Annotated in this window: 43 protein-coding genes; 7 read left to right on the forward strand and 36 right to left on the reverse strand. The window is 39.8% G+C overall.

The annotated features are described in order from the left end of the window. From ACNI3T_RS01810 to ACNI3T_RS01935, 26 genes are all read right to left on the reverse strand, one after another. Positions 1 to 497: GNAT family N-acetyltransferase (locus ACNI3T_RS01810; protein WP_418226380.1), on the reverse strand; the 497-nt coding region annotated here is incomplete at its 3' end. 335 nt (positions 498 to 832) lie between these two features. After that, a complete protein-coding gene (ilvA, locus tag ACNI3T_RS01815; RefSeq protein WP_418226381.1) occupies positions 833 to 2,107 on the reverse strand; it encodes a threonine ammonia-lyase IlvA in 1,275 nt (424 codons plus the stop codon). Beyond that, the gene (gene ilvC / locus ACNI3T_RS01820; RefSeq protein ID WP_418226382.1) at positions 2,107 to 3,582 is read right to left on the reverse strand and encodes a ketol-acid reductoisomerase; all 1,476 of its coding nucleotides are present in this window, start codon (positions 3,580 to 3,582) and stop codon (positions 2,107 to 2,109) included. The genes ilvA and ilvC overlap by 1 nt, the downstream gene beginning before the upstream one ends. After that, the gene (gene ilvN / locus ACNI3T_RS01825) at positions 3,579 to 4,118 is read right to left on the reverse strand and encodes an acetolactate synthase small subunit (protein ID WP_418226384.1); all 540 of its coding nucleotides are present in this window, start codon (positions 4,116 to 4,118) and stop codon (positions 3,579 to 3,581) included. Before ilvN ends, ilvC begins: the two co-directional genes overlap by 4 nt. Next, on the reverse strand, positions 4,118 to 5,851 hold the full coding sequence (gene ilvB / locus ACNI3T_RS01830) for a biosynthetic-type acetolactate synthase large subunit (RefSeq protein ID WP_418226385.1): 1,734 nt from the start codon (positions 5,849 to 5,851) through the stop codon (positions 4,118 to 4,120). The genes ilvN and ilvB overlap by 1 nt, the downstream gene beginning before the upstream one ends. A gap of 12 nt (positions 5,852 to 5,863) precedes the next feature. Then, positions 5,864 to 7,537 carry a dihydroxy-acid dehydratase gene (ilvD, locus tag ACNI3T_RS01835; RefSeq protein WP_418226386.1) on the reverse strand — a complete coding sequence of 558 codons (1,674 nt, stop codon included), beginning with the start codon at positions 7,535 to 7,537 and terminating at the stop codon, positions 5,864 to 5,866. A gap of 357 nt (positions 7,538 to 7,894) precedes the next feature. Then, positions 7,895 to 9,418 carry a carbon-nitrogen hydrolase family protein gene (locus ACNI3T_RS01840; protein ID WP_322302361.1) on the reverse strand — a complete coding sequence of 508 codons (1,524 nt, stop codon included), beginning with the start codon at positions 9,416 to 9,418 and terminating at the stop codon, positions 7,895 to 7,897. A gap of 90 nt (positions 9,419 to 9,508) precedes the next feature. After that, entirely contained in the window at positions 9,509 to 10,141 is a 633-nt protein-coding gene (locus ACNI3T_RS01845) for a response regulator (protein WP_418226387.1), read from the reverse strand. Further along, positions 10,134 to 10,922 carry a sensor histidine kinase gene (locus ACNI3T_RS01850; protein WP_418226388.1) on the reverse strand — a complete coding sequence of 263 codons (789 nt, stop codon included), beginning with the start codon at positions 10,920 to 10,922 and terminating at the stop codon, positions 10,134 to 10,136. Before ACNI3T_RS01850 ends, ACNI3T_RS01845 begins: the two co-directional genes overlap by 8 nt. Positions 10,923 to 10,981: 59 nt before the next feature. Beyond that, a complete protein-coding gene (locus tag ACNI3T_RS01855) occupies positions 10,982 to 11,719 on the reverse strand; it encodes a hypothetical protein (protein ID WP_418226389.1) in 738 nt (245 codons plus the stop codon). Between the two features lie 8 nt (positions 11,720 to 11,727). Next, positions 11,728 to 12,120, reverse strand: a complete 393-nt coding sequence (locus ACNI3T_RS01860) for a hypothetical protein (RefSeq protein ID WP_418226390.1) — start codon at positions 12,118 to 12,120, stop codon at positions 11,728 to 11,730. A gap of 250 nt (positions 12,121 to 12,370) precedes the next feature. After that, positions 12,371 to 13,225 carry a 5-oxoprolinase subunit C family protein gene (locus ACNI3T_RS01865; RefSeq protein ID WP_418226391.1) on the reverse strand — a complete coding sequence of 285 codons (855 nt, stop codon included), beginning with the start codon at positions 13,223 to 13,225 and terminating at the stop codon, positions 12,371 to 12,373. Then, the gene (pxpB, locus tag ACNI3T_RS01870; protein ID WP_418226392.1) at positions 13,218 to 13,949 is read right to left on the reverse strand and encodes a 5-oxoprolinase subunit PxpB; all 732 of its coding nucleotides are present in this window, start codon (positions 13,947 to 13,949) and stop codon (positions 13,218 to 13,220) included. The genes ACNI3T_RS01865 and pxpB overlap by 8 nt, the downstream gene beginning before the upstream one ends. Before the next feature lie 2 nt (positions 13,950 to 13,951). Continuing rightward, positions 13,952 to 14,692, reverse strand: coding sequence for a 5-oxoprolinase subunit PxpA (gene pxpA / locus ACNI3T_RS01875; RefSeq protein ID WP_418226393.1), 741 nt, complete (start codon positions 14,690 to 14,692; stop codon positions 13,952 to 13,954). Next, positions 14,689 to 15,909 carry an Nramp family divalent metal transporter gene (locus tag ACNI3T_RS01880; RefSeq protein WP_418226394.1) on the reverse strand — a complete coding sequence of 407 codons (1,221 nt, stop codon included), beginning with the start codon at positions 15,907 to 15,909 and terminating at the stop codon, positions 14,689 to 14,691. Before ACNI3T_RS01880 ends, pxpA begins: the two co-directional genes overlap by 4 nt. After that, positions 15,906 to 17,066, reverse strand: a complete 1,161-nt coding sequence (locus tag ACNI3T_RS01885; protein ID WP_418226395.1) for a DUF2891 domain-containing protein — start codon at positions 17,064 to 17,066, stop codon at positions 15,906 to 15,908. Before ACNI3T_RS01885 ends, ACNI3T_RS01880 begins: the two co-directional genes overlap by 4 nt. A 113-nt stretch (positions 17,067 to 17,179) precedes the next feature. Continuing rightward, the gene (locus ACNI3T_RS01890; protein WP_418226396.1) at positions 17,180 to 18,718 is read right to left on the reverse strand and encodes a YifB family Mg chelatase-like AAA ATPase; all 1,539 of its coding nucleotides are present in this window, start codon (positions 18,716 to 18,718) and stop codon (positions 17,180 to 17,182) included. A 154-nt stretch (positions 18,719 to 18,872) separates the two neighbouring features. Continuing rightward, a complete protein-coding gene (locus tag ACNI3T_RS01895; RefSeq protein WP_418226397.1) occupies positions 18,873 to 19,730 on the reverse strand; it encodes a BadF/BadG/BcrA/BcrD ATPase family protein in 858 nt (285 codons plus the stop codon). A gap of 78 nt (positions 19,731 to 19,808) precedes the next feature. Then, positions 19,809 to 20,807 carry a type I glyceraldehyde-3-phosphate dehydrogenase gene (gene gap / locus ACNI3T_RS01900; protein WP_141877294.1) on the reverse strand — a complete coding sequence of 333 codons (999 nt, stop codon included), beginning with the start codon at positions 20,805 to 20,807 and terminating at the stop codon, positions 19,809 to 19,811. A 16-nt stretch (positions 20,808 to 20,823) separates the two neighbouring features. After that, the gene (gene pfkA / locus ACNI3T_RS01905; RefSeq protein ID WP_322302349.1) at positions 20,824 to 21,810 is read right to left on the reverse strand and encodes a 6-phosphofructokinase; all 987 of its coding nucleotides are present in this window, start codon (positions 21,808 to 21,810) and stop codon (positions 20,824 to 20,826) included. A 125-nt stretch (positions 21,811 to 21,935) separates the two neighbouring features. Then, positions 21,936 to 23,381, reverse strand: coding sequence for an alpha-amylase family glycosyl hydrolase (locus tag ACNI3T_RS01910; RefSeq protein WP_418226398.1), 1,446 nt, complete (start codon positions 23,379 to 23,381; stop codon positions 21,936 to 21,938). Positions 23,382 to 23,386: 5 nt separating this feature from the next. After that, on the reverse strand, positions 23,387 to 25,255 hold the full coding sequence (locus ACNI3T_RS01915) for a glycoside hydrolase family 13 protein (RefSeq protein ID WP_418226399.1): 1,869 nt from the start codon (positions 25,253 to 25,255) through the stop codon (positions 23,387 to 23,389). Positions 25,256 to 25,304: 49 nt separating this feature from the next. Further along, entirely contained in the window at positions 25,305 to 27,611 is a 2,307-nt protein-coding gene (locus tag ACNI3T_RS01920) for a glycoside hydrolase family 65 protein (RefSeq protein WP_418226400.1), read from the reverse strand. Further along, a complete protein-coding gene (gene pgmB / locus ACNI3T_RS01925) occupies positions 27,608 to 28,291 on the reverse strand; it encodes a beta-phosphoglucomutase (protein WP_418226401.1) in 684 nt (227 codons plus the stop codon). The genes ACNI3T_RS01920 and pgmB overlap by 4 nt, the downstream gene beginning before the upstream one ends. Next, entirely contained in the window at positions 28,278 to 29,711 is a 1,434-nt protein-coding gene (locus ACNI3T_RS01930) for an MFS transporter (protein WP_418226402.1), read from the reverse strand. Before ACNI3T_RS01930 ends, pgmB begins: the two co-directional genes overlap by 14 nt. 128 nt (positions 29,712 to 29,839) lie before the next feature. After that, positions 29,840 to 30,868, reverse strand: a complete 1,029-nt coding sequence (locus ACNI3T_RS01935; protein WP_322302343.1) for a LacI family DNA-binding transcriptional regulator — start codon at positions 30,866 to 30,868, stop codon at positions 29,840 to 29,842. A gap of 222 nt (positions 30,869 to 31,090) precedes the next feature. On the opposite strand from ACNI3T_RS01935, the gene ACNI3T_RS01940 reads away from it, so the two are divergent. The 5 genes from ACNI3T_RS01940 (at position 31,091) to ACNI3T_RS01960 (ending at position 41,271) form a co-directional block, all read left to right on the forward strand. After that, positions 31,091 to 34,018, forward strand: coding sequence for a SusC/RagA family TonB-linked outer membrane protein (locus ACNI3T_RS01940; protein ID WP_418226403.1), 2,928 nt, complete (start codon positions 31,091 to 31,093; stop codon positions 34,016 to 34,018). A 26-nt stretch (positions 34,019 to 34,044) separates the two neighbouring features. Beyond that, positions 34,045 to 35,655, forward strand: coding sequence for a RagB/SusD family nutrient uptake outer membrane protein (locus ACNI3T_RS01945; RefSeq protein WP_418226404.1), 1,611 nt, complete (start codon positions 34,045 to 34,047; stop codon positions 35,653 to 35,655). Between the two features lie 18 nt (positions 35,656 to 35,673). After that, positions 35,674 to 36,831, forward strand: coding sequence for a SusE domain-containing protein (locus ACNI3T_RS01950; protein WP_418226405.1), 1,158 nt, complete (start codon positions 35,674 to 35,676; stop codon positions 36,829 to 36,831). Positions 36,832 to 36,895: 64 nt separating this feature from the next. Continuing rightward, positions 36,896 to 38,350: an alpha-amylase gene (locus ACNI3T_RS01955; RefSeq protein ID WP_418226406.1), complete on the forward strand. Its 1,455-nt coding sequence runs from the start codon at positions 36,896 to 36,898 to the stop codon at positions 38,348 to 38,350. Positions 38,351 to 38,715: 365 nt separating this feature from the next. Beyond that, entirely contained in the window at positions 38,716 to 41,271 is a 2,556-nt protein-coding gene (locus tag ACNI3T_RS01960; protein ID WP_322302338.1) for an adenosylcobalamin-dependent ribonucleoside-diphosphate reductase, read from the forward strand. A 73-nt stretch (positions 41,272 to 41,344) separates the two neighbouring features. Here ACNI3T_RS01960 and ACNI3T_RS01965 read toward each other — a convergent pair whose 3' ends face one another. The 3 genes from ACNI3T_RS01965 to ACNI3T_RS01975 all read right to left on the reverse strand — a co-directional run bounded on the left by ACNI3T_RS01965 (position 41,345) and on the right by ACNI3T_RS01975 (position 45,615). Next, positions 41,345 to 43,912, reverse strand: a complete 2,568-nt coding sequence (locus ACNI3T_RS01965) for a glycoside hydrolase 5 family protein (protein WP_418226407.1) — start codon at positions 43,910 to 43,912, stop codon at positions 41,345 to 41,347. A 12-nt stretch (positions 43,913 to 43,924) separates the two neighbouring features. Next, positions 43,925 to 44,812 carry a hydroxypyruvate isomerase family protein gene (locus tag ACNI3T_RS01970; protein WP_418226408.1) on the reverse strand — a complete coding sequence of 296 codons (888 nt, stop codon included), beginning with the start codon at positions 44,810 to 44,812 and terminating at the stop codon, positions 43,925 to 43,927. Between the two features lie 74 nt (positions 44,813 to 44,886). Next, positions 44,887 to 45,615 (reverse strand): NUDIX hydrolase, encoded by a 729-nt coding sequence (locus ACNI3T_RS01975; protein ID WP_418226409.1) that lies wholly within the window; start codon positions 45,613 to 45,615, stop codon positions 44,887 to 44,889. Positions 45,616 to 45,686: 71 nt separating this feature from the next. On the opposite strand from ACNI3T_RS01975, the gene galK reads away from it, so the two are divergent. After that, entirely contained in the window at positions 45,687 to 46,862 is a 1,176-nt protein-coding gene (gene galK, locus ACNI3T_RS01980) for a galactokinase (RefSeq protein ID WP_418226410.1), read from the forward strand. Then, on the forward strand, positions 46,855 to 47,895 hold the full coding sequence (locus ACNI3T_RS01985; protein WP_418226411.1) for a UDP-glucose--hexose-1-phosphate uridylyltransferase: 1,041 nt from the start codon (positions 46,855 to 46,857) through the stop codon (positions 47,893 to 47,895). The genes galK and ACNI3T_RS01985 overlap by 8 nt, the downstream gene beginning before the upstream one ends. An 80-nt stretch (positions 47,896 to 47,975) precedes the next feature. On the opposite strand, the gene ACNI3T_RS01990 is transcribed toward ACNI3T_RS01985, so the two are convergent. From ACNI3T_RS01990 to ACNI3T_RS02020, 7 genes are all read right to left on the reverse strand, one after another. Continuing rightward, the gene (locus tag ACNI3T_RS01990) at positions 47,976 to 49,625 is read right to left on the reverse strand and encodes a solute:sodium symporter family transporter (protein WP_418226412.1); all 1,650 of its coding nucleotides are present in this window, start codon (positions 49,623 to 49,625) and stop codon (positions 47,976 to 47,978) included. Positions 49,626 to 49,662: 37 nt separating this feature from the next. Continuing rightward, positions 49,663 to 50,664, reverse strand: a complete 1,002-nt coding sequence (locus ACNI3T_RS01995) for an aldose epimerase family protein (RefSeq protein WP_418226413.1) — start codon at positions 50,662 to 50,664, stop codon at positions 49,663 to 49,665. A gap of 2 nt (positions 50,665 to 50,666) precedes the next feature. Beyond that, complete coding sequence (locus tag ACNI3T_RS02000; RefSeq protein WP_418226414.1) at positions 50,667 to 52,481, reverse strand: DUF885 domain-containing protein; 1,815 nt, start codon at positions 52,479 to 52,481, stop codon at positions 50,667 to 50,669. Between the two features lie 8 nt (positions 52,482 to 52,489). Continuing rightward, entirely contained in the window at positions 52,490 to 54,343 is a 1,854-nt protein-coding gene (locus ACNI3T_RS02005; protein WP_418226415.1) for a CocE/NonD family hydrolase, read from the reverse strand. A 102-nt stretch (positions 54,344 to 54,445) separates the two neighbouring features. After that, positions 54,446 to 55,759, reverse strand: coding sequence for a tRNA lysidine(34) synthetase TilS (tilS, locus tag ACNI3T_RS02010; RefSeq protein WP_418226416.1), 1,314 nt, complete (start codon positions 55,757 to 55,759; stop codon positions 54,446 to 54,448). A gap of 43 nt (positions 55,760 to 55,802) precedes the next feature. After that, entirely contained in the window at positions 55,803 to 57,095 is a 1,293-nt protein-coding gene (pabB, locus tag ACNI3T_RS02015; RefSeq protein WP_418226417.1) for an aminodeoxychorismate synthase component I, read from the reverse strand. Then, positions 57,096 to 57,632: an NADPH-dependent FMN reductase gene (locus ACNI3T_RS02020; RefSeq protein WP_418226418.1), complete on the reverse strand. Its 537-nt coding sequence runs from the start codon at positions 57,630 to 57,632 to the stop codon at positions 57,096 to 57,098. Positions 57,633 to 57,671 lie beyond the last annotated feature (39 nt).

Genomic DNA, 57,671 nt, shown 5'->3' on the forward strand with positions numbered 1-57,671 from the left:
GTACACAAACACATCTTATGGTCGGTTCTGGTAAGTACATCATAATTCTTACAGGTCTGGCATCCTTTCCAGAATGTCTCATCATCGGTAAGTTCAGAAAAGGTGACCGGTTGATAGCCAAGATCATAATTGATCTTCATGACCGCTAAACCTGTGGTGATCCCGAATATCTTAGCATCCGGATATTTCTTTCGGGAATGATCAAAAATGACATTTTTGATATCTTTCGCCAGCCCCTGATTTCTAAAATCTGGATGGACAATGAGTCCGGAATTAGCCACATACTTGTCGTGGCTCCAGGTTTCTATATAACAGAAACCGGCAAAATTCTCCTTTTCGAGAGCGATCACAGCGTTTCCCTTCTCCATCTTATTGATGATATATTCAGGAGTTCTGCGCGCAATACCGGTACCCCGAACCTTTGCCGATTCTTCGATAGTATTACAAATGACCTCAGCATAGGAAGCGTGAGATTTATTAGCAATGAGAATTTTCATCTGCTAAAAGATTTATGTTGGAAATTATATTTTGATCTGGGTTTTCGAGAGCGGAACCGGACTCACCTAGGTTCCATAGATATATAGACGCACTTACGTGCGACGGGGAAAACGGCGGCGCATAGGGGAAATATCAGAGAATGATCTGATATTAAGTTTGTATTCTATGCCGTTTATGTAGTTCAAAATTGGGATGTAAGATAATAGTAATAAAAAGTCGTTTCGGGGTGCTGCCTAGAAGCGGCGGCGGGGCCTGAAATTGAAACGGACTAATATTATCTTATTGATCGAAATCATATTACAAATGTATATAAATTTTTAAGGTACAGGCATTTCTAGATCAAAAATTGAAATAAATTTGGATTATTATTCAAATATTCCCCATAAAAATTCTTCTTTTTCATTCTCTCTACCAGAGGTTCAAAGTCCGCTGGATCTTTCAGCTCAATACCTACGACCGCTGGCCCATTCGACCTGTTATGCTTTTTAGAATATTCAAAATGAGTGATATCATCATTTGGTCCCAGGACTTTTGCTACAAATTCTTTTAAGGCTCCTGCTCTTTGAGGGAAAACGATTACGAAATAATGTTTTAATCCGGAATACAACAATGCACGTTCCTTGATCTCAGCCATCCGTATGATATCGTTGTTACTGCCACTAACGATACAAACAACGTTCTTACCCTTGATCTTTTCAGCATATAGATCCAGAGCTGAAATCGCCATCGCTCCGGCCGGTTCCACTACCATGGCATCCTGGTTATAAAGATCAAGGATGGTCTGGCAGATCTTTCCTTCCGGCACTGTGATCATTTCATCCAGGTTTTCCTTACAAATGGCAAAGTTTCTCGTCCCAACTTTCTGGACAGAAGCGCCATCTACAAATCGTTCAATATGATCCAACTCTACCACCTTACCTTCTTTTAGAGAGGTCTTCATCGAAGGCGCACCCTGAGGTTCGATCCCAATGATCTTAGTATTGGGCGATAGTTCCTTGAACATGGAAGAAATTCCTGCCAGCAGTCCGCCTCCGCCAAGTGGAGCAAAAACATAATCTATAGCTTCATTTGCTTGCTCAAGGATCTCCAGGGCAATGGTTGCCTGACCTTCAATAACTTTTTCATCATCGAAAGGATGAATGAAAATAAGTCCTTTTTCAGCCCTATGCGCCATCGCACTCTTAAAGGAATCATCATAGGTATCACCCTTCAGCACTACTTCCACCCATTCACCACCGAACATTTCAGTTTGCTCCACTTTTTGTTGTGGCGTGGTACCAGGCATATAGATCACACCCTTAACTTTGAGCTTATTGCAGGCAAAGGCAACACCCTGAGCATGATTGCCGGCACTGGCACAGATCACACCTTTTTCAAGCTGTTCCTGTGGTAAACTGGAGATTTTATTATAGGCTCCACGAATTTTATAGGATCTAACCTGTTGCAAATCCTCACGCTTCAGCATTACCTTTGCATCAAAGCGCTTGCTATAGGTAAAAGATTCAGCTAAAGGAGTTTTCAGCACCACCTTTGAGATCCTTTCCGAAGCCTCTTTAACCGCTTCGAGACTAGGTTTGTAAATCGTATCTTTTTCCAGCAGAGTTTCCATTAAGCGTATATTTTCTTCATTGCAGTCATCGCAGATCGTAATGTTGCGCCTACCTTCTCTACGGGATGCTCTTTGATCTCCTGATTCACTTTTGACAATTCCTCATTATCCACTCCTATATCTTCTGAAGCAAATTTTCTTCCGGCAACTTCAGGTTCCAGAGAATTCACATAATCCTTGATCAGTGGTTTCGCTGCATGATCGAATAAATAACATCCATATTCCGCAGTATCTGAAATTACGCGGTTCATTTCGTATAGTTTTTTTCTGGCGATGGTATTCGCTATAAGGGGAGTTTCATGCAAGGATTCATAATAAGCAGACTCCTCGATAATTCCGGCGTCGACCATGGTTTCAAAGGCTAATTCTACCCCCGACTTTACAAAAGCAACCAGCAAGACTCCCTTATCAAAATACTCCTGTTCTGTGATCTCTTCTGAAGTTGCTTCAGTTTTCTCAAAAGCGGTATTTTCAGTTTCAGCTCTCCAGGTATGCAATTCAGTATCATCTTTCGCCCAGTCCCGCATCATCCTGCTGCTAAATTCTCCGGAGATAATATCATCCATATGCTTCTGAAATAACGGACGCATTTTTTCCTTTAGTTCTTCTGAAATTTCATAGGCTCTCATCTTTGCAGGATCAGAAAGTCTGTCCATCATCTGGGTGATTCCGCCGTGCTTCAAAGCTTCCGTAATCGTTTCCCAACCATACTGAATTAGTTTTGCTGCATAATTCTTATCCAGACCTTCAGAAACCATTTTATCGAAAGTTAGAATAGAACCGGTTTGTAAAACACCACAAAGGATGGTTTGCTCACCCATAAGATCAGATTTTACTTCAGCAACAAAAGAAGATTCCAGTACTCCGGCGCGATGACCACCTGTGGCATAAGCATAGGCTTTCGCCCACTCCAGCCCTATACCTTTAGGATCATTTTCAGGATGAACCGCGATCAAGGTAGGTACTCCAAAACCACGTTTATATTCTTCTCTAACTTCAGATCCGGGACATTTTGGAGCGACCATGATCACGGTTACATCCTCCCGAATCTTCATTCCTTCTTCCACGATATTAAAGCCGTGAGAATAAGATAAAACAGCTCCTTGCTTTAGGTGCGGCTGGATGGTTTTTACAACTGAAGTATGCTGCTTATCTGGTGTAAGGTTGATTACAAGGTCTGCATCCGGGATCAATTCTTCATAAATTCCAACCGTAAAATCATTTTCTGAAGCATTTTTCCAGGATTGACGTTTTTCCCTGATCGCGCTTTCTCTAAGTGCATATGAAATATCTAGACCGCTGTCACGCATATTTAGTCCCTGATTGAGACCCTGAGCACCGCAACCTACAATGACTATTTTCTTATCTGTTAAAGCATCTGCTTCATTACTGAATTCATCCAGTTCCATAAATCTACAGGTACCTAATTGATCGAGTTTTTCAGCTTTGGTAAGGCTGTTAAAATAGTTGGTCATGATAATGAGTTTGTGGTATTAAATTTTTCTAGTATTCCTGATATCGGCATTTCGTTCTTAGTAACAGCGATCGTTCCAGATCTTACAAATTGCATGAGTCCGTAGGGTTTTAGTTTCTCATAAAGCTGATCAACCTCATTACGTTTTCCGGTCTTTTCTATCACAAAAAACTGCCTGGTTACGGTCACAATTCGCGCATTGGTCTCCTTTATAAAATCCTGAATATTATGGTCATCCAGAAAATCTTCAGATTTGATCTTATACAAAGCTGTTTCCTGGTAAATCGTTTCAGCATCGGTATGATAAAAAGCTTTGATCACCTCGATCTGCTTTTCGATCTGTCCTACGATCTTCTTGATCTGTTCTTCGGAAACCTTTACAATGATGATAAAACGCATAACCTCTGTCACCTCACTGGGGGAAGCCGTAATACTTTCAATGTTGATATGCCTTTTCAAAAAGATAGCCGCGATTCTGGAAAGTAGGCCAAGATTATTTTCGGTATAAATCGAAACTGTATAGTTCTGTTTTTCCATTACTCTAATAATATTTCTGAAACTGATGCTCCGGTTGGGATCATTGGGAACACATTTTCTTCCTGTTCAACTTTTACTTCAAGGAAATAGGCTTCATCGCTTTCCATCATTTCTTTTACTGCCGACTCAAGCTGACTCCTTTCGGTCACCTGGTTTGCTTTAATGTGATAACCTTTGGCAATCGCAATAAAATCTGGGTTCACCATGGTTGTGGAGGCATAACGCCTGTCAAAGAACATTTGCTGCCACTGTCTTACCATTCCCAGGAATCCGTTATTCAAAAGCACGATCTTGACCGGAACTTTGGTCTGGAATACGGTTCCTAATTCCTGTATGGTCATTTGGTAACCGCCATCTCCTATCACCGCGACAACATCTCTTTCTGGTTTTGCCATTTTTGCACCAATGGCTGCTGGTAACGCAAATCCCATAGTTCCTAATCCCCCGGATGTCACATTACTTCTTGACTGATTGAATTTGGCATAGCGGCAGGCTGCCATTTGGTGCTGACCAACATCTGAGACAATGATCGCATCTCCTTTAGATTGAATATTTACTTCCTGGATAACCTCAGCCATTCCCAGATCTTTCTTGGTTACATCTAAATTTCCCTGAATGACTTTCTCATATTCAGTTTTGTACATATCCTTAAACTTCTGGTGCCATTCCTTATGAGAATATGGCTCCAGTAATTCAAGCAATGCCTTCAGACTTTCTTTTACATCCCCCAGAACCGGGTAGTCTGCGTGTACATTTTTATTAATTTCAGCCGGATCGATCTCAAAGTGAATGATCTTCGCCTGTTTCGCGTATTTTTCAAGATTTCCGGTAACCCGGTCATCAAACCTCATCCCAATTGCAATTAAAACATCGCATTCATTAGTTAGCATATTTGGTGCATAGTTTCCATGCATGCCCACCATTCCCACGTTCAATGGATGATCTGTTGGTAATGCCGAAAGTCCCAGAATGGTCCACGCTGCAGGAATGCCAGATTTTTCTACAACCTGTTTAAATAAATCTTCAGCTCCTCCCAGGATCACTCCCTGTCCCCAAACGATCATTGGTTTTTTAGCATTATTGATCACTTCTGCAGCGCGTTGTACTTCAAGAAGATTTAGTTCCGGGATCGCCTGGTAACTTCTTATTCCAGAACATTTTTTATAACTGAATTCCAATGAAGCAAACTGGGCATCCTTGGTAATATCGATTAATACCGGCCCTGGTCTTCCTGACCTGGCGATATAAAAAGCTTTTGCCATTACTTCCGGGATCTCTGCAGCGTTGGTGATCTGGTAATTCCATTTGGTTACAGGTGTGGATATACCTACAATATCGGTTTCCTGGAAAGCATCTGAACCCAGAAGATGGGATCCTACCTGGCCAGTGATACAAACCATTGGAGTGGAATCTATCTGCGCATCGGCAATCCCGGTTACAAGGTTGGTAGCTCCCGGACCTGAAGTTGCCACAGCAACACCTACTTTTCCTGAAACTCTGGCATAACCCTGGGCGGCATGCGTTGCTCCCTGTTCGTGCCTGGTGAGTACATGGTGAATTTCCTTCTGATATTTATACAGTTCATCATATACAGGCATGATCGCCCCTCCAGGATATCCGTAAATAGTATCTACACCTTCTTCGAGCAAACATTTGATCACCGCCTCTGCTCCTGATACGGTCAGGCTTTTTTTCGTGCTTTGCTTTTCGAAACTTGCTGTTTTAACCTCCATATTTCCACCTAATTAAAATTCATCTGTCACGCATCCTTCTGATGCTGATGCTACTGTTTTCGCGTATTTATAAAGCACGCCTCCTTTTGCTTTGAATGCGGGCGCTTTCCATACTGCTCTTCTCTTAGTTATTTCTTCATCACTCAAATGAGCTTCGATCTTATTTGTTTCGGCATTAATACTTATTTCATCGCCATCTTTCAGCAATCCAATTAGTCCGCCCTGTTGCGCTTCCGGAGTAATATGACCCACGACAAATCCATGAGTTCCTCCAGAAAATCTACCATCGGTGATCAAAGCCACATCCTTACCCAGCCCAGCTCCCATAATTGCTGAAGTAGGCTTTAACATTTCTGGCATACCAGGCCCCCCTTTTGGACCTTCATATCTAATGACGACTACATCACCTTTCTGCACCTTTCCAGATGAAATCCCTTCATTAGCATCATATTCACCATTGAAAACTTTCGCTTTACCATGGAATTTCAAACCTTCCTTTCCAGTTATTTTTGCTACGGAACCTTCAGAAGCGAGATTCCCGTATAGTATTCTAATATGTCCTGTCGCTTTAATAGGTTTCTCTACCGGGTGTATTATATCCTGATCAAAAGGCATAGATTCTACCTCCTCAAGATTTTCTGCTATGGTTTTTCCGGTAACCGTCATGCAATCCCCGTGGAGCAGTCCTTTCTCCAGCATATACTTCATGACGGCCGGAATTCCACCAATCCTGTGAATATCTTCCATAAGATATTTACCACTAGGCTTAAGATCTGCTAGAAATGGAGTTTCTTCACAAATTCTTTCAAAATCCTTTAATCCGAAGTTGATTTCCGCAGCTTTAGCGATCGCCAGAAAATGCAGCACAGCATTGGTAGAACCACCAAGTACGGTCAATAATCTAATGGCATTTTCAAGAGATTTGGCAGATACGATATCTTTAGGTTTGAGATCTTTTTCAAGTAACAGTTGCATAGCTTCCCCAGCTTTTACACTTTCCTTCACCTTTTCAGGACCGGTTGCAGGATTAGAGCTGTTAAAGGGCAGACTCATTCCCAGAGCCTCAATTGCTGAAGCCATAGTATTTGCAGTATACATACCACCACATGCTCCGGCACCAGGACAGGCTTTTTCAATCACCTGTTGATACTCCTCTTTCTGCATTTCTCCGGAAACCTTGGAACCCCAGGCTTCAAAAGCTGAAACCACATCCAGTTTTTTACCATTATGACAACCCGAAGATATCGTTCCTCCATACACTAATACCGAAGGCCGGTTTAATCTTAGCATTGCCATGAGTGCACCTGGCATATTCTTGTCACAGCCAACTACAGTTACGAGTCCGTCATAAGACATTCCGCTAACCACAGTTTCCATAGAATCTGCGATTAGATCCCGTGAAGGAAGTGAAAAACGCATTCCTGGAGTTCCCATGGAAATTCCATCACTTACGCCAATCGTATTAAAAATAAGTCCGTTTATACCGGCTTGCTGAGTCCCTTTTTTGACCTCTTTTGCAAGATCATTGAGATGCATGTTACAGGGATTACCTTCATACCCGGTACTTCCTATCCCTACGAAAGGTTTTTTGAGATCTTCCCTGCTCAATCCAATGGCGTGAAGCATGGCTTGGGAAGCTGGTTGAGAATCACTTTGCGTTATGGTGCTGCTATATTTGGTATTCATTAAATTTCAATTCTGTTCTGTAAGAATTAAAAATACTGGGATTCGAACACCTTAAGTCGTGATATTAAATGACTGAATGAACGCTAATTGAAGGACTGATTACGTATTTAGTTGAATGTCAGCAATTTAATTGGCTTTTATTTACGATCTCTGGAACTATATCTGAGTCGAAATTAAAATTACCGGCATAAAAAAAGCCACCAGAAATGGTGGCTTCATGAGCTTATGATAAAATGGAATGTAGAGACTTTTTAGAACAAAATTTCCAACACCGCCACAACGAATTTTTCAACCATACTAATCATGGTTTAAAACTAATAAAAAGTTCTAAAACCTCCTCATTTTCAGCTGAATATTCTATTTTTTTCTTCGTAAAGAATATAGATCTTTTCTCCTGTCTTTCATGTTTCGAACACTTCCGAAGTTATGTAACTCTTTTAGAAGATCCAGATCGACATCTACCAGTAAAGTACTTTCAGTATTAGGAGTAGCTTCCGCTTTGATTCCGTTTACTGGAAATGCAAAATCTGAAGGGGTTAATACAGCACTTTGAGCGTACTGAATATCCATGTTATCTACCTTAGGCAGATTTCCAACGGAGCCTGCGATGGCGACATAACATTCATTTTCCACTGCACGGGCCTGAGCGCAGATCTTCACCCGAGAATATCCATTTTGAGTATCTGTCATGAACGGTACAAATAATATGTTCATTCCTTCCTCGGCAAGTAATCGTGAAACTTCAGGAAATTCCACATCATAGCAAATGAGTACTCCAATTTTTCCGCAATCGGTATCAAAGGTTTCCAGTTTATTACCACCCTTCATCCCCCAGGCAGTTTCTTCTGCCGGAGTGATATGCAGTTTTTCGTAGCGTTCGTAGCTTCCATCCCTTCTGCAAAGATATCCTACGTTGTACATGTGCTCACCTTCCGGCATTGGCATACTTCCGGTAATGATATTAATGTTATAATTGATAGCGAACTCACGGAAGGTTTCCAGCAATTTCTCGGTATAGTCTGATAACGCGCGAATGGCTTCCGGCTCAGAAAGATGATTGAACTGAGCCATTAATGGTGCATTGAAAAGCTCCGGAAAAAGTATGAAATCACTCTGATAATTACTTACGGCATCCACAAAAAACTCGATCTGGGAAACCAGCGCTTCATAATCTTTGAACAAACGCATCTGCCATTGCACAAGCCCAAGTCGAACCACCGTTTTGGTAGTATTTACCAGCTTTTGAGGTTTAGAATAATAGATGTTATTCCATTCCATCAAAGTAGCAAACTCCTTGGATTCGTGATCTCCGGAGAGATATCCCTTGATCACTTTCTTTACGTGAAAGTCATTACTTAACTGAAATGATAGTACAGGATCATGAATTTCCTGCAATTTTACTTTCTCGATATATCGCTTCGGTGTTAACTCATCTGCATATTTTGCATAATTTGGAATTCTGCCTCCAAAAACGATCGCTTTCAGATTTAAGTGCTCACATAATTCTTTTCTAGCTTCATAGAGTCTTCGACCCAATCGCATTCCGCGAAATTCAGGGTGAATAAAGACATCGATTCCGTAGAGAACATTCCCATTTTTAGTATGCGTGGAAAAGTTTTCTCCCCCAATGATCTCCTCATAGGTATGATTATCATCAAACTTGTCGTAATCTACGGTAATAGAAAGCGCACATCCCGCAATTCGATTATCTATAATGATGCACAACTGGCCTTCAGGAAACTTACTTATCAAGGTTTTGATCTCAGCCTTGCTCCAGTATTCATCTGGCATAGCCTGGTAACTCTTGACCATGGAAATCTTCAATTCCTCGTAATCCTTAACCTGTAAATTCCGAAGTTCTATTTTTGCTGAATCTATCACGAATATCTAATTTGAAAGTACGAAGATACTGCAGTTCGCGAATTAAGTAATGACGCAAAGCTGCATTTGATATAAAGTATTCTTAAATTTTTAAATCTTGAAATACCCTTCTTTGATGGCCACCATAACCAGGCCTACTCTACTCTTAACCCGTAACTTGCTGAAAAGACTCTCCCTATAATTCTCAACAGTTTTAGGACTAAGATTCATTTCTGATGCGATCGCTTTATAAGTAAGCTCACTACAGGCATAACTTAAAAACTCCTGCTCTCTACCGGTAAGAACTTCATATTTCTCGGCTTTTCCTTCGTTTCTATAAGCTTCAGAAATCAACTGATTCGTATAATAACCTGTTTCAACGATCCTGTTTAAGGCTAGTTCAAATTCATCAGGATCTATATCCTTCAGAAGATATCCGCGAGCACCGAGTTTCAACATCCTGATGATCGTTTCATCTTCCTGATCTACAGTGAGGGCCAGAACTTTAAGATCTGGCTGATGTTCTTTTAACCAGGTCATTGTCTGTAAACCGTCCATTACTGGCATTCGCATATCCAATAATAAAACATCAGGAAGTTCCAGGCCACTTTGCACATGCTCTACAAGCTCCTGACCATTTTTAAAATAATTAAGCACCTTGAAACCTTCGAAGGAATTCACCAGCACGCGAAGTGAACTTGCGAACAGCTTATGATCATCGACTATGCTTATATTTTTATACATTGCTGGCTATTTGAATAGGATAGATTAATTTCAAAGAAGTTCCTTTTCCAACTCTACTCTGTATATCAATTTTAGCATTGATTAGCTTGGCCCTGCTATACATGTTAATTATTCCGGAACCTTTTTCTACTTCAGTATCATCGAAACCTTTCCCGTTATCTCTAGCTTGGATCTGTAGTGAATGTTCCAGATAATTTAATTGAACCTCAAGTGAAGAAGCCTCGGCATATTTGATGACATTATTAAAAAATTCCTGCATGATCCGGAATATAATAATCTCACTTTCAGGTTTAATTTCCCTGAACTCACCCTTGATTTCCAATTCTGCATGCAGGATATCCATACGATTATAACGATCCAGCTCGTCTCGAACAGATTTGTGTAACCCGGTTGTATGAATTACTTCATTATTTAGAGTTCTGGAGAGTGAACGAACTTCATTTAATGAATTTGCCACCAGTTCTTTGATCTCTGTAACTGCTGGAGCGGCATTCTCACTGGATCTTTTTAAAAGTATATTCAACTGGATACTGGCCACAGATAGTAACTGACCGATATTATCATGGAGTTCCCAGCTTACATTCTTCAATGTAGCTTCCTGTATCTCTATCTTCGTATTATTGAGTTCTATTAAAAATTGTTGTTCTGCCTCAAATTTCTCCTGTAAGATCTTATTCTTCCGCTTCTGATAAGTGATCACAAAAAAAACGGTGAATACGGTGAGTAGAACGATCACCAGTATAAAATAGAGAATTAGAATAATCTCTTCCTTCCGAAGCATTTCTATTGGATTTTAAATACTGGTAAACCTAATTTAGCTATTAGAATCAAACATTAATTCTAAGCTAAGGTATCAGTTTTTCTTCCATTCCTCAAAGTTACTAGAAAACCTATAATAAAAATTCCGTATAAATAAATATTCCCGTACCTGAGAATACGTGCATAGAACTGGACGAATTCCATATTACCTTCATTGAAATATCCTCCATAAATATTAATTGGTGCAATGCATAATTCGTAAATGATAAGCCCTACTGAGATATAAAAAATTACATCAGACTTAAATTGAAGAATTTCATCTGTACGAAGCATTTGAATGAGGTACGCCATAATGCATCCTACGAGAAAGAAAGTTCCAAATATGATGACTGTATAGTCATATTGATACAAATAGTTGCCAAAAGTTGCAAAGCATATAACACTGTAGACAACAAAGGCCCATTTTAGCTTATCAAGGATTTTCCTTAGACTCTGACTTTCAGGATGGGTTAACTGCAAAATAAATAACTGCCCCAGCACGATATACTTTATGACATAAAAGTTGTTATAATACCAGAAATTACGTGCAAAAGCAGTGTCTTTTAAAAAAGGTGCCAACTGGTAATTATCATAATATGCCCAGATTGGGTACATGCCAAGCAGGTCGTAGAAAAAATTGAACCAAAGGAATCCAACAAAAAGTTTTACGCCAGTTCTTAAATTCTGTGCTTTTATGAGGTGTATTGTTCCAGCACAAGCTGCAAGGAACTCCATAAGATATCCTATGTACAGCTTGTTTTCAATAATGAATTTTATCACAGAAAATCCTAGCCTTTATATGGTAAGGGAGGCCACATACCTCCTACAGTATTCATTGGTTCAATATCATCATTTTCGAGGTAATCTCTTCCAGAACCATCTTCCTCTTCTGCTTTCATTTTACGCGTTGCAGAGAAAAACACGGTATTTAGACTAGGTTTATCACCCTCAGCCTGATATGCACCTAGCCAGACATTGATTCCTGGCCTTTCCGCTTTATTTTGTTGAGATTTTTCACGAACGTAGTTGATATATTCCTGAAGTTCTTCCAGATCAAAATGGAACTCACAGGTATCTTCATGTTCTTTCCCATTTGTAGTAACTACAGACCTGGTTTCACGCCATTCTTTTTGAAGTTCTTTAGCTCTTTGAACAGTAATGCACTTTTTTGGTGGATTCACGATTATAAGGGTTTGATTATCTGCCTCTAAAATATAATTTCTAATAATAAAATCGAGCTTATCTGCAAGAAAGGGGAAAATTCCCCTACTCTACAGCTACTACTGTACCTATATTTGTAGAGTCATTTTAGTTTATCTAAGATGTTTTGGGGACAAAAAAAGTGTCAATCATAGTTTAGTTGTAGTTCTGAGTAGGGTCTTTTCTATAGCATTAATAAACTTAGTTGGCACTTTTTGCTATTTACAGGTATTAAGACTTCGCACAAAATTGCACAACTTCGCCGGGCATTTTTTGAGAAAGCACCTGGATTCCATACTCTGATAGCTGTAAAACCCTTGGATAACCTCCCGTAGTTTGACAGTCCCTCATAAGCACGATCAGATTTCCTGATGGGGTAAGTTGAACGCTTCCAGGCATGACCGGGGAAGTGTGAATGCCTTTGAGGTCATTATTTATCAATTCTTCAAATTGTACAGCCATCCGGTTGCTATCACCACTCACCTTAAATTTATTCTGAAAAATAAGTTTTTGTAAAGATTCTGGTAGTTTATCAAATTCTGGCCCTTCATAAGTTTCTATCATTTCTGAATTGAGGTAATCTGTATTTACATGAATAGCTGAATGAGGATTATTCTTGATAGCTTCTGAATTTTGATAATGTAAAAGCTGGTTCTTCTGAAGTCTATGATTTCCTGTAACAGCTTCGAACCAACTTCGACTTCCCAGAATTTGCGGAGATTGAAAACCATTTTTAATCGCGAGGTAGGACCGGAATCCAGATTTCCTTTTTCCGAAGGAAAGAATATCTCCAGCCTTTACTGGATAAGCAGTGTTTAATTCGATCTCTAAATTGTTAATCTTCGGAGTAAGATTTGCTCCTCCAACGCAAATATTCGTAGCAGTCCTAAATTCAAGAACAGGCCCTAAAAAAGTTATTTCCAATACTGCATCATTTTCAGAATTCCCGAGAATAAGGTTGCAGATCTTGAAGGCATATCTATCCATGATTCCACCCTCAGGAACACCATATTTTCTAGATCCATATCTTCCGAAATCCTGAATCGTGGAGAATAATCCTGGCTGTTTGACAACTATTTCACCCATTGGATTTGACGATTTCGAATTCATAAATTCCATTCTTCACCTTTTCTTTAATTTGGAGATATTCCGAATTACTTACAGGATAAAATTGCACAAAATCTCCAGCTATAAATGGACTGGGAATTTCATTTTTCACATTAAAAAAATCCAGTGGTGTTCTACCAATTATTTGCCATCCACCCGGACTCTCTTGCGGATAAATTCCTGTTTGATCTTCTGCGATCCCCACGCTTCCTTTTTTTACAATTTTGCGAGGAGTGTCTTTTCGTGGTATTGCAATTTTTTTATCCAACCCACCCAGGTATAAAAAGCCCGGTAAAAAACCGGTAAAATATACGAGGTATTCCGGAGTGGAATGAAGGGAGATCACTTCGTCTTTTTTCATTTTTTTTAGCGCAGCTACATCTTCCAGATCCGGAGCATATTCCGCCTCATAACAAACAGGAATCTTGAAAATTCGCTTGTTCAGGTTTTTTGATATATTCGTAGTTCTTAAAGCCTTGGAAACTATATTCAACTCACTATAGACATCTCTTATAGTAGAAGGGTAACTGATTAAAATCGAGTTATATGTATTAGTTATTTCAACCTTTTGTTCAAGGTCTAATTTTAATAGCGTAGATTTTGCGTCAAGTATAGTTTGAAGTGTTTTTTCTGAAATTTCATGAGGGAATTCTATCAGAATTCCGCGATCTCCCATTCTCGAAACACTCTTCCACTTGATCATTTTCAGGATTTAATATAGATATTTTCTGCAGCTAATTTACGTTGTAGATATTGTAAAATTTCCACCGCCGAAGGGGTATCAGAATGCACGCAAAATGTGTCTGCCTGAGCCTCTAAAAATTCGCCGTTCGGCAATAAGATTTTGTTCTCTTTATAGATACTTCTCACGTGCTGAAAAACCACTTCCCTATCTTCGATGATTGCATACGATTTTGATCGAGGAACCAAACCATAATCATCCTCATAGTTTCGATCTGCAAATGCTTCATAATAGAGTTCAAATCTGCCTAAAGCGAGTTCTCCGAGTTGGGAATTGAGAGGCACAAACAGCCTCAAGTCTTCTCCAAGACCTTCCAGGCTCCTCACTACCATCTCGGAAATATTCCTATCTTTTGCGGCATCATTATAGAGAGCGCCATGCAGTTTTACATGACTCAGTTTCCCACCTTCAGATTCCACAATTTGCTTCAGACTTAACACCTGTCCTTCGACTGAAAGTTTCAATTCTTCAGCAGTCATTTCCATATGATTTCTTCCGAAGTTTGCCCGGTCTGGATAGGATGGATGAGCTCCAATTTCTACGTTATTTTCAAGAGCCAACCTTACAGTTCTATGCATGGTTTCAAGGTTTCCGGCATGTCCTCCACAGGCAATATTGCAGGCAGAAATAAGTGGCATTAACTTCTCGTCAAACTCTCCTCCTTCACCAAGATCACAATTTATATGGATGGTTTGTTTCATCATAAATTCTGTATTACTGTATAAATTGATTTCGCGCCAAGGAATATAGCCAGGGCAATTACCAAGATACCAATTATGTTTTGAAAAGCTGAATTTCTAAATTTACCCAGAATTGATTCCTGATTGACGATCCATAAGAGGAATATTGCAATAACTGGAAGCACAATTCCATTAGCTACCTGTGCAAACTGAATGATCTCGACCGGTTTAATTCCCAGGGAGCTAAAAAACACACCAAGAATAATTATGCTCATCCACACAGCTTTAAATCTCCAATCGGCCATTCCAGCCTTCCATCCAAGACAACCTTTCACAACATAAGCTGCTGCCAAAGGGGCTGTTATGGACGAGGTGATCCCAGCTGCCAGTAATCCGATCGCTAGAAATGTGGTTGCCATACTTCCAAACAATGGCTCCAGTCCTACTGCCAGACCAGCTACATCATCAATAGAGCTCAATCCGGAAGAAGCTGCGCATATTAAGATAGCCATAGAAACGAGTCCACCAAGAATGATCGAAAACACCAGTTCTCTCTGTACAGTTTTAAGATGTTTGACACCTGTCCATTTCTCACCAACCAAAGATGCATGTAAAAACAAATTATAAGGTACCACGGTAGTTCCCACCAATGCGATGATCGTGAGAATTTCATCACTTATGGATGTCGGCACAAAGCCTTGAAGAATTCCAGCCCAGGAGGGCTGGGTGAGGAAAGCTGTGATAATAAAAGCAAGACTCATTAAAACTACTAATCCTATAAATACTTTTTCCAGCTTCTTATAACTTCCCAGGTAAAGCAGTAGAAATGCGGAACCTCCAATTATAAAGCTCCAAAGATTGATAACATTTCCAAAAATTGATATTTCCTCAATAGGCAGGATACTTTGCACACCCATGACCGCTCCAGATATATTACCAGCTTCGTAAGCGGCATTCCCAATTACAATTGCAGAAAAAATTAGAATTAGCGCTACTATTCGGAATACTGGAGATGTTATGGATTGACGTATAGAATCACTTAGACCTTTGCCTGTTACTAGGCCAAGCCTGGCAGACATCTCCTGCAACACGATACAGGCAATTAAGGAAACAAGTAAAGCCCATAGCAGACTATAACCAAAAGCCACACCTGCAAGACTGCATACGGTAACGGTTCCAGGACCAATAAATGCAGCAGAAACAAGGATTCCAGGACCTAGATTTCTGAAGAAGTTTTTCATTTTACGGGTTGCTTTCCAGATTCCTGCAAAGCATAAATCGCAAAAGTTCCCAGCCAGTGTCCACCTTCATAACCGTCACCGGAAACGTTTGGAAAGGAATAGGCCACATGCTCATTCGCTAGAGCTCTTAAATGACCGAATTTTTCGGGGTATTGATTGGCAAGACCAGAGAAGATCCAGGCTCTGCTGAAGTTCAGACCATCCAGATGAACCAGTTTACCATCAGATCTATCTGAAACTTCACCAACTTCCATTTCAAAATCTTCGTTTTTCAATTGCGGCATGAAATCTTCTATCCAAAGGTTAAAAGCACTTTTAGGAAGAACTCTTCTCATAATATCCACTTCTGCCAGGCAGGGCGAAATAAAGTCATACCCTCCTGGCTCCCAGCTTACCGGGCAGTTGTCGTCATTCAGGAAGAAACTCTGTGCACTTTTCTTAACCACTTCCATTAATTCCTTGTTTTCGGTTGCTTCTGCATAATCATAAGCAAATGTAAGTCCGAATGCAGTATTGGTATGCTCTCCTACTCTTACCGGGTAATTTAACTTCGGAAGAAATTCAATGAATCGCGTAGTTATTAGATCTGTAAGTGGTTGAAGGTTTGCAGCAAGTTCCTGCCCAAGAGGATCTTCCCAGGACTTTAGCTCCTGTGATAATTTCAGCAACCATGCCCAGCCATAAGTACGTTCGTATGCAGCGCTTTCTTTACGGTTGAAGTAAGCAACCTCTCCTTCAATATTTTCTGAAGAGAGAGAGGTTTTCAACTTCTCACGAATCTCCTCATTCTTCTTAAGCTCCGGAAACTGCTTCAGCAAACTTACCAGTGACCAATGGGCGTGAACAGACGAATGCCAGTCAAAACATCCGTAAAAAGCCGGGTGCAAGACATGAGGTTCATCCATCGCATTCTTATTTTCCAGAGTTTGTCCCAATTTATTAGGGTATTCCGTATTTAAACAAGCCAATGGTAATTCTGCTAGGTTGTTAGCTTCAGTAATATTCAATGTTACTTTATCGGTAGTTTTGAGTGCATCTGGCAGGATATTCTCCGTTATCAAAGTGTCAGTATCTCCCGGATCTTTCCCCGGATCTTCTGAATTTCCTTTACAGGATAAAATAAGCAAACATACGGAGGCTAAAAGGAGTTGTTTCATTGGTTTTTATTGCGTCTCTTTCGGTGAATTTCGAAATTTACAGATTGATTTTGTAGGTTTTATCCAAAAATATAAAAAACAGACAAAGGTTTCGTTAATTAAAACTCAAGATATTAACCCAGCCATCCTTCACGATCCAGACTTCTATATTGTATTGCTTCACTTATATGTTCTCCCTGTATTTGAGAACTTCCAGCAAGATCTGCAATTGTTCTGGAAACTTTTAAAATACGATCGTAAGCCCGTGCAGAAAGGTTTAATTTTTCCATTGCCGTTTTCAGCAACGTCTTCGAAGCATCATCCAACTGGCAATGCTCTCTTATTTGCCTTGGACCAATCTGTGCGTTATAATGCACATTTTCCAGATCCAAGAATCTTTCAGATTGAATGCTTCTGGCCTTACTTACTCTCTCACGAATAGATTTACTGGATTCGCCTTTGCGTTCTTCGCTAAGTTTATCAAATGGAACTGGAGTTACTTCAATATGAATATCGATTCTATCGAGTAGCGGTCCGCTGATCTTCCCCAGGTATCGTTGCATTTCATAGGCTGATGAAGATACAGGCGCATCGGGATCATTAAAATATCCACCAGGGCTTGGGTTCATACTGGCGACAAGCATAAAACTGGAAGGATAGGTAACGGTAAATCGGGCTCTGGAGATGGTAACCTCGCGGTCTTCCAGAGGTTGCCGCATAACTTCCAATACACTTCTTTTAAATTCGGGAAGCTCATCCAGAAACAGCACGCCGTTATGAGAAAGCGAGATCTCTCCGGGTTGTGGGTATCCTCCCCCGCCAACAAGAGCGACATCGGAGATAGTGTGATGCGGACTCCTGAATGGACGTTGAGCCAGCAGGCCAACATTGTCTTTAATTCGGCCGGCTACACTATGGATTTTAGTAGTTTCCAATGCTTCCTGCAGAGTCATTGGCGGCAGAATGCTGGGCAATCTTTTGGCAAGCATTGTTTTTCCCGCTCCTGGCGGTCCAATAAGAATGATATTATGGCCTCCCGCAGCGGCGATCTCCATACACCTTTTTATAGATTCCTGGCCTTTCACATCGGCGAAGTCATGTTCAAGATTATCGAGATCCTGGAAAAATGTTTCTCTAGTATTAATGATGGTAGGTTCCAGCTGCTTACCTAAGTGAAAAAAATCGGTCACTTGCTTGATGTTACTTACTCCAAACACATCCAGACCTGACACGATCGCTGCTTCTCTGGCGTTTTGTTCAGGCAGAATAAAACCTTTAAAACCTTCTTTCTTAGCCTGAATTGCGATTGGCAGTGCTCCCTTAATAGGTTGGAGGCTGCCATCAAGGGACAATTCGCCCATTATTATATACTCTGAAATATTGATAGCTTTTATTTGTTCAGATGCGGCCAGAATGCCCATGGCGAAACTAAGATCATAAGCTGAGCCTTCTTTCCTTAGATCGGCCGGTGCCATGTTTACGATGATCTTTTTCCCTGGTAATTTATAACCGTTATTCTGCAGGGCGGCGGTTATCCGGTAACTGGATTCCTTGACTGCATTATCTGGTAATCCTACAAGATGGTATCCAATACCTGAAGCTACATTAACTTCTATAGTGATCGTGGTGGCATCTACACCAAACACAGCACTTCCATAAACTTTTACCAGCATAAAATCACATAAAATGTAGGGTCGCTAAACGCCGCTAAATGTACATTTTAAACTTACAAGTGATACATCTTCAGTGAGTTGTATAGCCAAATTTTTCATAAAAAAAAAGACCCGCAATCTGCGAGTCTTTTCTAATTTATGAAAATGAGTTGTACTATTTACTGATCACATTTTGACGGTAGTATTCAATTAATGCATCAATTGGTCTTCTCACGATATTACCAACTTCAATACCGTAAGGTTGTAAAACTGCCTTTATAATATCCTGACTGAAATATGCAATAGAACCTATAAAATGTACAGGAACAGATGTCACCTGTGGGTAGCTCATCACTCTCGAGTGAACAAAATCTGAAAGACCTTCATGTAATAACTTATAGAAGTATCCATTACGCTCATTCGTGAAAATAAATTCTGCGAAATGTGCGAGATACGTATTAGGATTATCCTTGCGATAAAGGTTCATCTTAATGGTATCTGAATTGAGGTCGAACTTTTGCTCAAATTTTTCAGCAATTTCAGGAGGCATTCGTTTATAGTAATAATCACGAATCAGTCTTTTTCCGAAGTAATTACCACTGGCCTCATCCATTAGAATATAGCCGAGAGAAGCAACTGCCTGAGTAATGTTTTCACCATCAAAATAACAGCTATTAGATCCAGTACCAAGAATACATACGATCCCAGGTTCGGTAGTCGCAGCATAAACAGCTGCTACGGTGTCTTCCATCACCTTTACCTCGTCTGCATTCGTGAAATAGTTCGCGATGATGCTTCTAAGAAGTTCAGTAGGTGTAGGTGTACCGCAACCGGCACCATAAAAATGTACTTTTTCGATCGTATCTCTTACTTCAGCAAGTTCAGGATTCTCGGCAAGACGTTCTTCAAGAACAGCTTCTTTAAAAACAGCAGGATTTAAACCTTTACTTCTGGTTTTAAAAATCTGCTCACCCTCATTGTTCAGTAAGATCCAGTCACATTTTGTGGACCCGCCATCGGCAATCAATATCATGTTCTGAGATGGATTAAATTGAAAAGAAAGCAGTTCAGCTGTAACACCGAACTGCTATTTATTTTTATTCAGAATGAATTAGAGTGAAGCTACGTGAGCTGCAAGATCTACAAGCTTAGAAGAATATCCATACTCGTTATCGTACCATGCGATTAGCTTGAAGAACTTGTCGTTAAGTTCGATACCAGCACCAGCATCAAAATTACAGGTATGTGGATCTGAAACGTAATCCTGGCTTACTACTTCTTCTTCAGTATAAGAAATTACACCTTTGTAATCTCCTTCAGCAGCCTTTTTGAAAGCAGCCTTGATCTCCTCGTAACTGGTAGACTTTTCAGTCTTAACAGTAAGATCCACTACAGAAACATCTGTAGTTGGAACTCTAAATGCCATACCAGTAAGTTTTCCTTTAAGAGAAGGAATTACTTTCGTTACTGCTACTGCAGCTCCAGTTGAACTTGGGATGATATTCGCCATTGCGCTTCTTCCAAGTCTGAAGTTTTTCTTAGATGGAGAATCTACAGTAAATTGAGTAGATGTAGTTGCGTGAACAGTAGTCATTAATCCTTCTACAAGACCAAACTCATCATCGATCACTTTTGCAAGTGGTGCAAGACAGTTAGTAGTACAGGAAGCATTAGATACGATATTCTGATCTGCCTTAACGTCCTGGTGGTTTACTCCCATTACGAACATTGGAGCAGTTTTAGAAGGAGCTGAAATTACAACCTTTCTAGCACCAGCATCAAGGTGAGCCTGTGCGTTGTCAAGATCTGTAAAAATTCCAGTACAATCCATTACTACATCAACTCCTGCATCACCCCATTTAAGGTCTGCCGGGTTCTTTTCTGAAGTAACTCTAATTTTGTTTCCATCAACGATAAGACTTCCGTCTTTAACTTCAACAGAACCTGCGTATTTTCCGTGAACCGAATCATACTTCAGTAAATATGCCAAATGATCTACATCAAGAAGATCGTTGATAGCTACAACTTCTACTTTTTCGCTTTGCGCCGCAATTCTGAAAGCAATTCTTCCAATACGACCAAATCCATTAATTCCAATTTTAGTACTCATTTTCTTTGGTTTTTAATTATACCGAAGTGATGTCTGCCACCCTCCGTAATTCTTTATCTATTTTTGCTTCACCTTTAATCGCCGTTAGTAAATCTACGTTTACGACTTTCTGGTGGTGAATTCCTACCATGATCTCAGTTTTTCCGTTCATCAAAGCTTCTACTGCTCCAACTCCTAGCTTACTAGCCAGAACACGATCAAAACAACTTGGAGAACCTCCACGCTGTATATGACCTAAAACAGAAACTCTTACTTCGTATTCATCTAGGTTCTCTTCTATAAATGAGGCGAGTTCGAAAATATTCTTCCCGCTCTTATCTCCTTCTGCAACCACGATGATACTGGAGGTTTTACCAGTCTTTTTGCTCTTTCTAAGAGAATCCAGTAATCTTTCCACACCCAGATTTTCCTCAGGGATCAAAATTTCTTCAGCGCCAGCACCAATACCACTATTTAAAGCGATATCACCAGCGTCACGTCCCATCACTTCTACCAGGAACAACCTGTTATGAGAACTTGCCGTATCACGAATCTTATCGATCGCCTCAACGACTGTATTCAAAGCAGTATCGTAGCCCAGAGTAAAGTCGGTTCCATTGATATCATTATCAATGGTTGCAGGAATTCCCACTACCGGAAAACCAAATTCTTTACTGAATAGTTGTCCACCGGTGAAAGTACCGTCTCCACCAATCACGATAAGCGCATCAACATTATTTGCCTTAAGATTATCGTAGGCTTTTTGACGACCTTCTTTAGTCTGAAATTCTTTGGAACGGGTAGACTTTAGAAAGGTCCCCCCTCTATTGATTATATTTCTAACTGAACGTGCATCAAGTGGTTCAAAATCTGCTTCAATAAGTCCTTGATATCCACGAAATATTCCTGTACACTCAAGATCATGAAATGAACAGGCACGAACAACTGCTCTTATAGCAGCATTCATTCCCGGAGCATCTCCTCCGGAAGTTAGAACAGCGATGTTTCTAATTTTTTCAACCATTACCCTCAAAGCTAACTTCTTTCAAACCAATTACCTAATTTCGGAAAAAACTAAAACGTTTTCGGTTAATAACTAATAAAAAAAGCCACAATAATGTGGCTTTTTTCAATTTATTGGCAGTTTAATTACTTATTTATCAAAATTCGGTATTCCCAGCCCTTAAAACTCATCTGTTGATCTTTAGTAAGTTTCATTTCAGAATCGCTCATATAATCTGTAAAATCACCTTCAATTTCTGCTGAAAATTCTATAGGTTCCTCAGTCATATTTGCTATATAATAAAGAGTTTTTCCATTCTTCTCTCTTTTGAACGCCAGCACCTTTTCATCTGCAGATGTTTCAACATCATTATAAGAGGCAGCCGATTTCCCTCCATGCAGTGCCACACTGGAAGTTTTTAATTTACCAAGTTTTTCGAGTAATGGATATACTTTCCCTTTTTTCTTCGGAATGGTATCTTTTACAAAAAACTCCAGTCTTTTATTCATATCATATTCCTGTCCGCTATAGATCAATGGCATTCCCGGTAATGTATAGGTCATGGCTAGCATCGCTTCCGAAGCATCTCCCATTCTTTCCTCTACGGTTCCAGCCCAGGAATTCTCATCGTGATTTGTCACAAAATTCATCAGGAAATCATCTTCCTGAAATGTAGAATCCACTTTTTCCATATAATCATCCCAATCCTTGGCAGTTTTTTCTCCCTGCGCAATACTATTCATAATATGGTGTCCTTCCCAGTTGTATCCCATTTCAAAAGCATTGTGAAATAATTCTTTAGGACTTTCTGCTTCAGCCAGCATAAAAACAGGTTTTACTTCACGCAATTCAGCAACGATATCCTCCCAGAAATCTGTAGGAACTGAGTGCGCAGCATCTGCACGGTACCCATCGATATCGTGCTCCTCGATCCAGAAAAGCATGTCTTTTTTCATCGCTTCTCTTAAACCTTCGTTATCGAAATTTAGATCGGCAACATCTGTCCAGCCCCAAGGTTCTCCAGTTGCATCGTTAATAGGATCTGTGATCTCACCCTTATCATTTTTAGTATAATATTCTGGATGCTCTTCTATCCATGCATGATCCCAGCCGGTATGATTTGCCACCCAGTCAAGAATAACATACATGTCATTTTCATGGGCAGTTTGAACCAGTTCATCAAAATCCTCCATGGTGCCAAAATCTGGATTTACCGCCTTATAATCTGAAATTGCATAATAGCTTCCCAGATACTTTTTACGCTCTTCCGGATCTTCAATATCCTCAATGGATTTATCTCCGGTCGCTTTCCTTTTCTTCATGGAAATAGGATACATTGGCATTAACCAGATCACTTTTACTCCAAGTTCTTTAAGCTGCGGAATATCCTGGGTAAAAGCATCAAAAGTACCTTCTGGCGAGTACTGCCTGATATTTGCTTCATAAATTATAGCCGACTCGAGCATATCGTCATTCACTGGCGCCAGTGAGTCTTTAGCAGTTTCGTTCTCTGTATTCTCTGGCTGATCTGTTTCATTCTTACAGGAAACAAAGAGAATCATAAGAGCCAGTATAAAGGTTAATTTCTTCATGTGTATTAGTTTGAATTATTCATTTTTGTTGTGAAAAAATATGCTCCACGTGATGGAAGTTTCAGGCTTTTATCCCAGGTCATTTTTTCGTTGGTCAAAAGGTTTTGAAACTGCATTCCTTCAAGTTCAAGTTCAGCAAACCTGGAAAGATCCAGATCTACAGATTCTTCATTTTTATTGAGGATAAGCACGATCGTCTCATCTCCAGAAGTTCTTGAGAGGAGGTAGATTTTATTTTGTGGTGTAAAATGTACCAGATTTCCTTCCTGAATGGCATTACTGGACTTTCTATAATTCAGAATCGTTTTAAGGAAATTCTGCATATCTTTTTCTTCCTCGGAAAGTCCTTCACCGGTAAATGCGTTCTTGTTGCTATCTTTCCAGCCACCAGGAAAATCGGTCCTGATAAGACCATGATCACCTGGTTTTGCAGTATCGTTCATAAGGATTTCAGTTCCGTAGTAAATCTGCGCGATACGCGGAAGGCTGAGAATATAACTAAGCGCCATCTTCGTATTTTCCACATCTTCATTAAGCTGAGTATAGATCCTGCTCATATCATGATTGTCTGGAAAGATCATAATATTTTCAGGTGAAGCATAAGCAAAATCGTTCGCCAGCCCGTCATATAAACGCTGTAATCCTGTGTCCCAGCCAGATTCCTCATTCAATCCTTTTACGATATTAGTTTGCATGGCAAAATCCATCGTAGATTTCAGGTTAGAATCATATCCATTTTCAATACCATCCTGCCAGTAACGAATAAGCAGTGGATTATTAGACCACTCTTCCCCAACAATGTTGAAGTTCGGGTATTCCTTCATGATCGCTCCGGCCCATTCACTCATGAATTCCATATCTGGATAAGGATATGTGTCCTGCCTGATACCTCCCAGCTTCAAAGTTTCCACCCACCAAATGTTGTTTTGAATGATATATTTCGCCAGATACGGGTTCTTTTGGTTCAAATCGGGCATTGTTTCCACGAACCAACCATTGCTCATCACCTTTTTATCTGCTTCGGAAGCATATAGATCCTGGTTAGCAGTTCTACGATGATTAGAATAAATCAACTCTTCTTTATTTTCAAACTTTTCCTGGTAGTTGATCCAGTCATTAAATGGAAGATCATCCATCCACCAATGCTCAACGCCGCTATGGTTTGCCACCATATCCATGATCAATTTGATACCTCTATCGTCTGCCTTCTGAGCCAGTTCTTTATATTCTTCCAGAGTTCCAAAACGAGGATCTACCTTATAGAAGTCGGTCATTGCATAACCGTGATAAGAGCCGGACTTCATATCATTGATCAACAACGGAGAAGACCAGATAGCGGTAAATCCCATTTCATCGATATAATCAAGATGATCTATAATTCCACGAATGTCGCCACCATGACGGGCATAATTATCCTCAAGATCAATAGTTTTCTCGTTAAGACTTTCGTTTGCATCATTACTATAATCACCATTAGCAAAACGGTCTGGAGTGATCAGGTAGATTGCATCAGAGTTGTCAAATCCTACGAAATCTTCAGCAGCCTGTTCACGTTTTTTTAATTCGTAATCAATAGCTTTAGAAGAACCGTCTTCAAATTTGAAATTCAGTTTCATGCTTCCAGGTTTGGCAGCCCCAGTAATTACAAGATTTACGAATAAATAATTCGGGCTATCTGCTTTTTCTGTTCCCAGCACTTCAACTCCCTGGTAATTTGAAGATACTTCCGCAGCGCTTATGTTACTACCGTAGAGCATTAACTGCAAACTATCCTGTTCAAAACCTGTCCACCAGTTTGGTGGTTCCACGCGCTCGATTTGAGCAAATCCCTGTAGCCCGATAAACAGACCACATAACATTAAAATATTTCTCATATGATTTCAATAAAAAAGGGCTCCCTTTCTAAAAAGAGAGCCAGTATTACTAAGCCGTAATTTGTTCGTTAGGAACTAAAGTAAGCACCTTATTATTTACCAGGATATCCAGCGATTCTGATCCTTCCAGAGAGAACTCGGTCCCCTTGGACGAAACTGAAACCTTGACAATACGGTCTCTAAAGTTTACCTTGAAAGAATAGGCATTCCAGTTTTCAGGGATTTGTGGTTTAAATGACAACTGGTCATTTTCCACACGCATACCTCCAAAACCTTCTACAATACTCATCCAGGTTCCAGCCATACTGGTAATATGACATCCTTCTTCTACTTCTTTGTTGTAATCATCAAGATCCAATCTCGAAGTTCTCACATAAAATTCATAAGCCTGTTCCATTCTTCCCAGAACCGCAGCCTGAATGCTGTGTACACACGGAGATAATGAAGATTCGTGAACCGTTAGCGGCTCATAATAATCGAAATGCTTCTCGAGTTGCTCCTTACTGAAATGATCTTCAAAGAAATAGAATCCCTGCAGCACATCTGCCTGTTTAATGTAACAGGAACGAAGAATCCTATCCCAGCTCCATTTCTGGTTAATTGGTCTATGTTTTTTCTCCAGGTCTTTTACCGGGATGATCTCTTTATCCAGGAAACCATCCTGCTGCAGATATACGCCGTGTTCTTCAGAATACGGGAAGTACATTTCTTCAGCAACTTCTCTCCATTTGGCTAATTCACCTTCCTTGAGATCTGTTAGACCCATCACTCTCGCGTAATCTTCCTGGTGACCATCTTTTACCTTATTGATTGTTTCAAGACAATATTCGATACACCATTTAGCAAGGTAGTTAGTATACCAGTTATTGTTAACATTGTTCTCGTATTCATTAGGACCGGTCACCCCAAGGATCACGTACTTATTCTTATCCTTACTGAAGTTTGATCTTTGGTGCCAGAATCTGGCTACGGCGATCATTACTTCCAATCCTTTTTCAGGAATATAACTGAAGTCGCCGGTGTAACGCACATAATTATAGATAGCAAAGACCATGGAACCATTTCTATGAATCTCCTCGAAAGTGATCTCCCACTCATTATGGGATTCCTCGCCGTTCATAGTTACCATCGGGTAAAGCGCGGCACCATTCGAAAAGCCTAGTTTTTCAGCATTCTCCTTTGCTTTCTGAAGATGATTATATCGATACGTAAGTAGTTTTCGCGCTACTTTCTGATCTTTCGTCGCCATATAGAAAGGAATACAATATGCTTCTGTATCCCAATAGGTACTACCTCCATACTTTTCACCAGTGAATCCTTTTGGACCGATGTTTAGTCGATCGTCTTCTCCTAAATAAGTTTGATTAAGCTGAAAAATATTAAAACGGATTCCCTGCTGAGCTTTAACATCACCGGAAATTGTGATGTCTGCCATTTCCCAGATCGAAGCCCAGGCTTCTTTCTGATCTTTCTTTAAAGATTCAAATCCTTTAGAAGTAGCCGAGTCAAGTACGTTGCCTGCCGCCTCTATCAACTGCTCTTTCTTGTGGTTCATATCTGAAACATAACCAGCATACTTTATAATAGCAGCTGTTTCTTGTTTCGTAGTCTTTACTTTATAAGCGAATGAAATACGATCTTCTCCAACTGAAGAAGTAGCTTCAGTAGTAACTCTCTCGTTATTCAGTAAAATTTCAGACTGCATAAAGGTTCCAACGTGGAAACCGGTTTTCAGAGTTTTACTAACGATATAACCACGCTCAGAGTCTTCTTTCACTTCCAGAGTTTCCCAGAATCGTTCTTCCCAGTTTGCATCTGTATTAGTAATACTACCATCAAGATAAGGATCGAACCTGATCTCAGCATCCTGATTTAGCGGAGTTACTTCAAATTTTATCGATCCCAGCTCGTCTTCAACAATAGAGACGAAACGCAAAGCTTTTACTTCCACTTCAATTCCGTTTGGAAGCTCGGCTTCAAAACTTCTGGAAAGTGTTCCCTCTTTCATATTCAATTCACGACGAAAGTTCTTAACCGACTTACAATTGAACAGATCCAGTGGCTCTTCATTTACGAAAACGTTGATTCCTATCCAGTTGGGCGCATTTAATACTTTCGCAAAATACTCGGGATAGCCATTCTTCCACCAGCCTACTTTGGTTTTATCGGGATAATATACCCCTCCAATGTAACTTCCCTGGAAACTTGGTCCGGAATACTGTTCTTCAAAATTTGCACGCTGTCCCATAGCTCCATTTCCAATACTGAAAAGGCTTTCAGAGGATTTCACCCTGCCTGCGTCAAATTCTTCTTCAATGATGGACCACTCGTCCGGTTTTATATAATCCTGATTCATTTCTTCTCGTTTCTCAATAATTTTTCAATAAATTCTAGTTCGATCTCGGTAAAGTCATTAAAGACATGATCTGCTTCGCCTAAAACACTGGCTGAGCCAATACCGATACTCGTCATATTTCCTGCATTGGCCGCTCGAACTCCTGCAAGAGCATCTTCAAATACCACACAGTTATGCGCTTGTACACCAAGTTTAACCGCGGCAATCAGGAAAACTTCCGGATCTGGCTTAGCCTTTGAAACATCGGTTCCATCTACGATCGCGTCAAAATCTTCGTACAAATTGATCTGCTTTAAAATTCGGCGCGCATTCTTGCTGGCAGAACCTAAAGCAAAAGGAATATTGTTCTGCTTTAAATAGTCAAGGATTTTTCTAACTCCCGGAAGAATTTCAGATTCATCCATTTTTTCCACATAGCCCAGATAATTCTCATTTTTCAAGGCCATCTGTCTATTAAATTCTTCTTCAGAAAGTTCCATATTTCCCCAGCGCAGGATCTTTTTTAAAGACTCCACTCTGCTCACTCCCTTTAATTGCTCGTTTTGCTCTTGAGTAAAGTCAAAACCAAGATCATTAGCCAGTTTTTTCCAGGCTTGAAAATGAAATTTTGCCGTATCAACGATCACTCCATCGAGATCGAAGATTGCGGCAGCTTTTGTATTCGTTTTATGCTGGGTCATATTTAATAGCTTTTCTATCTGTAATTAATAAGTTTGAAAATGCCGCGAATAACAGGAATACACCTGCCACGGTCATCGCATGGATCGATTCTTCTCCAATAAGTTTTTGTAGAAATACAACACCTCCAAGTGCTGCGATAATTTGTGGAATCACGATGAACATATTGAAAACACCCATCATTAAGCCCATTTTTGATGATGCTACTGAACTTGACAGCATCGCATAGGGCATGGAAAGTATACTTCCCCAGGCAAAACCAATGAGTACAAAGCATACATATAGCATTTCTGGGTCGCCGGGAATAAAATACATCAGTAAAAACCCAGCTCCTCCAAGAATCAAACTTCCCATATGTACAAGTTTACGATTGATCGCAAATCTTGATGTATAGAAGGTTAGTAGCAAAGCAAAGGCCATGGAAGATAGTCCGTAGATTCCCATTTTAGACCCTACATCATCACTGGCTTCATTGTAGCTCTTATCCTGTTCTGAATATTCCAGTCTCGCCTGGTCATCCTGAAATAAAATCACCCTGTCTGCGTCATACTGAAGTTCTCCTTCACTATCCAGCTGGGCGAATTCTTCTATCTGAGGTTTCGGTGCATTATAAATATGACTGGTAAGTGCTGGGTTTGCTAAAGTCCACATGGCAAAAAAGGCGAACCACGAGAAAAACTGAACTACACCCAGTTTTTTCATGATCTTAGGCATTAGAGCGTAGGTTCCCAGAATAGTTTTGACCATACCCTTATCTTTCTCAGGTTCATCGCCATCCTCGAATTTTTGCATTTGTTCTGGGGTGTACTCTTTAGTGGTAAAGATCGTCACCAGAATAGAACCTATAAAGACAACGGCTCCAACAATAAATGCAACTCGAACCGACTCTGGAACTACTCCCGGAGCGGCTTCATTACTTATATCAAGCACATTGTTCATGAATTTAGGTAGGTTACTGGCTACCCAGGTTCCAATCCCTATAATTAATGTCTGAATAACGAATCCATAGCTTCTTTGAGAATCTGGTAATTTATCTGCTACAAGGGCGCGGAATGGTTCCATGGAAATATTAATGGAGGCATCCAGCACAAGTAACAATCCTGCTGCCATCCATACTGCAGATGAGTATGGCATTAGCAAAAGAGCAATGGAGCTAAGTATGGCTCCAAGAAGAAAGAATGGTCTTCTTCTACCTAAACTTTTATGCCAGGTATTATCGCTTAAATAACCAATAATTGGTTGCACGATAAGGCCTGCCAATGGAGCAGCGATCCATAATAATGGAATGTTATCCTTCTCAGCACCTAATGTTTCGAATATACGGGACATGGTCGAGCCTTGCAGCGCGAAACCAAATTGTATACCCAGAAATCCGAAACTCATGTTCCAGATATCCCAAAACTTTAAACGGGGTTTTTGCATATCGTGATTTTAATTGTTCTACGATAAGCACTATGACTTATCACAACTTATAAAAGGTAGGAAGTAAAAATATAAGTTCTGATAAATTTCAACTACGGCAAAGATATAGTTTTTTTAAAACGAAAAAGCTATTTCCCGGATTTTGTTGAATCTCTTAACACCAAACCAGTCTCTACAATAATAGTTTTGTAGTAATCATCCTCAGTAGGTGTGCGTTCAAGTTTCTCGATTAACAGTCGGGCAGACTCCTCTCCCATTCTCATTCCATGCTGACTTACCGTTGTCAAACTCGGAATAAATCGTTTGGACAATTCACCATCTGTAAAGCCAATTACAGATACATCATCAGGTACCTTTTTTCCCTGATCCTGAATAGATTTTACTGCAGAGATGGCGAAATGCTCATTCACAGCGAAGACTCCATCCACGTCTCGTTCCTTCAGAAAGGCTTCTATTTCCTTTTCGCTGTCTTCCATTTCCTCAATCTTCAGAATAAGATCTTCATTTATGCTTATACCGTTTTCAGCTAAAGCCTGCTTATAACCATGCGTACGCAGTTTACCCACACTTACATAATCAACGGTAGAAATAAGAGCGATCTTCCTGCAGCCTATATCAATTAGGTGCTGAACAGCTTTTTTTCCTCCGGTGACATCATCAATGATCACCTTATCACAGGAAATATCTTCAGCAACACGATCGAAAAGCACACAAGGCATTCCCTGGTTGATCACTTCCGCAAGGTGATGATAATCCCCTTTTTGCATGGTTTCCTTGGCAAGTGATAGAATAAATCCATCAGTACTACCATTCGCCAGCATTTCCATATTCAGAACCTCTTTGTCAAATGAATTATCTGAAAGGCACACCAAAACGTTATATCCCATTTCATTGGCCACTTTTTCCACTCCACTAATTACTGTAGTAAAGAAATGGTGTACAATTTCAGGAATAATTATCCCTATTGTCTTGGTTTTCCGATTCTTAAGACTTAATGCTATGTTATTAGGCTTATAGTTATAGTGTTTTGCAAAAGCCTTGATCTTAGCACGTGTTTCTTCGCCAATTTCCGAGCTGTCTCGAAGTGCTTTTGATACGGTGGAAATAGACACATCAAGCTCTTTGGCAATTTTCTTCAGGGTTAGTTTCGGCTTCATTCTATTCGGATATTCGTGATTTAGACGGGATATATTTTCGATCTCGCAAAATTAGCATTATTTGATTATGAATCTCTTAAGAAGAAAAAGTTTTCAACACGAAAACGTTTTCGTCCCAGTAATAGTTGGGTTTCGGCAAATATTGGATTTGAATTTACATACATTTAACCTCAGGAAGTAAAAGTATAAGGTTAATTTTTATCAAAAACCAATAATAATTTTATGAGGAATTTAATTAAAAGCACATTGTTTTTGCTGTTCATGCTACCAATGAGCTTTTTTGCACAAAACACCGTTAGCGGAAATGTGACAGAGACTGCCACAGGCCTTCCGGTTCCAGGTGTGAACGTAATTGTTCAGGGTACCAGCAATGGTACAACGACCGATTTTGATGGTAATTATACCATATCTAATGTATCTAATGAAGACGTACTTGTTTTTTCCTTTATAGGATTTGTAACGCAACAGATTCCTTACGAAGGTCAGTCTACTATAGACATTACTCTTGATGAGGATGCTGCTACGCTGGACGAAGTCGTTCTAATTGGGTATGGAGCAACCTCTGAGCAGGATGCGACCGGAGCCGTAGAGAAGATCTCGTCAGAAACTTTTAACCAGGGCGCAGTTGTTGCCCCGGAACAGCTGATCGCTGGTAAATCTGCCGGAGTACAGATCACCCCGGGTGGTGGAGCTCCAGGACAGGGAGGAACTATTAGAATACGTGGTGGTTCTTCACTATCGGCTTCTAACGACCCTTTAATCGTAGTTGATGGTGTACCTTTGGATCAACGTGGAGTTGCCGGTTCAAGAAACGCGCTAAATTCTATAAACCCAAATGAGATCGAAGATTTCACTATATTAAAAGATGCTGCAGCAACTTCTATTTATGGTTCCAGAGCATCGAACGGGGTAATTCTTATTACAACCAAAAAAGGTAAAAAGGATTCTCCATTTCAGTTTACATATGATCTAAAAACTTCTATTGGGAATGTTCTGGATAAAGTAGACGTTTTAAATGCAGATGAATTTAGAAACCTGATCAACAATACTGAAGGTACAGATCCTTCTTTATTAGGAAATGCAAATACAGACTGGCAGGATGAAATCTATGAAACTTCAGTAGGAGCTATTCATAATTTTACAGCTACACAAGGTATCGGGAATTTCTACTATCGTTTGAACTTCAACCATACTGCTGAAACTGGAGTTATCAGAAAAGATTATTACGAGCGTAATGCTTTTAATATCTCTTTGAACCAGGATCTTTTCGACAATTCGTTAAAACTGACTCTTACTTCGAAGAACTCTTTAGATAAGAACAAGTTTTCGAATGGTGGTGCCATTGGATCTGCAGTAGCATTCGATCCTACTCAGCCTATTTATGATGACACCCTTCCTTTTGGTGGATTCTTTGAATTTAACAGACTTTCAGGAGGTGAGATCACGCAACAAAATCTTGCAACCAGAAACCCGATCGCTCTTTTAGAGCAAACCACAGACCAGAACCAGACCAGGCGTTCTATTACGAACCTGAATGCTGAATATAAAGTTCCTTTCTTAACGGGTCTTAAAGCAGTAGTAAGTGCTGGTTTTGATTATGCTGAAGCTGATGGGGATAAATTTACTCCGGTATTTGCAGCATCGAACACTTCTAATATCGATCAATTCGAAGATTATAGTAATATAAACCGTAACCTTCTACTTGATACTTATTTAAACTATAAAACAGAACTTGGTTTCTTTGAAACAGATGTTGATGTAACAGCTGGTCATTCTTACCAGGAATTTTACTCTACAAGCAATGTTTTTGGAACTGAGCAGGATCAAATTAGAGCACTTCCAAGAGATATTAACAGGAACTCTTTAGAGTCTTACTTCGCGAGAGCTAGTTTCGATATTAATAACAGGTACCTGATCTCTGGTAGTATTCGTGCCGATGGTTCTTCTAGAGTTTCTCCAGACAATCGTTGGGGATATTTCCCTGCAGCCTCTATAGGTTGGAAAATTCATAATGAAGAATTTCTTGAAGATTCAAGAGTCCTTAATGAATTGAAGCTTCGTGGTGGTTACGGTGAAACTGGAAACTACGAAATTGGAAGAAACTATGGATATTTAGGTCTTTATACACCCAGTCAGGGTGGCGCGAGATACCAGTTTGGAAATGAGTTCATTGGTACTATTAGACCTGAAGAGTATGATGAAGACCTTAAATGGGAGAGTCTTATCAACTATAACGCAGGTATAGACTTTGGTCTATTCGATAATAGATTGAGTGGTTCTGTGGATGGATATTACAGAGAAACTAAAGACCTTATTGCGACCGTGCCAGTACCTGCAGGAGCAAACCTTTCAGATCAATTGCTAACCAATGTAGGTACGACTGTAAGTAAAGGTATTGAGGTTGGAATTAGTGGAGATATCGCCAGGTCTGAAGATTTCAACTGGACCTTAGGTTATAACATTTCCTTCCAGGAATTAGAGATCACAGAACTTTCTTTGGGTGATGATGCAAACTTCTTTATCCCACAGGGTGGAATTAGTGGTGGTGTTGGAAACAACATTCAACTTTGGAAAGAAGGATTTGATCCTACTACTTTCTTTGTGTTCAGACAGGTTTATAATGATGCCGGGCAGCCAATTGAAGGTGCCTATGTAGATGTGAATGGTGATAACCAGATCACAGAAGCAGATAAGCAGCCATACAAGAAAGCGACACCAGATTACTATATGGGTCTTACCAACACCATGAACTATAAGGACTTTGACTTCAGCTTTACTTTTAGAGGAAGTTTTGGAAATTATATTTATAACAACACGCAATCTGCAAATGGTTTTATAGAAGCTGGAACAAACACTCCTGAAAATTACTACTCGAACTTTAACTCGAATGTATTGGAATCAGGTTTTGTAAACAGTCAGTTCTTCTCAGATTACTACTTGCAAGCAGCAGATTTCGTAAAACTTGATAACGTAAGTATTGGATATACGATCCCGGGAGAAAAAGTTGATTTCAGAGCTTCTTTAACGGCGACAAACGTACTTACGATCACAGATTACGACGGGCTTGATCCTGAAGTTTTTGGTGGAATCGATAACAACTTCTACCCAAGATCAAGAAGATTCGTACTTGGACTGAATTTTGCTTTTTAATGAATAATAGAAAAATTACTAGAACTATGTTTAATAAATTAAAATCTACTTTCCTTATTCTCTTCGGAATGGCGGTTCTATGGTCATGCGAAAGCGATCTGGAACTAACTCCCGAGGATAACAGGGAAACTGCGGCTTCAGCTTTTGAAGACCCCGCAGCTTACAAACAGTTTTTGGCTAAGCTATATGCAGGTTTTGCAATTAGTGGTCAGGATGGTCCTGCCGGTGATGCCGATCTTTCTGGATTAGATGAAGGATTCTCACAGTACATGCGTTTGTACTGGATGGTACAGGAACTTACAACAGATGAAGCAGTTATTGGATGGAATGATGGAACGATCAAAGATCTACATAATCAGAACTGGACATCAGGAAACGAATTTATTCGTACAATGTATTCCAGAATTATGTACCAGATCGCACAGTCTAACGAATTCCTTAGACAAACTGAAACTTCAGTAGTCGAAGGTCGTGGTGTGGATGCCGCAACACAGGCAGATATACAGGTATATCGTGCAGAAGCAAGATTCCTGAGAGCTTTAAGCTACTGGCATGCACTGGACCTTTATGGAAATCCTCCTTTCGTTACAGAGCAGGATCCTGTTGGGGCGTTCCTTCCGGAGCAAACAAACTCAGCAGAGCTTTTCACTTATATTGAAAGTGAACTTTTAGCGATCGAGAGTGAACTAGCCGCTGCCGGCACTAATGAATATGGCCGTGCAGATCAGGCAGCAGCCTGGATGTTACTTGCAAAACTTTACCAGAATTCAGAAAAGTACACTGGATCTGATAGATCTTCAGATGTGATCACTTACACTGAAAAGGTAATCAACTCAGGATTTACTTTAGTTGATGACTACCAGAAATTATTCCTTGCAGATAACAATATGAATGGAGCCCAGAGCGAGATCATTTTCCCGATCACTTTTGATGGGATCAACACTCAGGCTTATGGAGGAATGACCTTTATCATCCATGCAGCAGTTGGAGGATCTATGGATCCCGATAACTTTGGAATTAATGGTGGATGGGCCGGTCTAAGAACCACTTCTGCCCTTATCAATGATTTCCTAGAGAATGAAGATGATGATATTGAAACAGTAGCTGATGAAAGAGCTATTTTCTATACAGATGGACAGTCTAAAGAGATCAGTAATATTTCCAATTTCACTGATGGTTATGCCGTTGCTAAATATAAGAACGTTGATGTGAATGGAAACGCAGGATCAGACCCTACAGGAGATTTTCCAGATACAGATTTCCCTATGTTCCGCCTTGCAGATGCTTACCTAATGTATGCTGAAGCCGTTGTTAGAGGTGGTGGAGGAAGCGAATCTACAGCTGTAGATTATATCAATGAGTTGAGAGAAAGAGCTTTTAACAATGACAGTAACAATATCTCAACATCAGATCTTACCCTTAACTTCTTATTGGAAGAAAGAGCGAGAGAGCTTTACTGGGAAGCACACAGAAGAACCGATCTTATAAGATTTGGACAATTCTCTGATGGTGGTGTATGGCCATTCAAAGGTGGTGTCCCACAGGGAACTACTACAGAGTCTTTTAGAGATCTAATGCCGATCCCGGCTTCAGATCTGGGAGTGAACACGAATTTGACACAAAATCCAGGATACTAACAAAATACTATTACAACAATGAAAAAGTTTTCAATTTTCTTATTAATAATGATCGCATTCGTAGGATTTACATCCTGTGAACATGATGATGATGTGGTTTTTACAGCTCAACCTGATCCAGAAGGGATCGTGTTTATGAGCTCTACCGCAGAATCTTATACCCTCACTTCTGAAACTGCCAATAATATCGCTGAGCGATTTGTATGGAGTGAAGTTGATTTTGATGCTCCAACCACTGTTACTTATGAACTTCAGGGTTCCTCTGATGCAGACTTTTCTTCATTCAATATCATTGGAACGACGGGAGAAAATAATCTTGGAGTTACTGTTAGCCAGTTAATGTCTTTGGCTACGGAAGCAGGTTTGGATAACGATCCTGAAACCGAAATGCCAAATGCAGGAGATATCTACTTCAGAGTTCGCGCTTATGCCGGAACTGATGGAAGCAACGGCCTTAACGCAACTTCTGAAGTAATGTCTCTAAGAGTTGTACTTCCTGAAGCGGTAATCGAAGAAGAAGAAAATCCAGCAAAAATGAATCTTTTCTTTGTAGGAGATGCAACTGCCGCTGGATGGAACAACAACAATAACAATACGCCAATGTTCAGAGATCCTGAAAATGACAACATTTTCAACTTTACTGGAAGATTTGCTGGTGGTGATGGTGTAGAAGGTTTCAAATTACTTGAAACTCCTGGAGCATGGCAACCGCAATGGGGTGGTACCGACGGAACTTTGGGTGTAAATACAGGTGATAGTGATGATCCGGCTGCATTTTCAGTAGAAGATGACGCTTACTACACGCTATCATTAAACACTGAAGACATGACCTATACTTTCGAAGCTATGGATGTTTCTGCAGCAACAATGTACGATATGGTAGGTATTATTGGTACTGCTACTACAGGTACAGATGAAGGCTGGAATGATGATATGGATATGACCCAGTCAGATTTTGATTCTCACATCTGGTACATGAATGACGTGGAATTGTTTGACGGTGAACTTAAGTTCAGAGCAAACAACGCATGGGATGTTAGCTGGGGTGCAAGTACACCAATCAGCGGTCAGGGTGCCAATGCAAATGATCCAAATATCCCTGTAACCGCAGGAGTTTATGATATCTGGTTCAATGACCTAACTGCAAGATATATTCTTATTCCTGCAGGAGAATAATCAACCTATTTTATACTGGGGCTAATTTAATTAGCCCCTTTTTTTTCTTTAAACTGAACTAATTATGAATACTAATAAATTTTTATGCAGTCTCCTGCTTGGTGGGGCACTCTTTATAGGTTCGTGCTCCGGTGATGATTCAGATGACATCGTGGACGAGACAGATGATATAACCGGTACCCCAGAAATCCCTGCTCCATCAGAGCCTCAGGCTTTGGACCTGGCATCTCTGGACAATGGCAGCCGGGTAATGATGCAGACATTTTATTGGGATGTAGAACCAAGATTTGCCTGGTGGGACAACCTTTCTGAAAAAGTGCCGGAATGGTCTGAAGCTGGTGTAGACAGAATCTGGATACCATCTCCCGCTAAAGGACAATCTGGTGGCTATTCCATGGGCTACGATGTTTCAGATTATTTCGATTTTGGTAATTATGACCAGCATGGAACTGTAGAAACAAGATTCGGTTCAAGAACAGAACTTGAGAATTTGATCGCCACAGCCCATAGCAATGATATTGAAGTGATCGCAGATATTGTCCTGAATCACAATTCTGGTGGAGGTTTGCAATACAATCCTTACAGGGACTACGATACTTACACTCTATTTGATGAAGCGAATGGAAATGCTTCAGGAATGTTCAACAGAACATACGAAGATTTTTATCCAAATAGTGTAAGCCAGTATGATCCGGGAAGTCTTTTTTACGAAGAAACCAATCTTGATCACCATAGAGAAAGAGTTCAGGACTGGCTTTGGAAGGATGAGAATTCAGTAGCGAAATATTACAAGAACGTAATGGGATTTGATGGCTGGCGTTTTGATTACGTTAAAGGTTTTGAACCATGGGTAGTAAAAGAGTGGAATGAGGCCGTTGGAGGATTCTCTGTAGGAGAAAATTTCGATGGAAATCCAGATGTGCTTCGTGACTGGATCGAAGCTTCAGGATCACCTGCTTTTGATTTTTCTACGTTTTACAAACTGGAAGAAAGTCTGGACAGATTTGAAAATCTTAGTATTCTCGAGAGTGATATGCTTTGGAAAACAAATCCTGAAGATGCGGTAACCTTTACTGCAAATCATGATACCGAAAAAGATTCTAACGAGGATAATTATATCATGAGTTCCAATAAAATGAAGGCTTATGCCTATATCTTAACTCATCCTGGTTATCCTACGATCTTCTATTCAGATTATGAGAATGAAGAATTTAAAGATGAATTAAAGACGTTAATTTCGATTCATAACAGCCTTGCAACTGGTGACACCGAGTTACTTTATGCAGATCAGGATGAATATGTTATGAAAAGAAATGGATCAGGTACTAATCCTGGATTAATTCTTTATATTAGCATCAATAATAGTACAAAAAGAAGAACAGTAAGTTCGAACTGGAGTAATGTTACTTTACAGGATTATAGTTCGAATTCAACATATTCCCCTACCTCCGATGAAAATGGAGCGGTGACTATCGAGGCTCCTGCAAATGGATATTCGATCTGGTCAATTACAGAATAAAAATTTTTATTTTGAATTTTCATAGGTGTTAATTCAAAGAAGGCCTCACAAATTTGTGAGGCCTCTTTTTTTGTTACTTTTTCTCTGGAATACTCTATAAAAAGCATTTAATTTAGCCTAATTTTGATGCTCACCCCCTATTTCTACTGCTGAATCTCAATAGTATAGAAACTCCAAACCTTAAATTAAATGTTTTCATTATTTGTCAACTTTTTATTGTTAGTAAATATTTAGTCAATTGATTATCAGTTAATTAACCGTTTTTGTTTGAAAACTTTTTCTAAACGCTTTGTTAATTGTCCGGAAATAATGCCTAGTTTTATACCAGCCGATTAGAGCATTTCTAACCTAAAAATCTCATTTTTATGCCTGTACAGGAAAATCCAGTTGTTCCAAAGACTTATACTCAGGAACAGGCCTTCGAAGCTTCACTAAAATACTTCAAAGGCGACGATCTTGCCGCCAGAGTTTGGGTAAATAAATACGCCCTTAAAGATTCTGACGGGAATATTTATGAACTCACTCCAAACGATATGCACAGACGTATCGCCAGCGAGATCGCAAGAGTTGAAAAAAAGTATCCAAATCCTATGACCGAAGACGAAGTTTTCGATCTTATCAAGGATTTTAAATATATCGTTCCGCAGGGAAGTCCTATGGCTGGAATTGGGAATCCTTACCAGGTTGGTTCGTTATCTAACTGCTTCGTTATAGGAAATGATGGAAATTCAGATTCTTATGGTGGGATCATGAAGATCGACCAGGAGCAGGTACAGTTAATGAAAAGACGTGGTGGTGTAGGTCATGACCTTTCTCACATACGTCCTAAGGGATCGGCCGTAAAGAACTCTGCGCTTACCTCTACCGGGATCGTTCCATTTATGGAGCGTTACTCCAATTCTACAAGAGAAGTAGCACAGGATGGACGTCGTGGAGCCTTGATGCTTTCGGTTTCTGTAAATCATCCTGATTCAGAAGATTTTATCGACGCTAAAATGGAGCAGGGCAAAGTTACAGGTGCCAATGTTTCGGTTAGGATCGATGACCAGTTCATGAAAGCTGTAAAGAACAATACCAATTATACTCAGAAATATCCGATATTTTCCGCAGAGCCAAAGGTTTCAAAAGAGATCGAGGCAGATAAACTCTGGAAGAAGATCGTACATAACGCATGGAAATCGGCTGAACCTGGAATTCTATTCTGGGATACGGTGATCAACGAATCTGTGCCAGATTGCTATGCAGATCTTGGATATAAAACGGTTTCTACCAATCCTTGTGGAGAGATCCCACTTTGTCCTTATGATTCCTGTCGTTTGCTTGCGATCAACCTGTTTTCTTATGTAGAAGAGCCATTTACAGACAACGCGCATTTCAACTACGAACTATTTAAAAAACATATTTCTGCTGCACAAAGAATTATGGATGATATCATTGATCTTGAACTGGAAAAGATCGACAATATCATTGGTAAGATCGATGCAGATCCAGAAAATGAAGAAGTAAAGGCTGTTGAGAAAAATCTTTGGCTTAATATCCGAAAAAAAGCACATGAAGGTAGAAGAACCGGAATAGGTATTACTGCGGAAGGCGATATGCTTGCCGGTTTAGGTATTAAATATGGTAGTAAGGAAGGAATCGATTTCTCTGTAGACATTCATAAGAATATCGCTGTTGAAGCTTATAGAGCTTCCGTAGAAACTGCGAAAGAAAGAGGTGCTTTTGGGATATTTGACTCAGAAAGAGAGAAAAACAACCCATTCATTCTTCGATTAAAAGAAGCTGATGAAAAGTTGTATTATGACATGCTAGAGTATGGTCGTAGAAATATAGCGCTATTAACGATCGCTCCAACCGGAACGACCAGTCTAATGACGCAAACCACTTCTGGAATTGAGCCTGTTTTCCTACCGGTTTACAAAAGAAGAAGAAAAGTAAATCCTAATGATAAGGAAGCACGCGTAGATTTCGTGGATGAAGTTGGAGATTCATGGGAAGAGTATGTAGTTTTCCACCATCGTTTTAAGCAATGGATGAAGGCTAAAGGATACGATACCGATAAGAATTACTCGAACGAAGAACTTGATAAACTTGTTAAACTTTCTCCTTACTACCAGGCAACATCTAATGATGTAGACTGGCTTAGCAAAGTGAGAATGCAGGGAGCTGTACAAAAATGGATCGATCACTCTATTAGTGTGACCATTAACCTTCCAAACGATGCGACAGAGGAATTGGTTGGAAAACTATACCTGGAAGCATGGGAAGCTGGTTGTAAAGGTGTTACTGTCTATCGTGATGGTTCAAGATCTGGAGTTTTAATCTCTAACGATGAGAAAAAAGAAGAAGATGAGGAACAGACTTCCGGATCTTTCCCTCTAAAGAGACCAGAAGTTCTAACAGCCGATGTGGTTCGTTTCCAGAACAATAAGGACAAATGGATCGCATTTATCGGACTTGTAGATGACAGACCTTATGAGATTTTTACCGGGTTTGCAGATGATGAAGAAGGTATCCTTATCCCTCGCTGGGTAACTGAAGGCTATATCATTAAAGCAAGAAATGAAGATGGATCTTCTCGTTACGATTTCCAGTACGAGAATAAACGTGGTTACAAAACCACTATCGAAGGACTTTCGCATAAATTCAATCCGGAATTCTGGAATTACGCGAAATTGATCTCAAGTACACTACGTCATGGAATGTCTATCGACAAGGTTGTAGACCTTATTAACAGTCTGCAATTGGACAGCGAATCCATTAACACATGGAAGAATGGGGTGGTTCGCGCTCTTAAACGTTTTATCGCAGATGGGACGGTCGCTAAGAAGGAAAAATGCAATAACTGTAATTCCTCAAATCTTATTTACCAGGAAGGTTGCCTTACCTGTAAAGATTGTGGCTCTTCTAAATGTGGATAATTTAATTGTTGTAAATGTTAAACTGAAAAAAGGTCTCGTGAGAACGAGACCTTTTTTTGTATAGATATTTCTACTACTGGAGATTGACCTTTACAATACCAATTTCATGTGATTTCTGGAGATTTTCACGCTCGATCCCGGGACCAATAGAAAACTGAAGTGCTTCCACCTCTTGCAGATCAAAATCTTCCGGATTCTTATGCTCAAAATAATAGGGTAGAAAACCCGGATAAGGACGTGGTAACGTAACCGTTTTCACTGGCTCAAGCTCATCCAGTCTGATCCTTATTTCTTTTAAATCTTGATCTAAATCGATTATTTTACCGAAAGCTGAACCGTTTTTCATTAATAAAGCTACCTGAAGTTTTTCTGTACCCAATTTAAGGTTACGTGCCTTGATGATAAGTTCCTTCTGATCTCCAGGAAGCCTTGCTCCTATTTTCTTCTGAAAATTATACCGAAAAGAGTAATCGTAAATTGGAGCTGCGTTTTTGTTCTCAATATCTTCTGAAAATAATTGATCCAGTCTTACCTGAAATTCGTCTTCAACCGAATTTATGGGAACAACTTTATTGCCGGGCTTCCATGAATGAACTACCATATGTGCATCCACAGAAGCATCGAAAAGTGAGATGGCAGAACCTTTATTGTAGATACGAGTAGAATATGCATCTTCAGAATAGAAGTCCCAGTTCTCCGGACTACCTGAAACGTTTCCAGGGAATGTTAGTTTTCCATTTTCAGTTTCCAGAATGATGTGGTAAATAAGTGTTCCTGGAACAAGTAAATTTTGCGGTACTTCTGCAGAATAATCGTATTGATTTTTTGCTTTCATTTGTACTGCTTCATAAATATTCCCATTCTGAAACCATATTTCGGCTTTCTTAATCTCCTCATTCGAAACAATCTCTGCTTCGATAGAAAAACTCTGATTTGCTTCCGCGGCATTAGCGGCTTCATGTAGGACATAGGTACGGTCAACCGACTCTTCCACCGCTACAAATTTATCAAGTTCCAAACGAAAGTTTCCCTTATAATTTTCAAATTCAAAATCCTTCCCTTCAGCAGAAAGAATATAAGTGCCGGGTAAAACTGATATAGCGCCGCCTTTGGCTTTTTGAACTTCAGAATCTGCAATATTTATCTGTTTGAACTCAAAATTTTCATCAAGCCCGGGAATATCGATCTTCATCTTGTTCAAATTGTACTTGATCACGGCAAGCGTTTTATCGAGGCTGTTATTTCCGAAGGGATCCTGAATAAGAAATGGGTCGGGCATTACTTCTAAACGCCAGACACCATCTTCTAATCTATCCAGAAAGTAAGCTCCCCTTCCTTCATATTCGATTACTTCAGAACTACCGTGACCCGCAATTTCTCTTAATTCTGAAATAGCTTTAGGCTTTTCAGCATTTGAATTCGTGTAAATAAACTTTTCCGCAGAATTATAGACAGCTAGATCATCCTCATACTGAATAAGAAAATCTCCAAATTTTAAGTTGTCAGGATAGGTTCCCTGATCTTCGGCCAGTTTGGTATGATGGAAGATCTCCCCGGCGATCATAAGACCTAAAGCCTTATGCGGAGTATAATTGAGGTTCATATAATGGGTATTATATTCCGTATTCGCATATGCCAGGAAAGATGGATCATAGGCAAAATGCGTCCCGATCTGAATTCCCGCTTCTCGAAAACTGCGTGCCATTGCGGGATAGATATATGATCTATTAACATCGGCAGCATCAAACTCATACACAAGTTTAGCGGCGTTATTATTTTCGATGACATTGCTGAACGGAATATTATAATCGTTCACATTAGGAAGCAAATTTCCCGGGATTTCCTTCTTAAAACCAAGTCCGGTTGGATACCATTGAAAAGTACCACCCTGAATATCAGATTCAAAATAAGTGTCTGCAAGGTGAACGCTATGGGTGACATTATAAAAAACAGGTTTTTGAGAACCGGAATCCCGGATGGCCTTTGTGAGTTTATTAATGAATTCTTTTACCTCCTTAGGAGTGCCGCGATGATGTGGTTCATTACTGATTTCAACCGCGATGAGATTTGGATCATTTTTATACGCAATTCCTGTATATGGATTCACGTGGCTCATAAATTGCGTAAGATAGTTTTGCTGGGCAGCGATCGCTTTGGGATTGGTCAAGCTTCCTTCCTTGCCATACTTATTCGAAAATGCAGACGTATCTTCATCTGGTTCCGGCCAGCCATTTCCCCAGTATGCGATTGGAGTGATCACAAAATTGATCTTGCATTTCTTAAGTTCACTCAGCAAATAATCGAACGCATCCAGGTGTTCATTTTCCAGTAAATTCCCTTCTGCATCGCTAATTTCTGTATCCCAGACGTGAAGACGATACAGATCAAAATTAAGCCGGGAAAAATGGTAGAGATCTTTATCAATTTCAGCCTTGATATCAAGCCCAAGTTTTTCAGCAGAACGGTAAGCATGTGCGAATGGTGCCGAATAATTGACCCCAAAACCTTTTACTGCCTTTCCCGAAGGCTCCCAGCGAATTATTCCCTTTTCATCTACAACTGTAGTTTCTTGAGAGAAAGCTGTATTAATATTAAAAATCAGTAATATAAGAACTGTGATCGATTTGATAATTTGAGTCATTAAAATTTATGTTTAGATAGTACAAATCCCAATGGCTTCTTCAAGCGCTTTTAGTTTATTCTCAAAGGTTGGAATAAATTCCTGAGCGATATAACCATCAAAACCGGTATCATAAATCGCCTGGATGATTGCAGGATAATTTAGTTCCTGAGAATTATTAATCTCGTTCCTTCCCGGATTTCCCGCGGTATGATAGTGATTGATGTACGGATGAAATTCTCTAATGTTTCGAATTATGTCACCCTCCATGATCTGCATATGGTAGATATCGTAGAGCAGTTTAAAATTTGGTCGGTCAAGCCTTCTGGCAAGTTCGGCTCCCCAGGACGTATGATCTGCCATATAATCTGGATGGTCTACTTTGCTATTCAGCAATTCCATGACCAGAGTAACATTGCGAGTTTCAGCATGGTCTAATAGTGGCCTTAATCCGTCTACACAGTTGTTCCAGCCAGTTTCATTATCCATCCCACGTCGACTCCCAGAAAAACAGATGACATTTTGTATATCATTATCAGCAGCTTTGTCGATGAGTTCTATATAAGCAGATTGCAATTTCTGATGATTTTCAGGGTCATTGAATCCATCGGTCAAACTGATAAAATCATCGGTTGCCATGGAACATGTTAGACCTTGCTCCTGTACAATTTGCCATTCTGAAGGTTTTAAAAGATCAATAGCACTAATTCCCAATTCTCTACAGGCTATAGCAAACTCTTTAAGGGGAATATCTGCATAACACCAGCGACAAACAGAATGATTGATCTTTGAAGTAGGGTCTTGTAAATTATTAATTGCAACATCGAAACCGGATGCATTCGAAAATGATGGAATAGCAAGTAACCCAGCTCCAATTCCAAGGTTCTTTAATAATTTTCTACGAGATTGATCTTTAGCCATCCTGAAATGTTTTTTCTAAATTAATAATAAATGTAATTCATACAATTATTATTTAAAGAAACTATTTTCAGATTTTAGAAAATCTCGAAATTATATCCCGCTTTTAATAATTGTAAGTAATTCTCTTTATTGAATTTATGCAAAAAAGCACCGCGTTTACTACCCGATTTATCTTTTTCCTCCAGTTTTTCTAAAACATTCAGAGATAATACCTTTTTTCTGAAGTTTCTCGCGTCTAGTGGCTTCTGGTAGATCGCTTCATAAAGGTTTTGTAATTGTGGAATCGTAAACTTCTCTGGCAGCAGCTCAAAACCAATGGGTCTGTGACGCGCGTTATGTCTTAGTTGTTCCAATGCATCCTGTACCATTTGATCATGATCAAGAACTAATTCGGGAAGATCATCAATTTCAAACCAGCGGGCACCGTAATGTTTTTCCAGTTTGTCTATATAATCCTCTACTCTTATTAAAGCATACTGAGCTACAGAAATACAGCGGTAGCCCGGATCACGGTCCTGTTTACCATAAGTCTTTAATTGTTGCATAAAAACTTCGTTCAGTCCGGTAGCCTCTTTTAAAACCCGCTGCCCTGCCAGCTCGAGATCTTCATCCAGCCGTACAAAGCTACCAACAAGTGACCAGGAACCTTTTAAGGGCTCTACCTGACGCTCGAAGACAAGTAATTTTAGCTTGCCCTCATGGAAACCAAAAATGATACAGTCTGTCGCAACATACATTTTCTCCCTGATCTGGTACAGGTCTGTTTGTTCAACAACTTCCGGTTGTGAATTCTTAGTGTGCATAATTATATTCTGAAATAATAAATGTAAGTATGACGTTTATTATATTTGAATTACTCAAAATTAATCAAGTCTTGACAAATATCAGATCTTTTTCTACGAAGCCTTCGGTTTTTAAGGATTTCCAACCGGAATTACTCGTTAATTCTCCTGGTCGAATCAACCTGATTGGAGAACATACAGATTATAATGAAGGTTTCGTGATGCCCACAGCGATCGATAAGCATATAAGTTTCAAATTCAGAATAAATGATACGGAAAACTTCTGCAGAATATACAGTGGTACTTTTAATAACGGCTTTGAATTTCATCTCGACCAGCCATTATTGAAGCAAAGCGACTGGAGAGATTATTTACTCGGCATTGTTAACGAACTTCAGCAGGAGAATAAATTGCTTGAAGGTTTTGATTGTATAATTTCCAGCGATCTTCCTACCGGTGCCGGGATAAGTTCTTCCGCAGCACTGGAATGTGGATTCTGTGCAGGCCTTAATGAATTATTTGATCTGAATTTGAGCGACATGGAAATCGCAAAGATGGCTCAACGTGCCGAAAATGAATTTGTAGGTTCCAACTGCGGAATCATGGATCAATTTGCTTCCATTCTCAGTAAAAAGGATCATTTTATTAAACTGGATTGCCGAAGTCTTGCTACTGAATATATTCCTGCAGATCTCGGAAACTATAAATTACTACTACTGAACACAAGGGTTTCTCATAATCTGGCCGACAGTGATTACAATTCCAGGCGTGAGGAATGTGAAGCAGCGATCAGGATTATTCAATTGAAGAATCCGCAAATAAAAAGCTTACGAGATGTAGATTTTGACTTGCTAGAAAGCTTTCGATCAGAACTTCCTGAGCAGACTTACCAGCGCTGTTTATATGTAATACAGGAAAATGAGCGCGTACAGGCAGCTGCAGATGCGCTTCGCAATAATGATCTACAGGCCTTAGGAAAATTAATGTTTGCTTCTCATCGCGGCCTGCAGCATCAATATGAGGTGAGTTGCCAGGAACTTGACTTCATGGTTGATTACGCTAAAGACAAAGAATTTATCTACGGAAGCAGAATGATGGGCGGTGGTTTTGGTGGCTGTACCATTAACCTTATCAATTCTGAAAATGTTGAAGGCTACATTACTGAAGTTTCCAAAGCATATTTTGATAGATTCAAAATCCACCCGGAAGCGATCGTAGTAGCACCATCAGCCGGAACAGAAATCATAAAACTGGTATCCCATGAATAACGAAATGAACAAACTACCTCATCGCAGGTATAATATTTTGACCGGTGAATGGATACTGGTTTCACCACATCGCACAAAAAGACCATGGCAGGGTAAAACCGAAGAGAATAAAACCAATGATAAAGCCTCGTACGATCCGGGTTGCTATCTATGTCCAGGAAATACCAGGGCAAGCGGAGAAACGAATCCAAATTATTCTGAACCTTATGCATTTATAAACGATTATAGCTCTCTGCTTCCGGATACTCCTGAAGTGAAATTTGAACAGGGCCTGCTGAAGGCTGAAACTGAAAAGGGAATTTGCAAAGTTGTTTGCTTCTCTCCAGATCATTCGCTAACCCTGCCGTTGATGGAAGTTTCAGAAATCACGAAGGTTGTGCAGATCTGGAAAACCGAATTCGCTGAGCTCGGGAATAATCCAGATATCAATTACGTCCAGATCTTTGAAAATAAAGGTGCGATCATGGGCTGTAGCAATCCCCATCCTCATGGACAAATATGGTCGCAATCGTCCATTCCAACCGAAATTTCGAAAAAATCTGAAAGATTCCATGCATACTGGCAAAGAAACAGTTCCAGCCTTCTGGGTGATTATTTGAGTCAGGAGCTGGCTTTAAGAGAACGAATTCTGGATGAGAATGAGCATTTCGTATCCTTAATTCCTTTCTGGGCGGTATGGCCTTTCGAAGCGATGATCATTCCTAAAAGGCATCTTCAACAAATTACAGATCTTAACGATGAAGAAGAGATCGCATTTGCAGATATTATAAAAAAGCTGACCATGAAGTATGACAACCTGTTTGAAACGTCTTTTCCATATTCGTCTGGAATGCACCAGGCCCCAACCAATGGCAAGGACCATCCTGAATGGCACTTTCATATGAACTTCTACCCGCCATTATTGCGGTCTGCCACGGTTAAGAAGTTTATGGTTGGTTACGAAATGTTTGCAGGACCTCAGCGAGACATCACCGCAGAACAGGCCGTAAAGATGCTGAATGCACAACCGGATATACATTATAAAAAGAGCTAATTCACGACCAGCTTTCAAATAAATAACCCTCGAAAGATCGATCTTTCGGGGGTTTTTTGTTTGTAGTTCTTTGTTTGGTGTTATGCGAAATATGCATATACCCCAACTACTATAACGATAATTGCAAAACCAACCGGTTTCACAAATTTCCAAGGCGTGATATCCACTTGTTTAGTATGTTCCTGTAAGTAAGGCGTCTTTCGAGGTCTCAACTTTCCAATAACCAGCATGATCACAACGTTCAAAGCAAAAAGAATTGCCATGACATCCAGATAGTGAGGATAGGCACTAGCTTCAATTGCTGCTAATTCTGCTGCATCTGTAATTCCATTAGCAGCGGCATCTTCTAAAGCACTTTCAGCGAGGTACGGCTTCAGAACAAATTGGCTTAGGATGTATAACAAAGATCCTGATATGAGTCCGATTTTGGCTGCAATAGCCGGTACATACTTGGTCAGGTAACCAACTACAATGATCGTTAAGATTGGAATACTATATATTCCATTCACCTCCTGTAGATAGTCGAATAAACTACCCGCATTAGCTATTAAAGGAGCGATGAACATTGCCGCAACAGCAAGTACTATTCCGAAGATTTTACCATAACGAACTATGGTTTTCTCGTTTGCATCCTTATTAATATGTTGCTTATAAATATCGATTCCGAAGAGAGTAACCGAACTATTCAATACACTATTAAAGGAACTTAGAATAGCTCCAAAAATAACAGCTGCGAAAAATCCAATCAAATAACCAGGTAACACCCTATTCACCAAAAGCGGATATGCTTCATCTCCATTTTCAAGATCTGCCCCAAAAATATGGAAAGCAATGATACCAGGAAGAACGACGATTAGCGGCCCCAGTATTTTGATGAAAGAGGCCAGCATTAAACCTTTTTGTCCTTCCTTCAGATTTTTAGCAGCAAGCGCACGTTGAATGATCTGCTGATTAGTTCCCCAATAGAAGAGTTGTACCAGCATCATTCCCGTGAAAAGAGTATGAAAAGGAACAGGGCTGGTCTCATCTCCCATGGACTGAAATTTCTCAGGGTTAGATTCTGTTAGCGTTGTGATCCCTTCAATAAAACTACCATCACCAATGATCACTAGTCCAAAAATAGGCACCAGAATTCCACCGATTAATAGTCCGATGGCATTTATACTATCAGATACTGCTACTGCTTTTAGTCCGCCAAAAACGGCATATATAGACCCTATGATTCCAATTCCCCAAACGCATATTTTTATGGCTGCATCATCTGACACTCCTAACAATGTTGGAACGTCAAACATACCGCTAATCGCTACAGAGCCGGAATAGAGAATAATTGGTAATAACACAACTACGTATCCTGTAAGAAATAAGCCTGAAGTAAGTGTTTTAGTGGTAACATCATATCGTTCAGCCAGAAATTGTGGAACGGTAGTGAGTCCTCCCTTTAAGTATCTTGGTAGCAAAAAAATTGCAGTAACTACGATAGCGATAGCGGCCAGAGTTTCCCATGCCATGACAGATAAACCGTTGGCATATGAACTTCCATTCAAACCGACGATCTGTTCCGTAGAGAGATTTGTTAGTAATAACGAACCTGCTATTACGCCGGCAGTCAGACTTCTACCACCTAAAAAATAACCATCACTGGTGGACTCATCAGTTCTTCTGGTTGCGAAATATGCGATAATAGCTACGAGTGCTGTAAATCCAACGAAGGATAAAATTCCTATCATAATCTTTTCTTAAAATCTTCGGTTAAATATAGAATTATTATTTCACAGAAAAAGCAAAAACGATGTTGTTTTCATAGACTTCACCCGGTTTTAGCAGACTGCTAGGGAAGTTTCTGAAGTTGGGAGCGTCAGGATAATTTTGTGCTTCGATCGCGACCGCTGGAAAGTTTTCATCAAGTTTATTCAGAAACACCATATCTGCCGGAAGACTTTCCGGAGAGTAGATGACTACAACGGGCTGGTTACTAACCACTTTAAGCTTGATACCGGTGAGCGGAGCGAATAACTGTGCCTGCACTTCATTTTCCATGACATCAAGCACATACACATCATCAAGTTCCCTGTTGCCTAGCAATTTATTCTCTCGATAGTCCTTAGGATGATCCCTGAGTTTGGTCAAATTACCTGTCGGAAGCATATTTTCATCCAGTTCCAGGATCTTGGAAGCATTTACCTGCATGAAATGATCACTAATACTTCCTCCTCCATTCAGATTAAAGTAAGTATGATTGGTAAGGTTAATGATCGTGTTTCTATCTGTTCTGGCGCGGTAGGAAAGCTTCACATGATTATCCTCGGTCAGGGTGTAAGTGGCCTCAACTGTGACTTCGCCTGGGTAACCTTCTTCCATATGCTTACTTACGTAAGTCATTTTTACCGAAGGATTCGGTGCATCTGTGATCTTTTTGATTTCCCAGATCTTGGTTTGAAAACCATTTGCTCCCCCATGTAAATGCGCTTTGTCCAAATTCTCATCCAGCTTAAAATCTTCCTCGCCAATGCTGAATTTCCCTTCAGTAATTCTTCCCGCGAAACGCCCAATACTAGCTCCAAAACACTTGTTATGTTCCCAGTAAGGTTCACTAATATAATCTGTAATCTTAGCAGGACCTGCAACAACTTCTACAGGCTTGTCATTCTTATCTTTTAAACTAAAGCTAAATAATGTCGCTCCTAGGTTCAGGATCTTTAGCTTGCTCTGCTGCCCATTTTCTAGCTCGATAATTTTCAGGTCTTCTTCCTGTACTGTTTTCAACATAGTTATTTTTTGCTCTGTACCCAGTTGTTCACTTTAGTCTCCAGAATCGTTAGCGGTAAAGCACCATCTGTTAATACGACATCGTGAAATTCACGGATATCAAACTCTCCTCCCAGTTCAGTTTTCGCTTTTTCTCTTAGTTCCAGGATCTTGTTCATCCCAATCTTGTAAGCAGTCGCCTGTCCTGGCATTACGATATGTCGTTCTACCATTTTAAAGCAGGCACTTTCAGCAGCTGGCGTATTTTCACGGTAATAATCTATACCTTCCTGTCTGGTCCATTTTTTGGCATGAATCCCAGTATCTACAACTAGTCTGCAGGATCTCCATAGTTCCATTGCAAGCCGGCCGAAATCTGAATACGGATCTTTATAAAATCCAATTTCCTTCGGAATAAATTCACTGTATAATCCCCAACCTTCCACGTAAGCAGTGTAAAAGCTGAATTTTCTAAATTCCGGGATAGAATCCAGTTCCTGCGCAATAGCGATCTGCATGTGATGGCCTGGAATTCCTTCATGGTAAGCCAGTGCTTCCATTTCATATTTAGGCATTGCTTTCATATCATAAAGATTGGCATAGTAAGTTCCAGGGCGGGAACCATCCAAAGCAGGTTGTTGATAGAATGCTTTACCAGCACTTTTTTCTCTAAAAGGTTCTACCGCTTTTACTACAATATCTGCTTCAGGCATGGTATTGAACAATTCTGGAAGCCTGGTTTTCATAGTATTGATCACCTGTTTAGCCTGTGAAAGATATTGTTTTTTACCTTCTTCAGTATCTGCAAAGTAAAATTGCTCATCGTTTTTCATGAAATCAAAGAAATCCTGAAGACTACCTTCAAAACCTGTTTGCTCCATGATCTTCTCCATTTCTGAATGAATTCGAGCTACTTCATTCAGACCTATCTGGTGAATTTCTTCTGCGGAAAGGTTTGTGGTAGTTACTCTTTTCAATGCAAGTTCATAGAACTCCTCCCCTTTCGGGAATTTCCATACACCGGCTTCTTCAGTAGCGCGCAATTGCTGATTCTCCAAATGATCTATCAAACTCTGGTAAGCCGGCTGAACATGATCTACAAGAGCCTTTTCCGCAGAATTAACCAGTTTTGTTCGTTCCGCATCTTCCAGATCTAATTGATCGATCTTTGTAGTGAAATCTTCCAGTAAGGCACTGGCATTAGCCGACTTCGAAAATGGCTTTCCTTTGATGATGTTCCTTGAAGCGTCAAGTGTTCTGTCGAAAACGAATTTAGGCGGAATAATACCGTTCTGCTCTCTAAGTTGTAATTGTTCGATCACATCTGCCATCACTTTCTCAAGTCCTTCCAGTCTTGCAATATAAGCCCTGGCATCTCCAATGGAATCTATGCGGTGCATATTGATTAAAAAAGCAGGAAGTTCTGCATGAAGTCCGTGCATTTGCTCAATTGGATAATTGTAGAACCTGAAATCATAATCATCGATCTCATTTTGAACCTGCCTGCGATACAGATCGTAGCTTAACCGGGTATCTTCATCCAAAGCCGCTACATCTACCTTATCGAGATAATCCATACGTTCCCGTGCCTGTTCAAGATCTTCAGCATATTTTAGATTAGAATAATCATCCCATTGATCATAATTTGTCTTCAATCCTCTTCGGGTCTGGGTCTCTGGGGATTCCTGAACTTCCTTTTCGAACTCACGCGCAAAGTAAGCGTTCATTTCTTCGGAAGCGTTTTGCTGCTCCTCTTCAGAGTAATCTGAATTTTGCTTTTCATTGCCACATGAGCTTAGCAAAATTCCGAATAGTAATAGGTAAACTGATTTTTTCATTCTAAGATTTATTCTTCTAAAACTGAAAATTTAATGGCTGAATCACCATAGATCGTATGCGTTTGCTTCTGAAAATCTTCCTCTTCAGCATCAAAGATATTATCTACATAAGTCTGTGGATTTCTGTCGATTAGCGGAAACCATGTACTCTGAATCTGGATCTGTACTTTATGACCTTTTTTGAAGGTATGATTTACACCCTGCAACGTAAGATTTACATCGGTTTTCTTATTAGGCTCAAATGCTTCCGGTTTTTCAAAACTATTTCTGAATCTTCCGCGCATTACCTCACTACGAACCATCATATGATAATTGCTCATTTTAAGATGAGGCATGGTTTCTTCGTAGTTCTCTGCATCTTCAGGATAAACATCAACGAGTTTTACAACCCAGTCTGCTGAAGTTCCCGTTGTTGCAACTTTCAACATTGCTTCAATCGGTCCGGTTATTTTCATATCTTCTTCCAGAACTTCCGTTTCAAACACCAGAACATCTGGTCTTCTGGCTGCAAATCTCTGATCTCCAGACATATATTCTCTTGGAGTAAAGACCATTTTGATCTCATTATTGTAAGAAACTGGTTTCGCTGGGTCACTCACGAAAGTTTCTTCGTGATCTGATGCTGTTTCTGATAATTGCTCATTTGCTCCCAGATACCAGGTTTTTTCAGTAGTATTCTTCGGTGGCCATTCCGCATAATCGTTCCATTGGCGTGCTCCAGTGTCATAAATATGTGCTTCAGGTAATCGCAAAGCATCTTTAGTTTTTTTCTTCAGAAAATGATTGAAAAATTCAGTTTCATAATCTCTTTGAAAATGAGTGGAAATACTATCACCAAAATAGACGTTCCCAACAGATTGTCTTCCAGATTCCCTTGCCCAGTCACCATGACTCCAGGGACCAAAAACGATCATATTGTGATTATCACTATTCTCTTCTATGCTTTTGTAAATATTGAACGGTCCATACAGATCTTCCGCATCAAATAGTCCGCCTACGATCATTACCGCCGGCTTGATATCTTTCATATGCTGAACGATCCCTCGTTTTTGCCAGAACTCATCATAATTTGGATGTTCTTTAAGTTGTTGCCAGAACTCGTTATCCTCTTTATAATATTTATCGAGATTGCTCAAAGGACCCGCATCCATAAAAAACTGGTATTGATCCTGAGTTTTCAGCTCTGGAAAGTTGTACCAGCTCGTATCTACAGGAGTATCTTTTTGGTATCCAAAAACCGCCGTAGCTCTCCAGTAGCTTAGCAAATAAGCGCCGTTATGATGAAAATCATCAAAAAAGAAATCACCGATACTAGCTTGAGGAGATGCTGCCTTAAGAGCTGGATGTCCACTTAAAAGTGAATAAGTACTGTAAAATCCTGGATAGGAAATTCCCCAGGTTCCAACTTTTCCATTGTTGTTTTCAACATTATTGATAAGCCATTCTATTGTATCATAAGTATCGCTGGCTTCGTCCACCTCTTTCCCCTTCTTATTTGGAATAAAGGCACGCATATTATCATACTTTCCTTCACTCATCCATCTACCACGTACATCCTGATAAACGATGATGTTCCCCTCTTTCATCATGATTTCATTAGGTCCAATCCTGGATCTGAACTGATCTTTTCCATACGGTCGGGAACTATAAGGAGTTCGTTGCATCAATATGGGATACTCAGATGAAGTATCCTTTGGAGTATATATCGTAGTATGCAGTTTTACACCGTCTCGCATCGGGATATCCACTTCCATTTTATCATAATGGGCTTTGACATCGTAATCTGTTTCATTTTGAGCACATAAGGGATTCAGTACAATCAGAAGTAATACTGAAAACAGGGAAATATTGAATATTTTCATTAGATTATTTTTATAAAGCGTCTAAAGATAGAAATTAGGTAAGTATTCCTGAAGGAATTCAGGAAAAACACGAGCTTGCACGCATCAAATATGTCAATTCTCTTAGCTGAAGCTTATTTTCAGGATTTCCCGATCTCCTTTTTCTACGGAAAAGCGATTATCTGCTCGTTGGTTGATGATCCAGACAAGATCTTCCCCGGAAAACAGTAGCCAGGTTTGCTCTTTTTGAGGTAAACTGAATTTTTCATCCTTAAAATAATCACTCAGCTTCTTTTTTCCTTTCATTCCGAAGGGAACAAAAAAGTCACCCTCTTTCCATTTCCTGATCAGCAAAGGAAATTTAAGTTTTCGAATGGGAACAAAAATACTATTGGTTGCGGACTTGTCAAATTTATCAACTTCGGTCAAATGCAAAGTTCCAAAATCAGGAATCATGACAAACTCCTCCCCTTTTTCAAGTTGATATTCTTTATTGATGGTCTCATCCTGAATCTCAGTAAGCAATAATCTAGTCCTATCCTTGATAAGCCTGTGAGTATCTGAAAGTACCATTTTACCGGTCTGTGCATCCATAAGGTCATGAACATCGTTCCATTCGGTAAATCCAAATGATTTGAGCAACTGGTAAAGTACCTGCTTCGAATTCGGCACTTTCTTCAAAAAAGCAATATCCAGGGCATAACCAAAGACGTCCCGGCTGATGATCTTAGGATAAAGCAGACTCATATAGTCCTCTACCAGTTCCATGCTTTCGTTCAAATGTTGCTGAGTTTTCGCAAAAGTTTCAAGTAATTGTGGATTAAGCTCCTGCATAAGTGGCACCATATGGTGTCTTATACGGTTTCTCATATATTTATCTGAAGCATTACTGGAATCTTCCCGCCATTTTAAACTTTTACTATTAGCAAATTCTTCGATTTCAGACCTGGAAAATTTGATTAGCGGTCTTATAAGTTGATGATGTTTATCTTTAATTCCCTGCAAACCTTCCGGGCCGGTTCCACGAATTAGGTTGATCAAAAAAGTCTCAAGATTATCATTCGCATGATGTGCTGTTAACGTGTAATCAAACTCCATGGAATTTGAAAGTTCCTCAAACCAGTTGTAACGCAATTCCCGGGCAGCCATTTGAATAGAAATACCAGCATTTTCAGCAAACTTCAGCGTATTGAAACTTTGTGTGAAAAATGGAACTTCCATTTTTTCGGCAAGTTCTTTTACAAATGCTTCATCTGCATCACTTTCTTCTCCTCTAAGATTAAAATTACAATGTGCGATGGAAAACTCCATTTTTGACATCTTACATAGATGTGCCAGAACAATACTATCCACACCACCACTTACGGCGATCAATAACTTATTGGTGCAAAGAAAAGGGTATTCTTCTTTGATGATCTTTTTGAAGGCTTTTTCCATATCTACTCAAATATACAAAGCCTGAATTTAATGAAAAAGCTACTTAAAGGTTCTCCAGAACTTCACGTAATGCCCTGGATTTCAACAGACATTCTTCATATTCCTTTTCGGGATCAGATTTGGCAGTAATAGCTCCTCCTACAGAAAATGACAGATACTTATTTGTAGCATTATAAAGAATACTACGAATCACCACGTTAAAATCAAAATCACCCTCTGGAGAGAAATAGCCCACAGCGCCGCTATAGAGTCCGCGTTTGGTACTTTCCAGCTTTTCTATGATCTTCATTGCTGAAATTTTAGGTGCCCCGGTCATGCTTCCCATGGGGAAACTCGTTCGTAATGCCTCTACCGGTGCAACCCCTTCCGCAATCGTGGCGGTGACTGAAGAAATCATTTGGTGTACCTGTTTAAAGGAATAAACTTTACATAGTTCATCTACTTTTACTGAGCCTTTTTCAGCGATCCTGGAGAGATCGTTCCTAACAAGATCTACGATCATTACGTTTTCCGACATTTCCTTTGGATCCTGCGCCAGATTAAGGGCAATTTTCTTATCCTCCTCAGGATTGGAAGATCTTCTCGCTGTACCTTTTATTGGCTGAGTAAGCAATTGATCACCTTTTTTCCGTAGATAACGCTCCGGGGAAGCCGAAACCAGATTGATGTTTTCAAGTCTCAGGAATGCAGCGAAAGGAGGTGTTGAAATCTCATTAAGACTCTGGTGAATAGAAAATGCATCCAGATCTACGTTTTCACTGAAGAATTCCTGACATAAATTCGCCTCATAAATATCCCCACGATGAATATGCTCCAGCATTGCTCCAACCTTTTCAAGGTACTCCTGCTTACTAATTCTGGATTGTATTTCTATTCTCCCTTCAGGTTTTTCAGTATTGAACTTACAATTCTGAATCTCTTCAAAATCAGTTTCAATTTCGTCATCCACCATTCTCAGGTAAACGAATTCAGCTATATTATCTTTTAAAAATACCAGTTTTTGAGGCTGAAAAAAGTAAAGATCCGGAAATTGAAGTCCGTCGTAATTGGAAGATCTTAGTCGCTCGACATCATTTTTTAGATCATAGCTTAAATAACCAAAGATCCAGTCTTTGGTAGTTTGCTGATATTCCTTCAGTTTATCGAAGGCATTTTGATAATCGGTTTTAATAGCGGTAAAAGCTTCTACAGCAAGCACAGCTTCAAATTCGGTATTTTCCGAAGAATCCAGATTACTATCCAGCCATACAATATCCGGAAAGCTGTTTCCCCAGGTGAGTAATTTCTCCTTGAAATTTGCCATATCCTGTATGGCAAAAGATCTTTTTGTTCTCAATTAAGCTTCGATTTGATGCGCAAAGGTAGTAAGCACATCTTCAATTCCCATATCCAGCACTTCGTTTGTCACTTTATCATCTTCAAAATTATCCTGGAAAGATGGAAAACTAAAGCTTTCGATCACATCGCCGCCAAATCTTCCGAAGATATCACGGCAATAGTCCAGCGAACCTTTGGCTCCGCGCTTACCTGGAGAAGTACTTATTAAAAGGATCTTTTTTCCTTCAAGAAAGCTTTTTTGATTTCGGGATAGCCAGTCGATGATATTCTTAAAAAACGCAGAAGCAGTTCCATTATGCTCATTCACGGCAATGATCAAGGCATCGTGATCAAGAATATAATTATGAATGATCTTGGCGTTCATTGGAATTCCCGATTCCTTTTCGATATCTTCATCATAAACTGGCAAAGGAAATTCTGTTAATTGAAGCATTTTGATATCATGCCCCTGAATCCGGCCTGTGATATGATCCAGAAGTCTTTGATTTATGGAAGTACTACTGTTAGAACCGGCGAATGCGAGAATCTTTTTCATTTTTGATTTTCTCTAAAATTACTGAAAAATTATCTTAGC

This window comes from Christiangramia qingdaonensis (assembly GCF_048381525.1).
Classification (GTDB): Bacteria; Bacteroidota; Bacteroidia; order Flavobacteriales; family Flavobacteriaceae; genus Christiangramia.

Coding starts and splice junctions, on each gene's coding strand:
- ACNI3T_RS01960 (WP_322302338.1), top strand. CDS start 38,716: ATGCCTGTACAGGAAAATCCAGTTGTTCCAAAGACTTATACTCAGGAA.
- pfkA (WP_322302349.1), bottom strand. CDS start 21,810: ATGGTTGAAAAAATTAGAAACATCGCTGTTCTAACTTCCGGAGGAGAT.
- ACNI3T_RS01950 (WP_418226405.1), top strand. CDS start 35,674: ATGAAAAAGTTTTCAATTTTCTTATTAATAATGATCGCATTCGTAGGA.
- ACNI3T_RS01850 (WP_418226388.1), bottom strand. CDS start 10,922: ATGCTTCGGAAGGAAGAGATTATTCTAATTCTCTATTTTATACTGGTG.
- ACNI3T_RS02000 (WP_418226414.1), bottom strand. CDS start 52,481: ATGAAAAAATCAGTTTACCTATTACTATTCGGAATTTTGCTAAGCTCA.
- ACNI3T_RS01990 (WP_418226412.1), bottom strand. CDS start 49,625: ATGATAGGAATTTTATCCTTCGTTGGATTTACAGCACTCGTAGCTATT.
- ACNI3T_RS01890 (WP_418226396.1), bottom strand. CDS start 18,718: ATGCTGGTAAAAGTTTATGGAAGTGCTGTGTTTGGTGTAGATGCCACC.
- ilvA (WP_418226381.1), bottom strand. CDS start 2,107: ATGGAAACTCTGCTGGAAAAAGATACGATTTACAAACCTAGTCTCGAA.
- ACNI3T_RS01880 (WP_418226394.1), bottom strand. CDS start 15,909: ATGAAAAACTTCTTCAGAAATCTAGGTCCTGGAATCCTTGTTTCTGCT.
- ACNI3T_RS01915 (WP_418226399.1), bottom strand. CDS start 25,255: ATGAGAAATATTTTAATGTTATGTGGTCTGTTTATCGGGCTACAGGGA.
- ACNI3T_RS01940 (WP_418226403.1), top strand. CDS start 31,091: ATGAGGAATTTAATTAAAAGCACATTGTTTTTGCTGTTCATGCTACCA.
- ilvB (WP_418226385.1), bottom strand. CDS start 5,851: ATGGAGGTTAAAACAGCAAGTTTCGAAAAGCAAAGCACGAAAAAAAGC.
- ilvD (WP_418226386.1), bottom strand. CDS start 7,537: ATGAATACCAAATATAGCAGCACCATAACGCAAAGTGATTCTCAACCA.
- pxpA (WP_418226393.1), bottom strand. CDS start 14,692: ATGATGAAACAAACCATCCATATAAATTGTGATCTTGGTGAAGGAGGA.
- pxpB (WP_418226392.1), bottom strand. CDS start 13,949: ATGATCAAGTGGAAGAGTGTTTCGAGAATGGGAGATCGCGGAATTCTG.
- ACNI3T_RS01920 (WP_418226400.1), bottom strand. CDS start 27,611: ATGAATCAGGATTATATAAAACCGGACGAGTGGTCCATCATTGAAGAA.
- ACNI3T_RS01970 (WP_418226408.1), bottom strand. CDS start 44,812: ATGGCTAAAGATCAATCTCGTAGAAAATTATTAAAGAACCTTGGAATT.
- ACNI3T_RS01895 (WP_418226397.1), bottom strand. CDS start 19,730: ATGATATTGATTGCCGATGGCGGGTCCACAAAATGTGACTGGATCTTA.
- ACNI3T_RS01865 (WP_418226391.1), bottom strand. CDS start 13,225: ATGGGTGAAATAGTTGTCAAACAGCCAGGATTATTCTCCACGATTCAG.
- ACNI3T_RS01935 (WP_322302343.1), bottom strand. CDS start 30,868: ATGAAGCCGAAACTAACCCTGAAGAAAATTGCCAAAGAGCTTGATGTG.
- ACNI3T_RS01975 (WP_418226409.1), bottom strand. CDS start 45,615: ATGCACACTAAGAATTCACAACCGGAAGTTGTTGAACAAACAGACCTG.
- ACNI3T_RS01955 (WP_418226406.1), top strand. CDS start 36,896: ATGAATACTAATAAATTTTTATGCAGTCTCCTGCTTGGTGGGGCACTC.
- ACNI3T_RS01930 (WP_418226402.1), bottom strand. CDS start 29,711: ATGCAAAAACCCCGTTTAAAGTTTTGGGATATCTGGAACATGAGTTTC.
- ACNI3T_RS02020 (WP_418226418.1), bottom strand. CDS start 57,632: ATGAAAAAGATTCTCGCATTCGCCGGTTCTAACAGTAGTACTTCCATA.
- ACNI3T_RS01910 (WP_418226398.1), bottom strand. CDS start 23,381: ATGAAGAAATTAACCTTTATACTGGCTCTTATGATTCTCTTTGTTTCC.
- pgmB (WP_418226401.1), bottom strand. CDS start 28,291: ATGACCCAGCATAAAACGAATACAAAAGCTGCCGCAATCTTCGATCTC.
- tilS (WP_418226416.1), bottom strand. CDS start 55,759: ATGGAAAAAGCCTTCAAAAAGATCATCAAAGAAGAATACCCTTTTCTT.
- ilvN (WP_418226384.1), bottom strand. CDS start 4,118: ATGGAAAAACAGAACTATACAGTTTCGATTTATACCGAAAATAATCTT.
- ilvC (WP_418226382.1), bottom strand. CDS start 3,582: ATGACCAACTATTTTAACAGCCTTACCAAAGCTGAAAAACTCGATCAA.
- ACNI3T_RS01885 (WP_418226395.1), bottom strand. CDS start 17,066: ATGAAACAACTCCTTTTAGCCTCCGTATGTTTGCTTATTTTATCCTGT.
- ACNI3T_RS01845 (WP_418226387.1), bottom strand. CDS start 10,141: ATGTATAAAAATATAAGCATAGTCGATGATCATAAGCTGTTCGCAAGT.
- ACNI3T_RS01965 (WP_418226407.1), bottom strand. CDS start 43,912: ATGACTCAAATTATCAAATCGATCACAGTTCTTATATTACTGATTTTT.
- ACNI3T_RS01995 (WP_418226413.1), bottom strand. CDS start 50,664: ATGTTGAAAACAGTACAGGAAGAAGACCTGAAAATTATCGAGCTAGAA.
- ACNI3T_RS02005 (WP_418226415.1), bottom strand. CDS start 54,343: ATGAAAATATTCAATATTTCCCTGTTTTCAGTATTACTTCTGATTGTA.
- gap (WP_141877294.1), bottom strand. CDS start 20,807: ATGAGTACTAAAATTGGAATTAATGGATTTGGTCGTATTGGAAGAATT.
- ACNI3T_RS01945 (WP_418226404.1), top strand. CDS start 34,045: ATGTTTAATAAATTAAAATCTACTTTCCTTATTCTCTTCGGAATGGCG.
- ACNI3T_RS01985 (WP_418226411.1), top strand. CDS start 46,855: ATGAATAACGAAATGAACAAACTACCTCATCGCAGGTATAATATTTTG.